The sequence below is a fragment of the Tistrella mobilis genome, assembly GCF_041468085.1.
Classification (GTDB): Bacteria; Pseudomonadota; Alphaproteobacteria; order Tistrellales; family Tistrellaceae; genus Tistrella; species Tistrella mobilis_A.
Map to the genome: position 1 here is coordinate 4,862,155 of NZ_CP121017.1, position 54,532 is coordinate 4,916,686.

55 protein-coding genes and 1 riboswitch (1 of these 56 cut by a window edge) are annotated in these 54,532 nt (G+C 67.4%); of the genes, 40 read left to right on the forward strand and 15 right to left on the reverse strand.

Going from position 1 to position 54,532, the window contains the following annotated elements; all coding sequences use genetic code 11:
* The 4 genes from trpS to P7L68_RS27550 all read left to right on the forward strand — a co-directional run.
* Window positions 1-620, forward strand: partial view of a tryptophan--tRNA ligase gene (trpS, locus tag P7L68_RS27535; RefSeq protein WP_372003168.1) — the 3' portion only. It extends 373 nt beyond the left edge of the window; 620 of the gene's 993 nt are visible here — the last part of the coding sequence; its start codon lies off the left edge, out of view; its stop codon occupies window positions 618-620.
* A gap of 159 nt (window positions 621-779) precedes the next feature.
* Complete coding sequence (locus P7L68_RS27540) at window positions 780-1,691, forward strand: sulfite exporter TauE/SafE family protein (RefSeq protein WP_372003171.1); 912 nt, start codon at window positions 780-782, stop codon at window positions 1,689-1,691.
* Window positions 1,691-2,473, forward strand: coding sequence for a TIGR02186 family protein (locus tag P7L68_RS27545; RefSeq protein WP_372003174.1), 783 nt, complete (start codon window positions 1,691-1,693; stop codon window positions 2,471-2,473). Before P7L68_RS27540 ends, P7L68_RS27545 begins: the two co-directional genes overlap by 1 nt.
* Window positions 2,474-2,488: 15 nt before the next feature.
* The gene (locus P7L68_RS27550; RefSeq protein WP_372003177.1) at window positions 2,489-3,001 is read left to right on the forward strand and encodes a universal stress protein; all 513 of its coding nucleotides are present in this window, start codon (window positions 2,489-2,491) and stop codon (window positions 2,999-3,001) included.
* Between the two features lie 2 nt (window positions 3,002-3,003).
* On the opposite strand, the gene P7L68_RS27555 is transcribed toward P7L68_RS27550, so the two are convergent.
* Entirely contained in the window at window positions 3,004-4,305 is a 1,302-nt protein-coding gene (locus P7L68_RS27555) for an adenylate/guanylate cyclase domain-containing protein (protein WP_372003180.1), read from the reverse strand.
* Between the two features lie 132 nt (window positions 4,306-4,437).
* Window positions 4,438-4,920 (reverse strand): redox-sensitive transcriptional activator SoxR, encoded by a 483-nt coding sequence (soxR, locus tag P7L68_RS27560; protein ID WP_372003182.1) that lies wholly within the window; start codon window positions 4,918-4,920, stop codon window positions 4,438-4,440.
* A 102-nt stretch (window positions 4,921-5,022) separates the two neighbouring features.
* Between soxR and P7L68_RS27565 the strand changes: the two genes are divergently transcribed.
* The 5 genes from P7L68_RS27565 (at window position 5,023) to P7L68_RS27585 (ending at window position 11,147) form a co-directional block, all read left to right on the forward strand.
* On the forward strand, window positions 5,023-5,442 hold the full coding sequence (locus tag P7L68_RS27565) for a DoxX family protein (RefSeq protein WP_372003185.1): 420 nt from the start codon (window positions 5,023-5,025) through the stop codon (window positions 5,440-5,442).
* A 3-nt stretch (window positions 5,443-5,445) separates the two neighbouring features.
* Window positions 5,446-6,528 (forward strand): efflux RND transporter periplasmic adaptor subunit, encoded by a 1,083-nt coding sequence (locus P7L68_RS27570; protein ID WP_372003187.1) that lies wholly within the window; start codon window positions 5,446-5,448, stop codon window positions 6,526-6,528.
* Window positions 6,525-9,614 (forward strand): MexW/MexI family multidrug efflux RND transporter permease subunit, encoded by a 3,090-nt coding sequence (locus P7L68_RS27575; protein WP_372003190.1) that lies wholly within the window; start codon window positions 6,525-6,527, stop codon window positions 9,612-9,614. Before P7L68_RS27570 ends, P7L68_RS27575 begins: the two co-directional genes overlap by 4 nt.
* Before the next feature lie 84 nt (window positions 9,615-9,698).
* Complete coding sequence (locus tag P7L68_RS27580; protein WP_372003193.1) at window positions 9,699-10,244, forward strand: NifU family protein; 546 nt, start codon at window positions 9,699-9,701, stop codon at window positions 10,242-10,244.
* A 21-nt stretch (window positions 10,245-10,265) separates the two neighbouring features.
* Window positions 10,266-11,147, forward strand: coding sequence for a glucosaminidase domain-containing protein (locus P7L68_RS27585; protein ID WP_372003198.1), 882 nt, complete (start codon window positions 10,266-10,268; stop codon window positions 11,145-11,147).
* On the opposite strand, the gene P7L68_RS27590 is transcribed toward P7L68_RS27585, so the two are convergent.
* Genes P7L68_RS27590 through ddpX form a run of 3 tightly spaced genes read right to left on the reverse strand, consistent with a single transcriptional unit; the run spans window position 11,078 to window position 13,861 of the window.
* A complete protein-coding gene (locus P7L68_RS27590) occupies window positions 11,078-12,574 on the reverse strand; it encodes a lipid kinase (protein ID WP_372003201.1) in 1,497 nt (498 codons plus the stop codon). The two genes, P7L68_RS27585 and P7L68_RS27590, sit on opposite strands and share 70 nt — an antisense overlap.
* Complete coding sequence (locus P7L68_RS27595; protein ID WP_372003204.1) at window positions 12,561-13,262, reverse strand: SDR family NAD(P)-dependent oxidoreductase; 702 nt, start codon at window positions 13,260-13,262, stop codon at window positions 12,561-12,563. Before P7L68_RS27595 ends, P7L68_RS27590 begins: the two co-directional genes overlap by 14 nt.
* Before the next feature lie 41 nt (window positions 13,263-13,303).
* On the reverse strand, window positions 13,304-13,861 hold the full coding sequence (gene ddpX / locus P7L68_RS27600) for a D-alanyl-D-alanine dipeptidase (RefSeq protein ID WP_372003207.1): 558 nt from the start codon (window positions 13,859-13,861) through the stop codon (window positions 13,304-13,306).
* Between the two features lie 73 nt (window positions 13,862-13,934).
* Between ddpX and tsaB the strand changes: the two genes are divergently transcribed.
* Together tsaB and P7L68_RS27610 are read left to right on the forward strand one after the other, a co-directional pair.
* Window positions 13,935-14,651, forward strand: a complete 717-nt coding sequence (gene tsaB / locus P7L68_RS27605) for a tRNA (adenosine(37)-N6)-threonylcarbamoyltransferase complex dimerization subunit type 1 TsaB (RefSeq protein ID WP_372003210.1) — start codon at window positions 13,935-13,937, stop codon at window positions 14,649-14,651.
* A complete protein-coding gene (locus P7L68_RS27610; RefSeq protein WP_372003213.1) occupies window positions 14,648-15,124 on the forward strand; it encodes a GNAT family N-acetyltransferase in 477 nt (158 codons plus the stop codon). Before tsaB ends, P7L68_RS27610 begins: the two co-directional genes overlap by 4 nt.
* 18 nt (window positions 15,125-15,142) lie before the next feature.
* On the opposite strand, the gene P7L68_RS27615 is transcribed toward P7L68_RS27610, so the two are convergent.
* Window positions 15,143-15,490, reverse strand: coding sequence for a sulfurtransferase TusA family protein (locus P7L68_RS27615; protein WP_372003216.1), 348 nt, complete (start codon window positions 15,488-15,490; stop codon window positions 15,143-15,145).
* A 183-nt stretch (window positions 15,491-15,673) separates the two neighbouring features.
* Between P7L68_RS27615 and P7L68_RS27620 the strand changes: the two genes are divergently transcribed.
* The 23 genes from P7L68_RS27620 to P7L68_RS27730 all read left to right on the forward strand — a co-directional run bounded on the left by P7L68_RS27620 (window position 15,674) and on the right by P7L68_RS27730 (window position 41,581).
* The gene (locus tag P7L68_RS27620) at window positions 15,674-16,096 is read left to right on the forward strand and encodes a MucR family transcriptional regulator (protein ID WP_014747042.1); all 423 of its coding nucleotides are present in this window, start codon (window positions 15,674-15,676) and stop codon (window positions 16,094-16,096) included.
* Between the two features lie 324 nt (window positions 16,097-16,420).
* Window positions 16,421-16,861: a Fur family transcriptional regulator gene (locus P7L68_RS27625; protein WP_041605099.1), complete on the forward strand. Its 441-nt coding sequence runs from the start codon at window positions 16,421-16,423 to the stop codon at window positions 16,859-16,861.
* Window positions 16,862-17,011: 150 nt separating this feature from the next.
* Window positions 17,012-17,842: a GNAT family N-acetyltransferase gene (locus P7L68_RS27630; RefSeq protein WP_372003218.1), complete on the forward strand. Its 831-nt coding sequence runs from the start codon at window positions 17,012-17,014 to the stop codon at window positions 17,840-17,842.
* A complete protein-coding gene (locus P7L68_RS27635) occupies window positions 17,839-18,771 on the forward strand; it encodes a lysophospholipid acyltransferase family protein (protein ID WP_372003221.1) in 933 nt (310 codons plus the stop codon). The genes P7L68_RS27630 and P7L68_RS27635 overlap by 4 nt, the downstream gene beginning before the upstream one ends.
* A gap of 104 nt (window positions 18,772-18,875) precedes the next feature.
* Window positions 18,876-20,276, forward strand: a complete 1,401-nt coding sequence (gene miaB, locus P7L68_RS27640; protein WP_372003224.1) for a tRNA (N6-isopentenyl adenosine(37)-C2)-methylthiotransferase MiaB — start codon at window positions 18,876-18,878, stop codon at window positions 20,274-20,276.
* A gap of 41 nt (window positions 20,277-20,317) precedes the next feature.
* The gene (locus tag P7L68_RS27645; protein ID WP_372006985.1) at window positions 20,318-21,460 is read left to right on the forward strand and encodes a PhoH family protein; all 1,143 of its coding nucleotides are present in this window, start codon (window positions 20,318-20,320) and stop codon (window positions 21,458-21,460) included.
* A complete protein-coding gene (gene ybeY / locus P7L68_RS27650; protein ID WP_372003227.1) occupies window positions 21,457-22,116 on the forward strand; it encodes an rRNA maturation RNase YbeY in 660 nt (219 codons plus the stop codon). Before P7L68_RS27645 ends, ybeY begins: the two co-directional genes overlap by 4 nt.
* Before the next feature lie 316 nt (window positions 22,117-22,432).
* Window positions 22,433-23,269: a hemolysin family protein gene (locus tag P7L68_RS27655; protein WP_372003230.1), complete on the forward strand. Its 837-nt coding sequence runs from the start codon at window positions 22,433-22,435 to the stop codon at window positions 23,267-23,269.
* Window positions 23,270-23,343: 74 nt separating this feature from the next.
* Window positions 23,344-24,897 (forward strand): apolipoprotein N-acyltransferase, encoded by a 1,554-nt coding sequence (gene lnt / locus P7L68_RS27660; protein ID WP_372003233.1) that lies wholly within the window; start codon window positions 23,344-23,346, stop codon window positions 24,895-24,897.
* Window positions 24,898-25,203: 306 nt separating this feature from the next.
* Complete coding sequence (locus P7L68_RS27665; protein WP_372003236.1) at window positions 25,204-25,641, forward strand: helix-turn-helix domain-containing protein; 438 nt, start codon at window positions 25,204-25,206, stop codon at window positions 25,639-25,641.
* Window positions 25,642-25,725: 84 nt separating this feature from the next.
* A riboswitch (SAM riboswitch) is annotated at window positions 25,726-25,802 on the forward strand.
* A 136-nt stretch (window positions 25,803-25,938) separates the two neighbouring features.
* A complete protein-coding gene (metK, locus tag P7L68_RS27670) occupies window positions 25,939-27,108 on the forward strand; it encodes a methionine adenosyltransferase (protein ID WP_372003239.1) in 1,170 nt (389 codons plus the stop codon).
* Window positions 27,109-27,207: 99 nt separating this feature from the next.
* Window positions 27,208-27,951 (forward strand): tRNA (guanosine(46)-N(7))-methyltransferase TrmB, encoded by a 744-nt coding sequence (locus P7L68_RS27675; protein WP_372003242.1) that lies wholly within the window; start codon window positions 27,208-27,210, stop codon window positions 27,949-27,951.
* Between the two features lie 323 nt (window positions 27,952-28,274).
* Entirely contained in the window at window positions 28,275-28,769 is a 495-nt protein-coding gene (gene rimP / locus P7L68_RS27680) for a ribosome maturation factor RimP (RefSeq protein WP_372003245.1), read from the forward strand.
* Window positions 28,770-28,777: 8 nt separating this feature from the next.
* Complete coding sequence (nusA, locus tag P7L68_RS27685; RefSeq protein WP_372003248.1) at window positions 28,778-30,337, forward strand: transcription termination factor NusA; 1,560 nt, start codon at window positions 28,778-28,780, stop codon at window positions 30,335-30,337.
* A 43-nt stretch (window positions 30,338-30,380) separates the two neighbouring features.
* Window positions 30,381-31,034, forward strand: coding sequence for an RNA-binding protein (locus P7L68_RS27690; protein WP_372006986.1), 654 nt, complete (start codon window positions 30,381-30,383; stop codon window positions 31,032-31,034).
* Window positions 31,035-31,044: 10 nt separating this feature from the next.
* Complete coding sequence (gene infB, locus P7L68_RS27695) at window positions 31,045-34,203, forward strand: translation initiation factor IF-2 (RefSeq protein ID WP_372003251.1); 3,159 nt, start codon at window positions 31,045-31,047, stop codon at window positions 34,201-34,203.
* A gap of 101 nt (window positions 34,204-34,304) precedes the next feature.
* Window positions 34,305-34,754: a 30S ribosome-binding factor RbfA gene (gene rbfA / locus P7L68_RS27700; protein ID WP_372003254.1), complete on the forward strand. Its 450-nt coding sequence runs from the start codon at window positions 34,305-34,307 to the stop codon at window positions 34,752-34,754.
* A gap of 4 nt (window positions 34,755-34,758) precedes the next feature.
* Window positions 34,759-35,676 carry a tRNA pseudouridine(55) synthase TruB gene (gene truB / locus P7L68_RS27705; RefSeq protein WP_372003258.1) on the forward strand — a complete coding sequence of 306 codons (918 nt, stop codon included), beginning with the start codon at window positions 34,759-34,761 and terminating at the stop codon, window positions 35,674-35,676.
* Between the two features lie 17 nt (window positions 35,677-35,693).
* The gene (rpsO, locus tag P7L68_RS27710) at window positions 35,694-35,963 is read left to right on the forward strand and encodes a 30S ribosomal protein S15 (RefSeq protein ID WP_014747060.1); all 270 of its coding nucleotides are present in this window, start codon (window positions 35,694-35,696) and stop codon (window positions 35,961-35,963) included.
* Between the two features lie 518 nt (window positions 35,964-36,481).
* A complete protein-coding gene (gene pnp, locus P7L68_RS27715) occupies window positions 36,482-38,731 on the forward strand; it encodes a polyribonucleotide nucleotidyltransferase (protein ID WP_372003262.1) in 2,250 nt (749 codons plus the stop codon).
* 327 nt (window positions 38,732-39,058) lie between these two features.
* Complete coding sequence (locus tag P7L68_RS27720; RefSeq protein WP_372003265.1) at window positions 39,059-40,456, forward strand: NAD(P)H-dependent flavin oxidoreductase; 1,398 nt, start codon at window positions 39,059-39,061, stop codon at window positions 40,454-40,456.
* 149 nt (window positions 40,457-40,605) lie between these two features.
* Window positions 40,606-41,016 carry an iron response transcriptional regulator IrrA gene (irrA, locus tag P7L68_RS27725; RefSeq protein ID WP_372003268.1) on the forward strand — a complete coding sequence of 137 codons (411 nt, stop codon included), beginning with the start codon at window positions 40,606-40,608 and terminating at the stop codon, window positions 41,014-41,016.
* Between the two features lie 61 nt (window positions 41,017-41,077).
* Window positions 41,078-41,581: a rubrerythrin family protein gene (locus P7L68_RS27730; protein ID WP_372003270.1), complete on the forward strand. Its 504-nt coding sequence runs from the start codon at window positions 41,078-41,080 to the stop codon at window positions 41,579-41,581.
* Between the two features lie 19 nt (window positions 41,582-41,600).
* On the opposite strand, the gene P7L68_RS27735 is transcribed toward P7L68_RS27730, so the two are convergent.
* A complete protein-coding gene (locus P7L68_RS27735; protein WP_372003273.1) occupies window positions 41,601-42,200 on the reverse strand; it encodes an SH3 domain-containing protein in 600 nt (199 codons plus the stop codon).
* A 305-nt stretch (window positions 42,201-42,505) separates the two neighbouring features.
* Between P7L68_RS27735 and P7L68_RS27740 the strand changes: the two genes are divergently transcribed.
* Window positions 42,506-43,486, forward strand: a complete 981-nt coding sequence (locus P7L68_RS27740) for a 2-hydroxyacid dehydrogenase (RefSeq protein WP_372003275.1) — start codon at window positions 42,506-42,508, stop codon at window positions 43,484-43,486.
* Window positions 43,487-43,549: 63 nt separating this feature from the next.
* On the opposite strand, the gene P7L68_RS27745 is transcribed toward P7L68_RS27740, so the two are convergent.
* The 8 genes from P7L68_RS27745 to P7L68_RS27780 all read right to left on the reverse strand — a co-directional run bounded on the left by P7L68_RS27745 (window position 43,550) and on the right by P7L68_RS27780 (window position 50,731).
* Window positions 43,550-43,930: a hypothetical protein gene (locus P7L68_RS27745; protein WP_372003278.1), complete on the reverse strand. Its 381-nt coding sequence runs from the start codon at window positions 43,928-43,930 to the stop codon at window positions 43,550-43,552.
* Window positions 43,931-44,017: 87 nt separating this feature from the next.
* The gene (locus P7L68_RS27750; RefSeq protein WP_372006987.1) at window positions 44,018-44,824 is read right to left on the reverse strand and encodes a ThiF family adenylyltransferase; all 807 of its coding nucleotides are present in this window, start codon (window positions 44,822-44,824) and stop codon (window positions 44,018-44,020) included.
* Between the two features lie 73 nt (window positions 44,825-44,897).
* Window positions 44,898-45,872, reverse strand: a complete 975-nt coding sequence (gene cysK, locus P7L68_RS27755; protein ID WP_372003281.1) for a cysteine synthase A — start codon at window positions 45,870-45,872, stop codon at window positions 44,898-44,900.
* A gap of 52 nt (window positions 45,873-45,924) precedes the next feature.
* Complete coding sequence (locus P7L68_RS27760) at window positions 45,925-46,380, reverse strand: Rrf2 family transcriptional regulator (RefSeq protein ID WP_372006988.1); 456 nt, start codon at window positions 46,378-46,380, stop codon at window positions 45,925-45,927.
* A 92-nt stretch (window positions 46,381-46,472) separates the two neighbouring features.
* The gene (gene dut, locus P7L68_RS27765; RefSeq protein ID WP_372003283.1) at window positions 46,473-46,931 is read right to left on the reverse strand and encodes a dUTP diphosphatase; all 459 of its coding nucleotides are present in this window, start codon (window positions 46,929-46,931) and stop codon (window positions 46,473-46,475) included.
* A complete protein-coding gene (coaBC, locus tag P7L68_RS27770; protein WP_372003286.1) occupies window positions 46,931-48,205 on the reverse strand; it encodes a bifunctional phosphopantothenoylcysteine decarboxylase/phosphopantothenate--cysteine ligase CoaBC in 1,275 nt (424 codons plus the stop codon). The genes dut and coaBC overlap by 1 nt, the downstream gene beginning before the upstream one ends.
* A 171-nt stretch (window positions 48,206-48,376) precedes the next feature.
* Entirely contained in the window at window positions 48,377-49,891 is a 1,515-nt protein-coding gene (gene ubiB, locus P7L68_RS27775) for a 2-polyprenylphenol 6-hydroxylase (protein ID WP_372003289.1), read from the reverse strand.
* 27 nt (window positions 49,892-49,918) lie between these two features.
* Complete coding sequence (locus tag P7L68_RS27780; RefSeq protein ID WP_372003292.1) at window positions 49,919-50,731, reverse strand: class I SAM-dependent methyltransferase; 813 nt, start codon at window positions 50,729-50,731, stop codon at window positions 49,919-49,921.
* Between the two features lie 79 nt (window positions 50,732-50,810).
* Here P7L68_RS27780 and mutM point away from each other — a divergent pair, with 79 nt between their 5' ends.
* The 5 genes from mutM to P7L68_RS27805 all read left to right on the forward strand — a co-directional run bounded on the left by mutM (window position 50,811) and on the right by P7L68_RS27805 (window position 54,508).
* A complete protein-coding gene (gene mutM, locus P7L68_RS27785; RefSeq protein ID WP_372003295.1) occupies window positions 50,811-51,674 on the forward strand; it encodes a bifunctional DNA-formamidopyrimidine glycosylase/DNA-(apurinic or apyrimidinic site) lyase in 864 nt (287 codons plus the stop codon).
* Complete coding sequence (locus P7L68_RS27790) at window positions 51,671-52,093, forward strand: hypothetical protein (RefSeq protein WP_372003298.1); 423 nt, start codon at window positions 51,671-51,673, stop codon at window positions 52,091-52,093. The genes mutM and P7L68_RS27790 overlap by 4 nt, the downstream gene beginning before the upstream one ends.
* Before the next feature lie 148 nt (window positions 52,094-52,241).
* Window positions 52,242-53,015 (forward strand): enoyl-CoA hydratase, encoded by a 774-nt coding sequence (locus P7L68_RS27795; RefSeq protein WP_372003301.1) that lies wholly within the window; start codon window positions 52,242-52,244, stop codon window positions 53,013-53,015.
* A 203-nt stretch (window positions 53,016-53,218) separates the two neighbouring features.
* Window positions 53,219-53,488 carry a 30S ribosomal protein S20 gene (rpsT, locus tag P7L68_RS27800; protein WP_014747079.1) on the forward strand — a complete coding sequence of 90 codons (270 nt, stop codon included), beginning with the start codon at window positions 53,219-53,221 and terminating at the stop codon, window positions 53,486-53,488.
* A gap of 549 nt (window positions 53,489-54,037) precedes the next feature.
* The gene (locus tag P7L68_RS27805) at window positions 54,038-54,508 is read left to right on the forward strand and encodes a rhodanese-like domain-containing protein (protein WP_372003304.1); all 471 of its coding nucleotides are present in this window, start codon (window positions 54,038-54,040) and stop codon (window positions 54,506-54,508) included.
* Window positions 54,509-54,532 lie beyond the last annotated feature (24 nt).

Consider the following 54,532-nt stretch of genomic DNA (forward strand, 5'->3'; position numbering starts at 1 on the left):
CCTATCCGGTGCTGATGGCGGCCGACATCCTGGCCTACAAGGCGACCCATGTGCCGGTGGGGGAGGACCAGAAGCAGCATCTGGAGCTGACCCGAGATATCGCGCAGCGCTTCAACCAGCTTTATGAGAAGGACGTGCTGCCGCTGCCCGAGCCGATGATCCTGGGCGCGGCGACGCGGGTGATGTCGCTGCGCGACGGCACCAAGAAGATGAGCAAGTCCGATCCGTCGGATTATGCGCGCATCAACCTGACCGATGACCGCGACACCATCGCTCAGAAGCTGAAGAAGGCTCGGACGGACAGTGAGCCCGGCGTGACCTACGAGCCGGAGCGTCGGCCCGAAGTCGCCAATCTGATCCGGATCTATGCTGCGCTGGACGGCCGCACCACGGACGAGGTGGTGGCTGACTATGCCGACGCGCCCTTCACAACGGTGAAGACCCGGCTGACCGATCTTGCCGTTGAAAAACTGGGTCCGATCGCCGAAGAGATGAAGCGCCTGATGGCCGATCCGGCGGAGATCGACCGGATCCTGGCCAAGGGTGCCGATCGTGCCCGCGCTATCGCCGACCCGGTGGTGGCCGAGGTGCGCGAGACGATCGGTCTGCTGCGCCCCTGATCCGGACGGATCACACTGTCACACCAGAGTGACGGATCCTCACGACATGGCCCGGATCGCGGAAAACCGCGGTCTTCGGGTTGCAAGCGCTGCCGGGCCGGACCAGAATGGTCCGGCCCGGTCGCCTTCAGGACCGGTCCCCGCGCCAGACGGACCGTCATGCAGATCTATCTCCCCATCGCCGAGCTGTCGATCGATGCGATCGCGATCCTGCTGATGGGGCTGGGTGTGGGCTTCCTCTCAGGCCTGGTCGGCGTCGGCGGTGGCTTTCTGATGACGCCGCTGCTGATGTTCGTGGGCGTGCCGCCACCGGTGGCGGTGGCGACGGGGGCCAATCAGGTGGTCGCGGCCTCGGTATCGGGCCTGCTGGCCCATTGGCGCCGTGGTACGGTCGATGTCCGGATGGGCGGCGTGCTGCTGATCGGCGGTCTGGCAGGATCCGGCGTCGGGATCCTGATCTTCCGCTGGCTGCAGGCGATCGGTCAGATCGACCTGGTGATCGGCGTCTCTTATGTGCTGTTCCTGGGTGTCATCGGTGTCCTGATGGGCATCGAATCGGTGCGCAGCCTGCTGGTCCGCAATCAGCCGGCAAAAAAGCGTCATCAGCACAACTGGATGCACGGGCTGCCCTTCAAGCTGCGTTTCCGCAAGTCGAAGCTCTATATCTCGGCCCTGCTGCCGCTGGTGCTGGGGGCGGGGGTCGGTGTGCTGACTGCGATCCTGGGGGTCGGCGGCGGGTTCATCATGATCCCGGCGATGATCTACATTCTGGGCATGCCGACCCTGGTGGTGGTCGGCACGTCGCTGTTCCAGATCCTGTTCGTGTCGATGAACGTCACCGTCATGCATGCCGTGACGACCGAGGCGGTTGATCTGGTGCTGGCGGCGATCCTGGTGGTTGGCAGCGTGATCGGCGCGCAGGTCGGCTCCAGACTGACCACGAAGCTGCGCGGCGAGCATCTGCGCGGCCTGCTGGCAGCGGTGGTGGTGCTGACCGCGATCAAGATCGGCGCAGATCTGGTGATCCGGCCCGACGAGCTGTTCTCGGCTGTGGTCGTGGGGCCGGGCTGATGGCCGATATGCTGCGCATCGCCAGGCTGCCGGCCCTGCTGGTCTTTCTGCTGACCCTGGCGGCTGCCCTCGTGACGGCGGTCTCCGGTACCCTGCGTGCCCGGGCGCAGCCGCTGGTGGCCGATCTTTCAAGCCATCTGATCTCCATCACCTCCAGCTTTACCGGTACCGAACTGCTGCTGTTCGGCGCGACCGAAGGTCCGGGGGAGGTGATCGTGGTGATCCGCGGGCCGGCCGAGACGGTCGATATCCGCCGCAAGGACCGTATCCTCGGCATGTGGATCAATGCCCGCACGATCCGCTTCAATCAGGTACCGGCCTTCTATTGGGTGGGGGCGAGCGCGCCGCTCGACACCTTCACCAACGACCAGATGCTGGCCCGGCATCGCATCGGCCTGGAGCGTCTGGACTTCCCGGGCGGAGAGGATGCGGCGCCCGAGGAACGCGCCGTGTTCCGTGATGCGCTGATCCGGAACCGTCAGCAGGCCGGCCTGTTCGTGCCTGCGGTGCAGCCGATCTCGCGATTGGGGGACCGGTTGTTCCGGGTGAATGTCGCCTTCCCGTCCAATGTCACCACCGGCGGCTACCGGGCCGAAATTTTCCTGGTGAATGAAGGCCGTGTGGTCGCCGCCCAGACCACGCCGCTGTTCGTGCGCAAGGACGGGCTGGGCGACAATATCGCCCGCCTGGCCCATGAACAGCCGCTTGGCTACGGCATCGCCGCCGTACTGATCGCGCTGACGGCCGGCTGGACCGCAGGCTTCGTCTTCCGCCGCTTCTGAGGAGGTTGTCATCCGATGGCCGACGAGACTTCGACCCCCGAACCTGCGGCCGTGCCCAAGCCCCGGCCTGCCGTCAAATTCCTGGTCTGCGTCGATGGCAGCGCCCATAGCCGGGTGGCTGTGCGCTATGCCTGCCGGCGTGCCCGCGCCCGCGGTGGCCGGGTGACGTTGCTGACCGTGATCGAGCCGGCCGAGAACCAGCACTGGATGTCGGTCGGCAATCTGATTGCCGAGGAACTCCGTGAGCAGGCCGAGCAGGTGTTGCAGGAAATTGCGGCCGAGGTGAACGCCTTTGCCGGGCTGATGCCCGAACTGCTGGTCCGTGTCGGCCCGATCGGCGACGAGATCCTGCGCCAGATGCGTGAGGACAAGGATATCGGCATGATCGTGCTTGCCGCCCGCCCGCCGTCGGAAGGGCCGGGCAAACTCGTGCGCTGGCTGGCGAGCCAACTGGCAGGCGAGTTGCTGGTGCCGATGACGATCGTGCCCGGCAACCTGTCGGAAGACGATCTGCTGCGCCTTACCTGACTCTACCCGACCGGCAGGGCGGCGGCCTGCGGATCTGTCCCGCAATCCTCGCAGTCGTCGGGCAGGGTGAAGACTTCTTCCTCGGTGGCGAGCCCGCGCAGATGGAAGGTGCCGAGTGGTTCGAGCCTGCGGCCCATATGCTCGACGATCCGGGCGATGGTGGAGGAGATCGCAACCGTGCGGCCCAGATCGCGGGCCAGAACCTCCAGCCGGCTTGCCTCGTTTACGGCCTGGCCGATGACGGTGAAATCGAGCCGTTCCGGCGCGCCGATATTGCCGTAGAGCACTTCCCCTGCATGCAGGCCCAGGCCGAAGGCCAATGGTTCCTGGCCCAGTGCCCGGCGGCGGGCGTTCAGTTCCGCCATGCCACGGACGGCATCGCGCGCGGCATCCAGCGCCGCGCAGCCGGCATAGGGGCAGGCCCCTTCGCGCACCGGGGTCGGGAAGACGGCGAGCACGCCATCGCCGATCAGCTTCATCACCTGGCCGCCATGGGCGGTGATCGCCCGGTTCATCACCTCGAAATGGTCGTTCAACGTGGCGATCAGCACCTCGGGCGCCACCCGCTCCGACATGGCGGTGAAGCCGCGCAGGTCCGAAAACCAGATCGCGGCATTCATTCGCTCCACATCGCCCCGCTTGATGGTGCCGGCCAGCACGCGTTCACCGGCATCATCGCCCAGATAGGTCTTCAGCAGGGTACGGACCTGACCGCGCTGGCTGATCACCTCCACCGCCAGCGTCACCATCGGCAGCAGGGATGACACCCGGCGCAGATCGCCCTCGCTGAAGCCACCGGGATTGCGGGTGGCGAGCGAGAGGGCATTGGGCGTGCCGTCATGGAAGGCGAGCGGCATCATCGCGTAATCGGTGAAGCCCTCTTCGTGCAGATCGGCCAGGATCGGAAAATCGCCGGTCTGGGCATTCGGACCGCTCAGCCGCCGACGCACACCGACGCCGTGTTCGGCGACCAGCATGAAAGGGCTGCGCAGATAGGCCTCGGTCAGTTCCACGCCATGGGCGCGGCGGATCTCTTCGACCGGCTGGTCGGGACGCCATTCGATCGACACGCCCCGGAATTGCGGGTCCAGAAGGCGCAGATGCAGGGTGGCGCGATCGATCGGCACACCTGCTGCCAGCAAACGCTCGGACAGGCCGGCGATCAGCTCCCCCACCGGCAGGCCGGGACCTTCCTGGGCAAGCCACTCACCGATCGGATCCGGGCCCAGCACCGACGGGACCGCGGCGGCACGACGCACGGGGGTGCGCGGCACTGAGACATCGTCCAGGCGTTCGGCTTCCATCATCGGATCGTCCTGCAGGCATCGGGTTGGGGCCTGTCGGCACGGACAGCCCACGTTCATATCGTGGCTCGATGTGCCCGCGTCGAGTGGTAAAGCTGACGGTTGTCCCAGATTCATCGGCGCCCGTGTCTTTCAGGCGCGGCCCCCTGGGGGACGTTCGAGGATCCTGGGACCGCTCCCCTCGCGGCCCAGCGCGTCGCCCGGATTGCGCAGCGGACAATCGGCGAGCGACAGACAGCCGCAACCGATGCAGCCATCCAGCTCGTCGCGCAGCCTGGTGAGACGGATGATGCGCGCCTCCAGCATCGCCCGCCAGCGCGAGGACATGTCTTTCCACTCGGCCGCACTCAGCTTCGCATCGGGTGGAAAGGGGGCGAGTGCTGCTCCGATGTCTTCAAGCGGGATCCCTGCACGTTGGGCCACCTTGATGATCGCAATCCGGCGCAGCACCGCCGCCGGGAACCGGCGCTGGTTGCCGGCGCTGCGCATGCTGCGAATCAGGCCGCGGCTTTCGTAGAAATGCAGGGTCGAGACCGCAACTCCGGCGCGTTTCGCCACCTCGCCCACGGTCAGGATCCGGTGCGTATCGGCACGGTCTTCCGGCTTTGTCCGCATCCTCCGTTCCCCCATTGACCTCAACTTTACTTGAGGTTCTATAGTCCGGCCGATCCGGCCCGGCAAGCCCGCCGGCCTTCATTCAGCAACAGGATCGGTTCCGTGACAGGGTTCATCGAACGGGCGCTCGACAGCGCCTGGCTCTGGCTGATCGCCAGGATCTGCCTCGCCGTGGTCTTCGTCGCCTCGGGCCTTGCCAAACTGGTGGATTTCGAGGGCGGGCTTGCCGAGATGCGGGCGGCCGGGCTGGAGCCGGCCATCCCGTTCAACCTGCTGACCGCGGCCACCCTGCTCGGCGGATCGGCGGCGATTCTGGCCGACCGGCTGGTCTGGCTGGGAGCGGGGGCACTGGCCGTGTTCCTGGCCGCGACGATCCTGGTGGTCCATACGTTCTGGTCGAAGACCGGCCCCGAGGCACAGCTCGCCCTGTTCTTCGCCCTTGAACATGTCTCGGTGGCGGGCGGGTTGATCGCGGTGGCGATCGCCAGCGACCAGCGCCGCCGGCTGCGCTGGAGGGGCTGAGACATGTCTCGCAGCATGCTTGCAGGGCTTGTCCTGGTCGTAGCAGCCGGCCTTGCCGGCGGCTGGTTTCTGCTGGCGGAGCCCCGACCCGCGCCGGCGGCCCCGGTCTGGCCGGCGACGAAGGTGGCGCTGGCCACGGCCGAACGGGTGACGGTACCGCGGCGCTTTCAGGGGGTGGGAGAGGTCGAGGCCGTTCGCCAGGTGCTGCTGGCGGCTGAAACCAGCGGTCGGATCACCGGCATCGACTTCATCTCGGGCGAGGCGGTCAAAGCCGGCACGCTGCTGGTGCAACTGAACGATGCGGTGGAACGGGCAGAGCTGCGGCAGAACCTGGCCCGGCTGCGCAATGCCGAAGCCCGTCTCGGCCGCCTACGGGGGCTGGTCGAGCGCAATGCCGCCTCACGCGAGCGGCTGGATGACGCATTGGCCGAGCGCGACGGCGCAGCGGCCGCCGTGGCGCGGACCCGGGCGCTGATCGATCAGAAGGCGATCCGCGCCCCGTTCGACGGGGTTGTCGGCATCCGCAGGGTTCATCCGGGCCAGTATCTGGAAACCGGTGCCCCGGTGGCGAGCCTGGTCGACACCAGATTGTTTCGGATCAATTTTACCCTCGACGAGCAGGCGCTGCCGGAATTGCTGCTCGGGCAGCGGGTGGAAGTTGCAGTCGACCCCTGGCCCGATCAGCTGTTCGTGGCCGAGATCACAGCCATCGACCCGTTGATCGGTGACGCCCGGATGGTCCGGATCCAGGCGACGCTGCCCGACCGCGAGGGGCGGCTCAAGGCCGGGATGTTCGCCGGCGTGCGGGTGGTGAGGCCCTCCGGGCCCCCGGCGCTGGTGGTGCCGGAGACCGCCATCACCTATACCGCCTATGGCGACAGCGTGTTCGTGGCGCGCGCCGATCCGGCACGCGGGCTGGTCGCGACCCGGGTGGCGGTCGAGGTGGGGGCGCGTTGGGACGGGCGTGCCGAGATCGTCTCAGGGCTCGCCGATGGCGACCGGGTGGTGACCTCGGGCCAGGTGCGGCTGGCAGACGGCATGGCGGTCGAGCCGGTCGAGCGGGACACGCTGGAGGTGCGGCCGTGAGCTTCACCGACATTTTTGTCCGCCGGCCGGTGCTGGCGCTGGTGGTCAGCATGCTGATCCTGCTCTGCGGCGCGGTCTCGCTCGGCCAGTTGCCGATCCGGCAGTATCCGGCGCTGGAGAGCGCCACGATCACCGTCACCACCGACTATCCCGGGGCCTCGGCCGAACTGATGCAGGGCTTCGTCACCCAGCCGATCACCCAGGCGGTCTCGTCGGTGGAGGGGATCGACTATCTCTCTTCGTCCTCCGTGCAGGGGCGGAGCACGGTGACGATCCGGATGGAGCTGAACCGCGACTCGACCCGGGCGATGACCGAGGTGATGGCCAAAGTGTCGTCGGTCCGCTACCGCCTGCCCGAAGCGGCCTATGATCCGGTGATCGAGCGCTCGGCAGGCGATTCGACGGCCGTGGCCTATGTCGGCTTCTCCAGCGATACCCTGCCGATGCCGGCCTTGACCGACTATCTGTCACGGGTGGTGGAGCCGATGTTCTCGGGCATCGATGGTGTCGCCAAGGTCCAGGTCTTCGGCGGTCAGAAGCTGGCCATGCGGCTCTGGCTCGATCCGGACCGGCTGGCGGCGCGCGGGCTGACGGGGGCCGACGTGGCGGCCGCGATCCGGGCCAACAATGTCCAGGCCGCTCCCGGGCGTCTGGACGGGCTTTATGTGCTCTCGGACCTTTCGGTCGATACCGACCTCACCGACGTCGCCGGCTTCCGTGACATGGTGATCCGCGATGATGCCCGGGGGCTGGTCCGGCTGGGCGATGTCGGCACGGTCGAGCTGGGCGCCGCCTCCACCCAGACCAGCGCGGTGATGGATGGCGAACCGGCGGTGTTCCTCGGGCTGTTCCCGACGCCTGCCGGCAACCCGCTGGTGATCGTCGACGGCATCCGCGACCTGCTGCCTGCGATCGGCAGGACTCTGCCGCCCGATGTCCGCGTCGACCTTGCCTACGAGACTGCCGGCTTCATCCAGGCCTCGATCGACGAGGTGCTGCACACCCTGGCCGAGGCACTGGTGATCGTGGTGGCGGTGATTTTCCTCTGTCTCGGTTCGTTGCGCAGCGTGCTGATCCCGGTGGTGACCATTCCGCTGTCGATGCTGGGGGCGGCGGCCCTGATGCTGTCCTTCGGCTTCAGCCTGAACCTGCTTACTCTGCTCGCCATGGTGCTGGCGATCGGCCTGGTGGTCGATGATGCGATCGTGGTGGTCGAGAATATCCATCGCCATATCGAGGACGGGCGTACAGCTTTCGAGGCCGCGCTGATCGGCGCCCGCGAGGTGGCGGGGCCGGTGGTGGCAATGACCCTGACGCTCGCTGCGGTCTATGCGCCGATCGGGCTGATGGGCGGGTTGACCGGAGCGCTGTTCCGGGAATTCGCCCTGACGCTGGCCGGAGCGGTGGTCGTCTCGGGCGTGGTGGCGCTCACCCTCTCGCCGGTGATGAGTGCGCTGCTGCTGACGGCGAAAACCCACGAGAGCCGGATCGCGCAGGCGACTGAACGGGTCTTCGGCACGCTCACCCGCGGCTATGGGCGCCTGCTCGGCCTGTCGCTCCGCCATCGCTGGGCGACCGGGCTGGTGGCGCTGGGGGTCTGTCTCAGCCTGCCGCTGCTCTATCAGATGCCGGCGCGGGAGCTTGCGCCGGTCGAGGATCAGGCTTCGGTGCTGGCGGCAGTCAAGTCACCCCAGCATGCCAGTCTCGCCTATGCTGAACGGTTTGCGGCCCGGTTGGACGAGGTGTTTGCGGCGATGCCCGAGACGGTCGGCACCTGGATCATCAACGGCACCGACGGACCGGCGGCCAGCTTCGGCGGCGCCAACCTCTCCCGCTGGGAGGCCCGCAACCGTACAGCCTCGGAGGTTCAGGCCGGGCTGCAGCAGGCGGTGGCTGCGGTGGAGGGCAGTGCGATCTTCGTCTTTCAGCCGGCACCGCTGCCGGGCTCGACGGGCGGGTTGCCGGTGCAGATGGTGCTGCGCACAGCCGAGCCCCATGACGTGCTCTACCGGACCGTGGACGAGATCAAGCAGCGGGCGCGGGAGAGCGGGCTGTTCGTGGTGGTCGATGGCGACCTGAATTACGACCGGCCCGTGGTGCAGGTATCGGTCGACCGGAACAAGGCGGCGAGCCTTGGGATCGCCATGGCCGATATCGGTGAAACGCTGGCGGTGCTGGTGGGCGAGAACTACGTCAACCGCTTCGCCATGGCCGGCCGGTCCTATGACGTGATTCCGCAGAGCCTCAGGGCCGGGCGGCTGACCCCGGACGCCCTCGGCAGCCAGTTCCTGCGCAGCCGCGACGGCACGCTGGTGCCGCTTCGGGCGGTGGCGGAGATATCGATGCGGGTGGAGCCCAATCGGCTGGGCCAGTTCGACCAGCAGAACGCCGCCACCATTCAGACGATCCCGATGCCCGGCGTTTCGATGGGACAGGCGGTCGCATTTCTCGACGGCGAGGCGCGGACATTGCCGGCCGGGTTCAGTCATGACTGGCAGTCGGATTCCCGTCAATACGTCCAGGAAGGCGCGAGCCTGGCCATGGCCTTCCTGGCGGCCCTGGTGGTGATCTACCTGGTGCTGGCGGCCCAGTATGAGAGCCTGATCGATCCGTTGATCATTCTGATCACGGTACCTTTGTCGATCTGCGGTGCGCTGGCGCCGCTGGCGATGGGGGCGGCCACACTCAACATCTATACCCAGATCGGCCTCGTCACCCTGATCGGGTTGATCGCCAAGCACGGCATTCTGATGGTCGAATTCGCCAATGAGCTGCAGCTGCATCATGGGCTGGCGCGGCGCGAGGCGATCCGGCGTGCGGCGGAGATCCGGCTCCGGCCGGTGTTGATGACCACGGCGGCCATGGTCTTCGGTCTGGTGCCGCTGCTCTTTGCCGCGGGCGCCGGGGCCGCAAGCCGGTTCGGTCTTGGAGCGGTGATCGTCTCGGGCATGATGATCGGGACCCTGTTCACCCTGTTCGTGCTGCCCACCGTCTACACGGTGCTTGCCCGGGATCATCGCCCGCGACGTGCAATCGAGCCACATGGCGGGACCGTGCAGGAGAGGGGTGCGTCGAAGACGTCTTGATCCCGCCGGTTCAAGGTGCCAAATCAGGACACGACAGACGGCATGGGTTCCGTCACCCGAAAGCCGCAGAGAGGATCAGGTCCGATGTTCATCCAGACCGAGCGGACGCCCAATCCGCTGACGCTGAAGTTCCTGCCCGGCCGCGAGGTGGCCGAGGGGGGCGCACAGTTCGCACGCGGCGACGACACGGCCCGTTCGCCGCTGGCCGGCACCCTGCTCGCCATCGACGGTGTCGAGGGTATCTATCTGGGGGCCGACTTCGTGTCGGTCACCAAATCCGAACAGGCCGACTGGATGCTGCTGAAGCCGCTGATTCTGTCGGACATCATGGAACATTTCACCTCGGGCCGCCCGGTGCTGACCGGAGATGGTGATGCCGCCGCGGCCCCGGCTGCGGACGAGGACGAGGTGAGCGCGACCATCCGCGAACTGATCGACACCCGGGTCCGCCCGGCCGTAGCCCAGGATGGCGGCGACATCGTGTTCGAGGGCTTCGATCAAGGCATCGTCTATCTGCAGATGCACGGCGCCTGCTCGGGCTGCCCCAGTTCGACCATGACGCTCAAGAACGGCATCGAGACCATGCTCAAGCACTATGTGCCCGAAGTGGTCGAGGTCCGTCAGGTCTGATCTGAACCGGCCTTCCAGGTGATGACACGCCGCTACCGTCTGACCTGCCTGGCCGTCGCCGTCACGGCCGGGCTGGTCGTGCTCGGATCTGCTGCAGGCGTGCTGCCGCGGCCGGCCGGCGGCCTGGGCCTGTCTCCGGCGACGCTGGCGGCTCTCGACCTCCGGCGTGCCGAGGCAGTGGCGCCGGGGGGGCTTCCGGCCGAGCTGGCCGGGGCGCTTGATGCCGATGCCCGCAAGGCCCTGTTCCGCGACACGCTCGACCCCGCCATCCGGGCGGTGAATGCCCGTGTGCGGCTGGAACGGGCGCTGGTGACGCTGGTGGCCGACGCCCGGGCGGAAGGCCGCCGGCCGCCGCGCGGGCTGGACGTGCGGGTGGCGGCCATCGCCGTCCGCTACGGCGTTCCCGCCGACGATCCGGTGCGGCTGCTGGTGCGGGTCGACACCGTGCCGCCGGCCCTGATCACCGCCCAGGCCGCGCTGGAAAGCGGCTGGGGCCGGTCGCGTCTTGCACATGAGGCCCATGCCCTGTTCGGCGAACGGGCCTGGCGGCTGACCGACGGGGTGATGCCGCTGGCCCGCAAGCGTGGCGCCACCCATGTGGCGCGCGCTTTTCCCGACATCACCGCCTCGGTCGCGGCCTATGTCCACAATCTGAACACCCACCGCGCCTATGCCGCCTTCCGTCGGCATCGTGCAGAGGCGCGGCTGGACGGCACGCTGCCCGATCCGCTGCAACTGGCGGGCGGGCTCAGCGCCTATTCGGAACTGGGCCCGCGCTATGTCGCCAAGCTCAGGGCGATGATCCGCGGTGTCACCCAGGACGACGAGATGGCTCAGTCCGAAGCGCCGCCACCGTCAGGATCGGGCAGCGTGGCGACGATGAGCGACCACGCCTCGTCATAGGCGGCCGTAACCACTTCCGCCACCCCGGTCTGGCCGACCTGGCGGACCTCTTCGATGGCGATCTCGATCCGGGTTGCCGCCTGATGCAGGCGCTGGCTGACCCGCTGATCCAGCGGCATGCCGACAAGGCCTTCCAGCCAGTTCACCACATCCTCGATCAGGGCCCGGTCGTCATCGGCGTCGCGGGTGGGCAGGTCCATCGCATCCAGCGCCTCGTCGGCGGTGATGGCGATCCGGCCCCAGGCACCGCCGATCCGGCCGAGCGCCGTTACCACCTCATCGCCCAGATGCGGGCCGGCATGAAGGGCGAGCCGTTCGGTCAGTGCCACGCCTTCGCGGGCGGCACGGGCCAGATCCTGCAGGGCAATCTCGGCCTCGGTGGCAAGGCCTTCCTCTTCGGGATGCATCTGCTCCTCCTGATCTTCAGGCGGCGCCGGGTGCGGAGCGCGTGGGGGTGACGGGGGATCGGAACGGTTCCGGGTGCCGGGCAGGGTGGCGGCCGGCCGGTCGGGGGTCATGACCCGGATCGCCCGGCGCTTCAGGCCGAAGCTTGCCGGCGTTCTGGTCAGGATCTCGCCGTCGACATTGATCCGTTTCGGCTTGGACGGTGTCTCCACCCGAACCTCACGGCCGGACATGCGGTGGACCCCCATCCAGGCACCGGCGGTCCCGAGACGCAGCGCCGGCAAGAGCAAAGCCATGCGCCAGTGGGAAACCGGCTCGATCACATAAACGTCCAGCCGGCCATCGTCGATGGCTGCATCGGGAGCGACGGTCAGCCCGCCGCCGTGATAGCGGCCATTGGCGACCGCCACCATGATCGCCCGCATTTCCACCCGCCGGTTATCGACGGTCAGGATGGTGTGGAAGCGGCGATGCCGGGTGACCACCCGGAACAGTGCGAACAGATAGGCAAGCGGACCGAAGCGGCGTTTTTCTTCGCCGTCCAGAGCTTCGGCGACGTCGACCGACAGGCCGATGCTGGCGACATTGAAGAAGCCGCGGCCATCGACGGTGCCGATGTCGATCTGCTGCGCGCGCCCCTTCAGCGCCACGTCTACGGCCTGGGCGAGGTCGGTCGGGATGGCGAGGGTGCGAGCGAGATCGTTGGCGGTGCCGAGTGGCAGGATGGCGAGTGTCAGCCCGGTTTCCGCCATCGCATCGGCGACCGCGGACAGTGTGCCGTCGCCGCCGCCGACCATCACCAGCGCCGGCGGTTCCGCCGAGGCGCCGGCCGCGCGGATGGCTTCCGGAAAGGCATCGGGGCCGTCCAGATCCGGAATGTCGGGACGGAAGCCGGCACGAATCAGGCGACGTTCAAGCTCGTCCCGGTCGAATCCCTTGGCCAGCCGGTCGCGCTTACGCGGCGGGATCAGGACCAGGGCGCGGCGGCCGGGTGCCGCAGGCGGTCGGTCAGGCGCGGCCATAGGCGGGCACCAGGGCGCCGCTGATCGGGGCGGCCTCCGACGAGGTCAGGAAAAGGATGATCTTCGCCAGGGCATCGGGCGTGACCCAGGCAGCATGATCGGCATCGGGCATGGCGGAGCGATTGGCGGGGGTATCGATGATTGACGGCAGCACTGCATTGACACGGATATGGTCGGCCAGCAGCTCCTGCGACAGGCTCTGGACCAGCGATATCACCGCGGCCTTGGAGGCGGCATAGGCCGCCATCTGTGCCGCTCCCGCCACCGCCGGTCTGGCGCCGATGGCTGTGACCGATCCGCCGCCGGCCGCCTTCAGATGCGGCACGCCGGCCCGGAGCGTGTGATAGAAGCTGCGGGCGTTCATCGACATCATCGCATCGAAGCGGCTGCCATCCACTTCCGCAAGCGGCCCCATGTCGAAGCCGCCGGCGATGGCGACGATGCCGTCAAGGCCGCCCAGGGCTGCCGCCGCGGCATCCACGGCGGTTGCGGTCTGGTCTTCGCTGCCCAGATCGGCCTGGACCAGCACTGCCCGGCCGCCGAATGCCTGTTCGGCGGCGGCGCATTCCTCTGCGACCAGGCAGGTCGCGGCGACCTCGGCCCCCCGGTCCAGCGCGGCCAGCACCACCGCGCGGCCCAGCGCGCCGGTCCCCCCGGTGATCAGCAGCTTGCGTCCCTCGATCGACATCTCGGCGGATCTCCCCTCGTGATCGCGTCAGGTTCCGGCAGTCAGCCGGCGGGCATCAGCCGCGTGCCAGCGGCCGTGTCGCTCAACACCGGCAGGCGCCGGGCATCGAAGAGCTGATAATGCCACCATTCATTCCGGTAGAAATCCCATCCCGCGGTGGTCATGATTCCCATCAGCAACAGCCGGTTACGCTCGGCCTCGGGTGCGATGCCGGTGGCGCCGTGATGTGACAGCGGGGTGAAGTCGTCGAATCCGGTCCCCATGTCGAGCACCCGGCCGGCGCCGTCGATCAGGGTCAGGTCGACCGCGGCCCCACGGGAATGAGGCGAGCCCCGGCGCGGATCTGCGACGAAATTCGGATCCGGCGTGTGCTCCCACAGCTTCCACTGGGCTTCCGAGGGCCGGAATGCGTCGTAGATCCGGAAGCGCAGCCCCTGGCGTGCGGCGATGGCGATGGCGCGGCGCATCGCCGCTGCGGCCTCGGGATGCAGGAAGCAGGCGGCACGGGCATAGATCGGCCGGCCGGTGAAGTTGCGGGTTGTGGCGTAGGCGATGTCGAGATCGACCCCGTCCCGCTCGCTCAGGATTTCTTCTAACATCAGCTGTCCCGTCCGTGCTATGCGGCGAGGGAACCCTAGCACAAGGCACGGCTCCGGGGGCACGGACATACATATGACCTTCGGTGGACGAACGGCAGTTCTGGCACTCGACACATGCGCGGGGGCGACGTCGGCGGCAATCGGCCGCAACGGAGAGGTCGTGGCCCGGGTCTTTTTGCCCGATGCCCGGGCTGCGGCAGAGCGGCTGGCCCCTCTGGTCAAGGGGCTGATGGACGAGGCGGGCGTCAAACCGGCGGCGCTGGCCGCCGTGGCGGTGACCCGCGGGCCCGGCACCTTCACCGGCGTGCGCATCGGGCTTGGCTTCGCTCGTGGTCTGGCGCTGGCAGCCGGCTGCCCGGTGCTGGGCGTGACGACGCTTGAACTGCTGGCCGCCGGTGCTGCCGCAGAGGTGGCCGGTCGCGAGATGCTGGCGGTGATCGATGCACGGCGCGGCGAGGTCTATGTTCAGCGCGTCGCTGCCGATGGCAGCACGGGTGAGCCTTCGGCGGTAACGCCCGAGGCGGCGGCAGCCGATCTGGTCGCCCGTCCGGCGCTGGCGGTCGGGGCAGGTGCGCGGCTGCTGCGCCCGCTGCTGGACGTCCACGGGTTGGTCGATCTGGTCCGTGACGATCTGCCGCACGGGCATGGGCAACCCGATGCAGCCGATCTGATCGGTCTTGCAGAGCGCCACCTGATGGCGGGTGAGGCAGGCAGGACGCCACCCGTGCCGCTCTATCTGAGGGCACCGGACGCCCTGCCGCCGGCCCCCAGCGGGATAGAGACGCCGTGACCGGCGCTCATGATCTGGCGCCGGCAACGGCCGCTGCGGCACCGGCCATGGCCGCACTCTATGCCCGGGCCTTCGATGCTCCGTGGGAGACGCATTGGAGTGCCGATGCCATCCGCGATCTGCTGGCCCTGCCGACGGTGGCCGCGATGATCCTGGGCTCTGAGCCTGCGCTTTCCGGCATGGTTATGGTGCAGGCGGCAGCCGGCGAGGCCGAAATCCTGACGATCGCCGTCGATCCGGCCTGCCGCGGTCGCGGATTGGGAAGGCGTCTGCTCGACGGGGCGGTGATCTGGGCAGCTGCCCGCGGGGTAGACCGGCTGCTGCTGGAAGTGGCGATCGACAACATGCCGGCGCGGGCTCTTTATCTGTCGGCAGGCTTCCGGATCGCAGGTCGTCGGCGCGGTTACTACGCCCGCGGCAAGGCCCCGGCGGTGGATGCCGAAGTCATGGAACTGCCTTTGGTTCCCGCCTGAAATTCGTCCGAGATTTCGTTATCCGCCGGCGATCCGGAAGGTCAGCCGCCACACGTCCGGCGTGTCCGTTTCGGCCGAAAGGTCCACGATCTGGTGCCCCAGTTCCACAACCGACCGCGGCACGTTCTCCAGAGGCTCACCCGCCTTCAGTCGGACTTCACCGATCTGGCCCCCGGACATCTTCCCGATCATTAATTTTGTTTTGACAAACGTCATCGGGCAGACATCATGCGTGACGTCGAGAAAGCGATCTGCACTTGGTTTCATTGCGAACCATCCGGTCGTCGTCTCGGAGTATGAGGGACGGGCGCGTCCCGGTGTCGGCCATCCAGGGCGGAGGCCGGTCCCGGTATCGAGCCCGGACATCAGCGCCGATGTCCATCCTCGTCATTGTCATCCCGGTCGGACAGACGAGCCGCCAGGCCCTCAGGCCCCGACGTCGTCCCCAGGATCGTCGAAATCAAGGGCCTCCCGCGGGAGACCCGGCCTGTCCTGACATCTGCTCCCGACCCTGATTTCCGCCCGAGACACCGAGGTCCAGACCACATCATGGCCGAAAATCCGAGCCCGCTCGATCTTCTTTCGCTGACCGCACAGATCGTGTCGTCCCATGTCGCGAACAACACCGTGTCGGCCGGCGAACTGCCGCAGCTGATCGGCGAGGTCTATCAGAGCCTTGCCGGCCTTGGTCGCGAGCCCGAGCCGCGTGAGGAAGAGCAGCGTCCGACGCCGGCGGTGCCGATCCGCAAGTCGGTGCACGACGACTACATCATCTGCCTTGAAGACGGCAAGAAGCTGAAGATGCTGAAGCGCCATCTCAAGACGGCCTACGACATGACCCCGGAAGAATATCGCCGCCGCTGGGGCCTGGCCGACGACTATCCGATGGTCGCGCCGGGTTATGCCCGTCAGCGCAGCGATCTTGCCAAGCGCATCGGCCTTGGCCGTCGGGGCCGCGGCGACGCGGATTGATCCGGCCCGCAGCTGCTTCGGCCGACGATTTTGCGGGCGCCGGTCGGAAGACTGTGGCGCCCGCCGCTTGTCGTTGCGCGGCTGCTGTCAGATAATGGCCTGACCGGCGGGTTGGTCTTCCAGACCATCCCGTCACGACCGATTTGCGGGGACCGTGCCTCCGATGCGGCGGTCCTTCTCCGTTCATGACGGTCGTCCGAAAGCGCGACAATGGCATGGCTTCCGTTCCGGACGGAACAGGGGCCGCGCCATGCAGAAGCGCGCAGACCGGTCATCCGCGTGTTCCGCCCCCCTTTCTGCCCAAGGAGCCAGGCCATCTTGGAGATGTCGCGACTGGAGCGTCTGTGTCTCGAAAAGGGTCTGAAGATGACCGACCAGCGCCGGGTGATCGCCCGCGTGCTGTCGGAAGCCGACGACCACCCGGATGCCGAAGAGCTGCACCGCCGGGCCAGTGCCGTTGATCCGCGGATCAGCATTGCCACCGTCTATCGGACGGTGCGGCTGTTCGAGGAAGCGAGCATTCTGGAACGGCATGATTTCGGCGACGGCCGTGCCCGCTACGAGACCATTCCCGAAGAGCATCACGATCATCTGATCGACATGCGCAACGGAACCGTGATCGAATTCCAGAACACCGAGATCGAGCGCCTTCAGCAGGAGATCGCCCGCAAGCTCGGTTATCGACTGGTTGATCATCGTCTGGAACTGTACGGCATTCCGCTGGATCAGCCCCAGGACGACGACACGGACGCCGGCAAGGCCTGACAGGCCGCCCCGCCGCCGGCCGGCGCGGGCCCTCTCCGGGATCGTCCGGGATCCCGGGACGGAGGGTCATGCTCCGGTCCGTCTCTTCACCCACGACCGGCTACCCCGGTGGCCGGTCCTCATCGCCGCGAGACTTCAGGGCATGTTCGGATGACCGAAACACTCCAACCCGACCTCGGCCTGCGTTCCGGAAATCTGCGGGTGTGCCTCGCGGACGGAGCCGACGATATCGAGGCGGCCCAGCGCCTGCGCTATCACGTGTTCTACGAGGAACGTCACGCTCAGCCGAGCCCCGAGATGGCGGCTGTGAAGCGCGATCTGGACGGTTTCGATGCGATCTGCGATCACCTTCTGGTGATTGACGAGGCTCATCCGAGCGGGGCGCCGACGGTGGTCGGCACCTATCGGCTGCTGCGCCGGTCCGTGGCTCTTGCTCATGGCCGGTTCTATACCGCCGACGAGTTCAACATCAGTCCGCTGATGACTGTGGAGGGCGAGTTGCTGGAGCTTGGCCGGTCCTGCGTTGCGGCCGAATACCGCAACCGATCGACCATGCAGCTGCTCTGGCGCGGGATCGCCATCTATCTTGAGCACTATGATATTCAACTGATGTTCGGCTGCGCGAGCCTGGACGGCACCGACATTGATGCGCTGAAGACCCAGCTCGCCTATCTGTACCATTATCATCTGGCGCCGGAGGCCCTGCGGCCCGTGGCGGTGCCCGAGCGCTACGTCTCGATGGATCTGGTGGCAAAAGGCGATCTGCATGCCACCCGCGCGCTTGCCGAATTGCCGCCGCTGGTGAAGGGCTATCTGCGGCTCGGCGGCTTCGTCGGTGACGGTGCCGTCGTGGACAAGCAGTTCAACACCACCGACGTCTGCATGATCGTGAAGAGCGACCTGATCACGGGGCGCTACCGGGACCGTTACGAGGGCGGGTCGGGGCGCGGCCGGGGCAAGGCCGGCGACGAGGGCGCATGACCGGCTGGCTGCGGGCCGTGGTGCTGCTGCCGATCTATCTGGCGGTGACGGCGGCACTGATTCCGGTACAGGCGGCACTGGTGGCGCTGAAGCTGCCTGGTGCCGTACGGTTTCCGCGCTTCTACCACCGGCTGACGTGCCGGCTCATCGGTTTCGACGTCGATGTGGTCGGCACGCCGGTTCGCGACCGGCCGGCACTGTTCGTTTCCAACCACAGCTCCTATCTCGACATCTCAGTGCTGGGGTCGGTGATCGACGGCTCGTTCATCGCCAAGAGCGAGGTGGCGGACTGGCCGCTCTACGGCCTCCTTGCCAAGTTGCAGCGTACCGTGTTCGTGAAGCGCCAGCGCAGCCGTACGGCCGAACAGGCCGACGAAGTGGCGAAGCGGCTGGAGGCGGGCGATCGGCTTATTCTGTTTCCCGAAGGCACCAGCAATGACGGTCAGCGGGTGCTGCCCTTCCGCACGGCCTTCTTTTCGGTGGCGGATCGCCGGCCCGGTGGCCGACCGCTGGTGGTGCAGCCGGTCTCTCTGGCCTATACTCATGTCCGCGGTATGCCGATGGGGCGCAAGTTGCGCCCGGCCTATGCCTGGTATGGCGATATGGATCTGGCCGGCCATCTCTGGAACGCGCTGACCCTGGGACCAGCCCGGGTGGAACTGGTTTTCCATCCGCCGGTTACGATCGATGACTTCAAGGACCGCAAAGCGCTTGCCCGCTATTGCGAGCAGGCGGTGGCGGGTGGGGTTGCCCTTGCGCTGCAGGGCCGGTCGACGGCGGCGCTCGCCCTTATCGGCCAGGCCCTGGCACAACGCGGTCCGGCGGTGGAGGGTGGTGCTCTTCAGGTGGCTGAAGAGGATGAGCCGCTCGACCCCCAGGAAATCGATGCCGTCGAGGGCGATGCGACCCACGAGGACGCCCGGGCCTGAAGAGGGCCGGGTGTGTGTCTTGAAGCGGCCGCAGCGCGGCTGATATCTTGCGGGTGAGGCGGTCAACCGACCGCGGCCCGATCAGAACGAGGCCCGAGGCGAGGGTGACGAAGAAGCTCTATATCAAGACCTATGGCTGCCAGATGAACGTCTACGACAGCGAACGCATGTCGGACGTACTGGCCGCCCAGGGCTTTGCGCCGACCGAGGTCGCGGAAGACGCGGATCTGGTGATCCTCAACACATGCCACATCCGGGAGAAGGCAGCCGAAAAGGTCTATTCCGATCTGGGGCGGTTGCGCGCAGCGGGTGGTCCCGAGGGGCGGCTGATCGCTGTTGGCGGCTGCGTTGCGCAAGCCGAGGGCGCCGAGATCCGCACCCGCGCCCCCTTCGTCGACATCGTCTTCGGCCCGCAGACCTACCATCGTCTGGCCGACATGGTGGAACGCGCCAGTCGGGGTCAGGCGGTGGTCGAAACCGATTTTCCAACCGAAGCCAAGTTCGACCACCTGCCGGCCGCGACCGGCCGGCGCGGCCATACCGCTTTCGTGGCGGTACAGGAAGGCTGCGACAAGTTCTGCACCTTCTGCGTCGTACCCTATACCCGCGGTGCGGAATACAGCCGCCCGGCGGGTGCCATTCTGGACGAGATTCGTGCGCTCGCGGTCGACGGCGTGCGCGAGGTGATGCTGCTTGGTCAGAACGTCAACGCCTATCACGGCGCGGCCCCTGACGGGGCCCGCGGCCCGGCGGGCGACTGGACCTTGGCCCGGCTGGCGCGCGCGATTGCCGAAATCGACGGCATCGCCCGGATCCGCTACACCACCTCGCACCCCCGTGACATGGGCGGCGACCTGATCCTGGCCCATCGCGACCTGCCGCAGCTGATGCCTTATCTGCACTTGCCGGTGCAGTCGGGATCCGACCGGATCCTGAAGGCGATGAACCGCAAGCACACCGCCGAAGACTACCTGCGCATCGTCGACCGGCTGCGTGAGGTGCGCCCCGACATGGCGATGTCCGGGGACTTCATCGTCGGCTTCCCAGGTGAGACCGATGCCGATTTCGAGGCAACCATGCGGCTGGTGGAGCGGGTCGGTTATGCGCTCGCCTATTCTTTCAAATACAGCCCGCGCCCCGGCACACCCGCGGCGGACCTTGAAGACCAGGTCCCGGAAGATGTGAAGTCGGAGCGCCTGCAACGGCTGCAGGACCTGCTTTCGGCCCAGCAGCGTGCCTTCAATGCCAGCATGACGGGGCGGCGCCTGCCGGTGCTGCTGGAGAGGCCCGGCCGGCATGCCGGGCAGATGGTCGGCCGCTCGCCCTACATGCAGGCGGTGGTGGTCGACGCACCCGCGGAAGCCGCGGGCCGGATGGTGGAGGTCGACATCGACACCGTCAATTCCTTCAGTCTGAACGGGCGGATCACGGGCGGGGAATGGCCGCCGGCAGAGATCGTTACCGGGAACGGCCGGATCGCCGTATCCGCCGGGGTGGTTTCTTGACGACCCGGCGCACCGATCGCGCGGCACGCGGCCGCACCCCTATGGCCGCCGAGCGGGTTGCCGCAGCCGATACCGATGCGGTGATCCTGGATTTCGACGACAACCATCTGCTCGCGCTGCTGGTCGGCGAACATGACGAGCATCTGGTGCGGATCGAGAGCCAGCTTGGCGTGCACATCGTCAGCCGTGGCAACCGGCTGGCGATCCAGGGCCGCGAGAGCGCCCAGGATGCCGCCGCCGACGTGCTGGACGGCCTTTACCAGCGGCTGAAGCGCAACCTGATCGTGACCATGGCCGAGGTCGACGCCGCGATCCGTATGGTCACCCAGGCGGCCACTGCGGCACTCGGCACCGAGGCGTTGGAAATCCCGCCGGCAGAGGCCACCACCACCATTGCGCATCCGGCGACAGGGCGGAACGGCGATCACGGCGCGCAGGCAGGCGCCTACATCACCGGCGAAGTGGTCATCAAGACCAAGAAGAAGCGGATCACGCCCCGCTCCATGCGTCAGGGCGCCTATCTGTCGGCGATCCGCGATCATGATCTGGTCTTCGGCATCGGCCCGGCGGGCACCGGTAAGACCTATCTGGCGGTCGCTATGGCCGTGGCGCTGTTCCTGGAGAAGAAGGTCGATCGCATCATCCTGTCGCGGCCGGCGGTCGAGGCGGGCGAGCGGCTGGGTTTTCTGCCCGGCACGCTGGAGGAGAAGGTGAACCCCTATCTCCGGCCGCTCTATGATGCGCTTCAGGATACCCTGCCCGACGATATCGTCGCCAAGCTGATCGAAAGCGGCAAGATCGAGGTGGCACCGCTCGCCTTCATGCGCGGCCGTACCCTGTCCAACGCCTTCGTGATCCTGGACGAGGCCCAGAACACCACCGCGGTGCAGATGAAGATGTTCCTCACCCGCCTGGGTGAGAACAGCCGCATGGTGATCACCGGCGACCTGTCGCAGATCGACCTGCCTGCCGGCACCGTATCGGGCCTGTCGGATGCGCTGTCGGTGCTGGGACGGCTGAAGGAGGTGCCGGTCGTTACCTTCGACGACACGGACGTTGTCCGTCACCCGCTTGTGGCCCGGATCGTGCGTGCCTATGACGCCCGCGACGAGGCCCGGCGCCGCCCGCGGCGGCAGTTGGAGCGTGGTGCCACCGTTGAGGCGACCGGGGAGGGCGGGGCATGAACGGGCTGCCGGTGCAAGAGGGTGGCGACGGGGACGAAACCGGAGATGTCGAGACCCTGGCTCTGCTCGGCGGTCGGGTGGAGGTCACCCTGCAACGTGTCGGGGAGATCTGGTCCGATCCGGTCTGGGATGCGCCGGCCGGCCGGCTCGACGGGGCGCTCTCCGAGGCACTGGGGCGCCTGGCCGGTGCCCTCCTGACCATGGCGGCGTCAGACCTGCTTGAGCGGGTGGAAGACCGGTTGATCGAAATCTCGGTAACTCTGACGGATGATGCGGCCGTGCGCGAACTCAATCGCGAGTGGCGGGACAAGGACAGACCGACTAATGTCCTGTCCTTTCCGGCTGAGGCCATCGATCCGGATGATCCGGAGACGATCGACGATGTCCTCGACCTGCTGCCCGCCGAGGCGCCGCTTATGCTGGGCGATGTCGTCGTTGCCGCCGAAACGGTCAGGGCCGAGGCAGCCCGGCAGGGCAAGGTGTCGAGGGCTCATCTGATGCATCTGGTCGCCCATGGCCTGTTGCACCTGCTTGGCCATGACCATGTCGAAGACGATCAGGCCGAGCGGATGGAAGCCATTGAGATCCGCTGCCTGGCGGGCTTCGATATCGCCGACCCCTATGCCGAAATCGAGGGTGCGCCTGACTCGGATTGAACGGGCCCTGCGGCTTGCCGGACAACATGCGGGTACCGCGCTGCTGCCGCGTTCAGATCGATGATTGACGACACCCCCGGCTTCGTTGGAGAGTCTGAGATGTCGGAGGATCAAGGGGGCCGTTCCGGGCAGGGCGGCAACAGGATCGACCGGACCGCAGGGCTGGCCTGGGTCCGAGGGCAGGGGGCCCCGGGCCCGGATCATGAGGATCCGTCGGCGCCGGCGGCCCATCGGGCAGGAAGCGATGAGCGACCAATCTTCGTCTAGACGGCCCCGCTCGGGCGGGGCCGGCAACACTTCCCTGGGGCATCTGTTGATGTCCTGGCTCGGCGGCGGGCGTTCCCGCGACCGGGACGAACTGCGCGAGAGCCTGGTTGAACTGGCCGAGCGCATCGAAGGCGAGGAGGAGGAGCGCGAGGCGCTCGATCCCGCCGAACGCCAGCTGGTGACCAACGTCCTGAAACTGGGCGACCTGACCGTCGAGGACGTGATGGTACCGCGCGCGGACATCATTGCCATCGAGATCTCCACACCCATCGACGCAGCTCTTCACGCCATGGCCGAGGCGGGACATTCCCGGCTGCCGGTCTATCGTGGCACGCTCGACGAGCTGGTCGGTATGGTCCACATCAAGGATGTGGTGGGCCGCCTGGGGGAGACAGGCACGCTGGAGAGCCCGGGACTGGTGCGGGAGGTGCTGTTCGAAGCCCCGTCGAGGCGGGTGCTCGATCTGCTCAACCGCATGCGCACCACCCGCATCCATCTTGCCATCGTGGTGGATGAATACGGTGGCACTGACGGTCTTGTGACGATCGAGGATCTGGTCGAGCAGATCGTCGGCGAGATTGAGGACGAGCACGACGATCTGCAACAGCCGCGGCTGGAGGAAGTTGAAGACGGTGTCTTCGAAGCGGACGCCCGGCTGGACGTCGAGGAACTGGAAGCGCGGCTCGATCGGGTTCTGGTCGATGACGACGAGGATGTCGACACGCTCGGTGGCCTGGTGTTCGCCCTGACCGGCCGTGTACCGGCAGCGGGTGAGACGGTGGAGCATCCGGCGGGGCTGGTCTTCGAGGTTCTGGATGCCGATCCCCGGCGGATCAAGCGGTTGCGTATCCGTGTGACCGCTCCTGAAGCCACGACTGCCGCGTGACTCTGGCTGATCGGGACCGTCCGGCTGCGGGAGGCCGGCTTCATCGCCTTGCCGACCGGGTCGGTAGGCTTGGCGTGCGTGCGCGGCTGGGGCTCGCGGCACTCGCCGGCGGCTTTTCTACGGCGGCACTGCCGCCGGCTGACGCCTGGCCTCTGGGCTTCGTTGCCTTCACCCTGTTCCTCCTTTTGCTCGACGGCGTGCGCGGCCGGCTCTGGCCGGGCTTCTGGACCGGCTGGGCCTTCGGGCTCGGCCAGTTCGCTGCCGGGTTGTACTGGATCGGCGTCGCCTTCTTCGTGGACGCGGCAGCCTTCGGGGCGCTGGCGGTGCCATCGGTTCTGGGGCTTTCCGCCGGGCTTGCGATCTTCACGGGCCTCGTCGGCGTGGTACAGGCCCGCGCGGCCCCTCAGGGCCCGGGACGGGTGCTGTTCCTGGCCGTCGCCTGGATCGTGGCCGAATGGCTGCGCGGCCATATCCTGACGGGATTTCCCTGGAATCTGATCGGCGCCTCTGCCCTTGCCGTCCCGGCCCTGGCGCAGGGGGCTGCAATCGTCGGCACCTATGGCATGGGTCTGCTCGCCGTTGCCGTCTTTGCGGCCCCGGCGCTGCTACTGATCCGGGGGCAGGAGGACCGGCGGCCGGCACTGATGACCGGCGGCCTGATTCTGGCGGTGCTGCTGGGGACGGGCGTGTGGGGTACCCTGCGCCTCGAAACCCATCAGACAGCAACGGTGCCGGGGGTAAAGCTCCGCCTCGTCCAGGCAGCGATCGACCAGAAGGAAAAGTGGCGGGGCGGAATGAAGGCGCAGCATCTGCGCACCCATCTCGATCTGACCCGGGGGCCGGGCTTCGCCACCGTCACTGACGTGATCTGGCCTGAAACCGCGATCGGCTACTATCCCCAGCAGGAAGCCGAGATCCGCGAGGTGCTGGCCCGTGCCGTGCCGCCAGGCGGGTTACTGATAACGGGTGCGCCCCGCGTGGAGTGGACGCCGCCTCCGGCCGGATCGCCCCCGGGAACTGAACCGCAGCCGCGGGTGTTCAATTCGGTCATGGCGATCGATGATCAGGCACGGATCCTGGGCGTCTACGACAAGGCGCATCTGGTCCCCTTCGGCGAATACGTACCGTTGCGCGAGCTAAACCCCTTCCCGAAGCTCACGGCTGGTAGCATCGACTTCACCCCCGGACCGGGGCCGGCGACGTTGGCGCTGCCTGGCCTGCCGCCGGTGAGCCCGCTGATCTGCTATGAGGCGATCTTTCCAGGGGAGGTGACGGCGGGCGCCGCCACCATCCTTCGGCCTGGCTTTTTGCTGAATGTCACCAATGACGGCTGGTTCGGCCTGACGGCCGGGCCACATCAGCATTTTGCCTCGGCGCGGCTGCGGAGTATTGAGGAAGGCTTGCCGCTCGTGCGTGCGGCGAATAACGGCATTTCCGCGATTGTCGATCCGCTGGGGCGGGTCATCGCCTTGCTGGAGCTGGATCGCCGGGGCGTCCTGGACGGGCCGCTGCCGACCGCCCTGCCTCCGACCCTTTATGCCCGTGTCGGTGACGGATCGGTTGCGGTAGTGGGGCTGATCGTTCTGGTGCTCGCTTTTCTCCTTCGCGTTCCACGGAGGAGAAATTGAGGGTGGCTGCATATCTTCCGGATTGAGGAGCGACGTCTTTCGCGTGTGGCGGGTCTGACCGGACGGCGCCGGATCGCATGCCGGTTGTTCGGCTACCTGTCGACGCCGTGGCGCCGGAGCCGGCAATCGGAGCGTGGGCCACATGTCATCAAAGGCGAGTAGGCCTTGCAATGCAACCCGGAATGCGCGTTTCGGGAATTGCGATGCGCGCGCCGGGGTTGACCCATGCCATGGCGTGATGTCATCTATCCGCCTGACAAACGGGCCGGAATTGAAGGCAGCCGTGAGCGAGGAGGGATGAAACGGATGGCGACGCGACTGAACCCAATTGATGCCCATGTCGGTGGCCGGGTGCGGCTCCGCCGCCAGCTCATGGGGCTTAGCCAGGAAAAGCTGGGGCAGCGGGTCGGCCTGACGTTCCAGCAGATTCAGAAATACGAGCGTGGGGCAAACCGTATTGGTGCCGGCCGCTTGTTCCTGATCGCGCATGCACTCAATGTTCCGGTGTCGTTCTTTTACGAAGACGTTGGAACGGTGACGGCCGAAGAAGGCTCTGACGGCATCGACGACGGGTTCGACTGGCTGGTCATGGATGGACCCGAAGCGCAGACCCTGGCCTTCAATTTCTCTCGCATCCGCGACCCGCGTGCGCGTGCGCGGGTCGTCGAACTGGCCCGAACCATCAGTGACGGCCTTGCGACCGCCTCCCAAAAAAGCGCTCTTGATTCCGACGTCGCACCGTGAAAGTTTCATCTGACGACGAAGTTGAAACTTCCGCGTGAATATGTAGGGTGTCGATAGCGCACCCGGCGTAGGCGTGGATGTCGCTACATCGTCCGTGGTCGGATTTGTGCCGCTTGCCGCCACGTTAAACAGTGCGCTAAGTGGGCTTGGTGGTGCGCGGTCGCGTCATCTGCCGAGAACCCAGACGCACGGAGTCCTTAAACTGGCACCGGCGCGGTTGCCGCCCGCACTGGTGCCCGGACCGCGGATTCCGAGTTCGTGGTCCGTCGTCGGTTCTTGAGGGGTTGAACACGCGCCATGGCCCGCAGCAACTATCTTTTTACGAGCGAATCCGTCTCCGAAGGACATCCGGACAAGATCTGTGATCGGATTTCGGATGCGGTGCTTGATCATCTGCTTGCCGCAGACCCGTATTCCCGCGTCGCATGCGAGACGCTCGCCACCACCAACCGCGTGGTGATCGCAGGCGAGATCCGCTCGCACGGCGACACGTCTCCGGCAACGATCGAGCGTGTCGCCAGAGAGGTGATCCGCGACATCGGCTACGAACAGGACGGCTTTCACTGGAACACGGCGAAGGTCGAGGTCCTGCTGCATGAACAGTCGGCTGACATCGCCATGGGCGTGGATGCCACGGGCAACAAGGACGAGGGTGCCGGCGACCAGGGTATCATGTTCGGCTATGCCTGCCGCGAGACCGATGCGCTGATGCCGGCGCCGATCCATTATGCCCACACCATCCTGCGCAACCTGCGCACGGCCCGCCGTTCGGGCGATATCTCGGTGCTCGGCCCCGATGCCAAGAGCCAGGTAACGCTGGAATATGTGGACGGCAAGCCGGTCCGCGCGACCTCGATCGTGCTGTCGACCCAGCATCTGGCATCGGCGTCGCAGGAGGATGTCCGCGCGGCCGTCCTGCCGGTGATCGAGGCCTCGCTGCCGTCCGGCTGGATGTGCGACGATGCCGGGCTCTACATCAACCCGACCGGCAACTTCGTGATCGGCGGTCCCGACGGTGATGCCGGCCTCACCGGCCGCAAGATCATCGTCGACACCTATGGTGGTGCCGCTCCTCATGGCGGCGGCGCATTCTCGGGCAAGGATCCCACCAAAGTCGACCGCTCGGCTGCCTATGCCGCACGCTATCTGGCGAAGAATGTGGTGGCAGCCGGCCTTGCCGATCGCTGCACCATTCAGCTTGCCTATGCGATCGGCGTCTCGCACCCGCTGTCGGTCTATGTCGATACCTACGGCACCGGCCAGGTCGACGAGGCTAAGCTTGAGAAGGCGCTCCGCGAAGCGATGAACCTGACGCCCCGTGGCATTCGCGAACATCTGAAGCTGAACCGGCCGATTTTCGGCCGGACGGCGGCCTATGGTCATTTCGGCCGTGACCCCGAGGCCGATGGCGGCTTCTCGTGGGAGAAGACCGACCTCGCCGACACGATCAAGCAGCTTGTGCTCTGATCCCCATTCGTGCGATCAGCGGGGCGGCGGCCGGCAACGGCCGCCGCCCCGTTGCGTTTTCGACCCGATCTTCAGCCGCAAGCCGGACCCGTGCCGACGATGACCAGCGCCGACGATACCCGGACCACCGGGACCGAGACCGCAGCGGATGCTGCCGGTGAGAGCATGGGCCGCCGCCATTTTGGCCGGCGGGTGGGGCGTCCGCTCAAGGCCGGGCGCAGCCGGGCAATGGAAGAAACCCTGCCCGAGCTGGCGATCGATCTGCCGGAGCCGGGCACGCAACTGGACCCCGCCCGGCTGTTCGATCGGCCGATGCGCGAAATCGCAGTCGAGATCGGCTTTGGCGGCGGCGAGCATCTGATTGCCCGGGCCGAGGCCGAGCCGGATACCGGCTTCATCGGCTGCGAGCCCTATATCGGGGGTATGTCGGCCTTCCTGGTGGAGCTGGAGCGTCGCGGCCTGCGCAATGTCCGGGTGCTGGGCGATGATGCGGCAAAGCTGCTCGATGCCCTGCCCGATGCCTCGCTTGCCCGCGTTTATCTGCTGTTTTCCGACCCCTGGCCCAAGCGTCGCCACAATAAGCGCCGCTTCATCCAGACGGAGACGGTCGCAGGTCTCGCCCGGGTGATCCGGCCGGGCGGCCGGCTGATCGCAGCCACCGACCACACCGATCTTTGTGCCTGGACGCTTGCTCATGTTCGCGCCCATCCCGATTTCGTCTGGGAGGCCCGCCGGCCGGGCGACTGGCAGCGGCGGCCGGAAGGCCAGATCGAGACCCGCTATGAGGCGAAGGCCCGCGCTGCCGGGCGCGTGCCGGTGTTCATGAGTTTCCAGCGCTCTTGACCGTATCGCAGGGCGGATCTGCAACCGCTGCGCATCCCCGGGGCGGTATGCTGTGGATAAACCCCTTGCGGTTCCGCGACATATGCGTATATTGACCAGCGTCCGCGATTGCGGACCGCCGGCGATCCCGCCAGCGCCCAAGCCGACGAGCCATCCGCCCCGGTGAGGGAGTGGCAGGGTCCGTCAGGACGAGGGCCCGCCGGTGGTCGCGGTCACATGCAGCTTCCGCCGGGTGGGCCTTGCAAGCCCGCCTTTTTTTATTGTGCCGCGTCGGACCGCCGCCCCGAGAGGGTTCGCGAGTCGCCCCGCCACCGGAGGAGCGCATGGACGTCGTTCGTCGTATCACGGAGTTGATCGAGCCGGCCGTCGGCGATCTCGGTTACGAGATCGTGCGGGTGACCTTTCGTTCCGGCGTTAATGCCACGCTCCAGATCATGGCGGAGCGGGTGGACGGTCAGCCGATGACGGTGGACGACTGCGCTGAAATCAGCCACGTGGTATCGGCCCTGCTCGACGTCGAGGACCCCATCACCGAGGCCTATTCGCTGGAGGTCAGTTCGCCTGGCATCGACCGGCCGTTGACCCGGCTGAAGGATTTCGAGCGCTTCGCCGGCTTCGAGGCCAAGATGGAACTGCGGCGACCGCATGACGGACGCAAACGATTCCGCGGCCGGCTGGCCGGCGTGCGTGAGGGCGGTCTGGTGGCCATCCGCCTTGATGACGGGTCGGAACCGGCCCTGCCATTCGACGAGATTTCGTCGGCGAAGCTCATCCTGACCGATGAACTCATCGCCGCCGTTCAGGACAACCGGAGCTGAGTGCGCCCATGGACATCAACTTCAACACCGGCCCGGTCCGGCACGAGCTGCTTCAGGTCGCCGATGCGGTTGCCCGCGAGAAGTCGATCGACCGCGATGCCGTGCTCGAGGCGATGGAGCAGGCCATCCAGACCGCCGGGCGCCGCAAATACGGCCAGGACCACGACATCCGCGCGACGATCGACCGCAAGACTGGCGAAATCCGGCTCTATCGCTACACCCAGGTGGTGGACGAGGTCGAGGACGAGGCGACCCAGATGTCGGTAGCCGACGCCCGCCACCGCAAGCCTGATGCCGCCCCCGGCGATTTCCTGGTCGATCCGCTGCCGCCGATCGATTTCGGCCGCATCGCTGCACAGACCGCCAAGCAGGTGATCGTGCAAAAGGTGCGCGAGGCCGAGCGTCAGCGCCAGTTCGACGAGTTCAAGGACCGCGTCGGCGAGATCATCAACGGTATCGTCAAGCGCGCCGAGTATGGCAGCGTCGTGGTCGATCTGGGCCGCGCCGAGGCCGTGATGCGCCGCGACGAGCTGCTCCCGCGCGAGAGCTTCCGTGTCGGCGACCGCGTGCGCGCCTATATCTACGCCGTGCGTGAAGAGCCCCGGGGCCCGCAGATCTTCCTGTCGCGTACCCATCCGCAGTTCATGGCGAAGCTCTTCGCTCAGGAAGTGCCGGAAATCTACGACGGCATCATCGAGATCAAGGGCTGCGCCCGCGACCCCGGATCGCGCGCCAAGATCGCAGTGACCAGCCACGACAGCAGCATCGACCCGGTCGGCGCCTGCGTGGGTATGCGCGGCTCGCGCGTGCAGGCGGTTGTGGCCGAGCTGCAGGGCGAGAAGATCGATATCATTCCCTGGTCTCCCGATCCGGCCACCTTCCTGGTGAATGCCCTGGCCCCGGCCGAGGTCGCCAAGGTGGTGATGGACGAAGACACCCAGCGCATCGAGGTCGTGGTTCCCGACGAGCAGCTGTCGCTCGCGATCGGTCGCCGCGGGCAGAATGTGCGTCTGGCGTCTCAGCTGACCGGCTGGGATATCGACATCGTGACCGAGACCGAGGAGTCGGAGCGGCGTCAGGAAGAGTTCCGCGAGCGCTCGCGGCTGTTCATCGAGGCGCTGAACGTCGACGAGGTGATCGCCCAGCTGCTGGTGACCGAAGGCTTCGAGTCGATCGAGGAGATCGCCTTCGTCGCGGAAGACGAGCTGTCGGGCATAGAGGGCTTCGACCCGGATGTCGCAGCCGAACTTCAGAACCGCGCTCAGATCTTCCTTGAAGCCCGTGATCGTCAGATGGACGACAAGCGCCGCGAGTTGGGCGTTGAGGATGCCGTGGCCGAGATCGAGGGCATGACGCCTGTCATGCTGGCGAGCCTGGGTGAGAAGGGGATCAAGACGCTCGACGATCTGGCCGATCTGGCCGGCGATGAGCTGATCGAGATTCTGCCTGCCGGCACGATCGACGAAGCGGAAGCGAACCGGATCATCATGGCCGCGCGTGCCCATTGGTTCGAGGGCGAAGACGCCCCCGAAGCCGATGCCGCCCCCGCGGGTGACAGCGAGGCCTGAGCAGACCGTGATGGTGCAAGGCGTAATGGCGGATGAGAGCGCGATGACGGATACGGCGGCGGATCTGCCGACCGATGGCGGTCCGCGTGATCGTGCGCCCGAGCGCCGCTGCATTGCGACCGGACAGAGCGGATCGCCGGACGGCATGATCCGTTTCGTCGTCGCCCCGGGCGGCGACGTGGTCGCCGACATGGACGGCCGCCTGCCCGGACGGGGCGCCTGGGTGACTGCCCGGGCCGATCTGCTGGAGCAGGCGATCCGCCGGAAGGCCTTTCCCCGGGCCTTCAAGGCACCGGTGAAGGCCGGTGAAGATCTGATCGGGACGGTCGAGCGATTGCTAACCGCCCGGTGTTTGGAATATCTTGGGCTCGGCCGCCGGGCGGGAGCGGTTGTTGCCGGATACGAAAAAGTGCGGGCCTGGCTCGATGCCGGGACCGTCGGTGCCGTGTCTCTGGCATCTGATGCCGGAGACGTGGCCGTATCCCGCATGGGGGCGCTGAAGGGCGTTCCCGTCGTAGCATTGTTGACGCGTGACGAGATGGGCCGCGCTCTCGGACGCGAGAACGCGGTCAACGTCGCAATTGCCGAAGGACGGCTCGCGGAGCGTTTCCTGGCGGAAGCCGGGCGCCTCGCGGGTTTCAGGGATGCCCCCTACCCTGTCGACCGGGTGTCGGCCGGCTTGAGAGAGAACGGATAACCGGAGCGATATGAGCGAGACCAACGAGGACGGCCAGAAGAAGGCGCTCAGCCTGTCGGGAGCCGGGCGTCTTGAGCTGAGGAGGAAGCCTGCGGGCGAAGGCGCGCAGGTTCGCCAGAACTTCTCGCACGGCCGTTCCAAGACCGTGACGGTCGAGGTCAAGCGCAAGCGGACCGTGTCGGTGCCCGAGCAGGGCGGCCGGGGCGGTTCCGGCGGCGGTCGCGGACGTGCGCGCGGCGCCGCCGCTGACGGCGGCCTGACGCAGGACGAGCGGGATGTGCGCCTGAGGGCGCTGGAACAGGCGATCCAGGACCAGAAGCGCCGGGCCGAGGAAGAGGTCCGTCGTGCCGAAGAAGAGGCGCGGCGCAAGGTCGAAGAGGAAGCCCGTCGCAAGATCGAGGAAGAGGCCAGGAAGAAGGCCGAGGAAGAGGCGCGCAAGGCGGCCGAGGAAGCCGCCCGCAAGGCGGCCGAAGAGGCTGCCCGTCGCGCGGCCGAGGAAGCTGCTGCGGCCGCTGCCGCCGCCGCCCGTCCCCAGCCGGTAGTTGAGGCCCAGCCCGAGCGTGAGGTCCGCGCGGAGCGGCCGCGCAGCGAACGCCCCGATTTCCGCAGTGGCGACCGCCCGGGTGGTGATCGTCCGCGTGGTGATCGTCCGGACTTCCGCAGTGGCGACCGCCCGGGCGGCGATCGCCCGCGTGGTGACCGTCCCGATTTCCGCAGTGGTGACCGCCCGGGTGGCGATCGTCCGCGCGGCGATCGTCCGGACTTCCGCAGCGGTGATCGTCCGCGTGGTGATCGCCCCGTCGGTGACCGCCCGGGTGGCGATCGTCCGCGTGGCGACCGTCCCGATTTCCGCAGTGGCGACCGTCCGGGTGGCGATCGTCCGCGTGGCGACCGCCCCGATTTCCGCAGTGGTGACCGTCCGGGCGGCGATCGTCCGCGTGGCGACCGTCCCGATTTCCGCAGTGGCGACCGCCCGGGTGGCGATCGTCCGCGCGGCGACCGTCCCGACTTCCGTAGCGGCGATCGCCCGGGTGGCGATCGCGGTCCGCGCCCTGAACGGCCGGCCGGTGCCGGGCGTCCGCCGGCGGGTGCCGCTCCGGCGGTGCCTGCGACCCCGCTGGACGAGGATGCCGAGCGCGCCCGGGCCCGGGCCGCGGAGCGTGCCCGTGAGCGTAAGGTGGAGCGCGACGAGGAAGAGAGCCGCGCCAAAGCCGCAAGCAAGCGCGCTGCCCCGACCCCGCGTACCACCGACGATCGTCGTCGTGGCGGCAAGGGCGACATCAAGCGTCTGGTCGACGGTGACGAGAGTGAGCGTCAGCGCAGCCAGGCCGCGATGCGTCGCCAGCGTGAGCGCATGCGTCGGGCCGGTCGTCAGGCCGAGCCGCAGGCCCGTGTGGTCCGCGACGTCATCGTGCCCGAGGTGATCTCGGTGCAGGAACTGGCGAACCGCATGGCCGTTCGCGGTGCCGACGTCATCAAGAAGCTGATGACGCTGGGCGTGATGGCCACCATCAATCAGGCGATCGATGCGGACACGGCCGAACTGGTCGCGACCGAATTCGGTCACCGGGTGAAGCGGGTTGCCGAGGACGACGTCGAGCTGGGCATCCTGGGTGTCGAGGATACCGATGACGATCTGACCCCCCGGGCGCCGGTCGTCACCGTCATGGGCCATGTCGACCACGGCAAGACCTCGCTGCTCGACGCGCTGCGCAAGACCGATGTCGTGGCCCGCGAGGCCGGCGGCATCACCCAGCATATCGGCGCCTATCAGGTCGAGCTCGAGACCGGTGACCACGTCACCTTCCTCGACACGCCGGGCCATGCGGCCTTCACCGCCATGCGTGCCCGCGGCGCCCAGGTCACCGACATCGTGGTCCTGGTGGTCGCGGCCGATGACGGCGTGATGCCGCAGACCGTCGAGGCGATCAATCACGCCAAGGCGGCCGGTGTGCCGATCGTGGTTGCGATCAACAAGATCGACAAGCCGGGCGTGAATCCGGAACGGGTGCGCAACGAGCTGCTCCAGCACGAACTGGTCCTGGAAGAGCTGGGCGGCGACGTGATCGCCGTCGAGGTCTCGGCCAAGACCGGCAAGAACCTGGACAAGCTGCTGGAAGCGATCCTGCTGCAGGCCGAGGTTCTGGAACTGCGTGCCAACACCGATCGCGCCGCCCAGGGCGCCGTGGTCGAGGCGAAGCTCGACAAGGGCCGCGGCCCGGTCGCGACCGTGCTGGTCCAGAAGGGCACGCTCAAGACCGGCGACGCCTTCGTGGTCGGCAGCCAGTGGGGCCGTGTGCGCGCGCTGATCGACGACAAGGGCCGCAAGGTCGAGGAAGCCGGGCCGTCGGTGCCGGTGGAAATCCTGGGTCTCCAGGGCGTTCCGCAGGCCGGCGACGAGCTGGTGGTGGTCGAGGACGAGCGCAAGGCGCGCGAGATTTCGGCCTTCCGTTCGGAGCGCGAGCAGCGCGCCCGTGCCGCAACTGCCCTGGGGGCCCGCGGCACGGTCGAGCAGATGCTCTCCGAGATCTCGGCCGGTTCCAAGAAGGAGCTGGCGGTGCTGGTCAAGGCCGACGTGCAGGGGTCGCTGGAAGCAATCACCGCCACGCTGGCCAAGCTCGGCAACGAAGAGGTCGCGGTGCGCATGCTGCACGGCGCGGTGGGCGGCATCAACGAGTCGGACATCACGCTGGCGCAGGCAAGCAACGCCCTGATCATCGGCTTCAACGTCCGTGCCAACGCCCAGGCCCGCGATCTGGCCCGCCAGGCTGGTCTGGAACTGCGCTACTACTCGGTCATCTACGATCTGACCAACGACGTGAAGAGCATGCTGGAAGGCATGCTGTCGCCGATCCGTCGCGAGACGATCACCGGTCAGGCCGAGATCCGCGAGGTCTTCGCCATCACCAAGGTCGGCAAGATCGCGGGTTGTTCCGTCACCGAGGGCTATGTCCGCCGCGACAGCAAGGTGCGCCTGCTCCGCGACGACGTGGTCATCCACGAGGGCTCGCTCAGCTCGCTCAAGCGCTTCAAGGACGATGTCCGTGAGGTCCGGGCTGGCCAGGAATGCGGTATGGCCTTCGAGAACTATCAGGATCTGCGTGCCGGCGACGTCATCGAGGCCTATGAGGTCGAGGAGATCGCCGCCGAGCTCAAGACCCCGGTCTGAGCCGCAGAGCCGGAAATGACCGCGATGCGGGCCGGCCGGGATCCTTCCCGGCCGGCCCGCACGCATTCCGACCCATTCTTTCGATGAACGGCAGGGAAGCCATGTCCAAACGCGCCCAGGGCGCTGCCGGTCCCAGCCAGCGCCAGCTTCGCGTCGGTGAACAGATCCGCCAGGTCCTGGCGGAACTGCTGATGCGCGGCGAAACCCACGATCCCGATCTCGACGGCCGGCCGATTACGGTCAGCGAGGTGCGCATGACTCCGGACCTGCGTACCGCCACCGCCTATGTCTCGCCGCTGGGCCTGGACAGCGACGGTGCCGACATCGTGATCAAAGCGCTCGCCCGTTCTGCCTCGACGCTCCAGCGGGGCATCGGCCGGCAGGTTTCGCTCAAATTCACGCCCCGGCTGCTGTTCCGGCTCGATACCGGCTTCGACTATGCCGCTCATATCGACCGCCTGCTGGCCAAGCCGGTGATCCGCCGCGACCTCGACGACGAGGATGACGTGGCGGAGGATCATGTGGCAGAGGACGGCGACCGGGAGGATTGAGCGCGTGGCACGCCGACGCCGCGGCCTGCCGATCGACGGCTGGCTCGCCATCGACAAGCCCGAGGGCATGAGTTCAGCACAGGCAGTCGCGGCCGTGAAGCGGCTGACCGGGGCCGCCAAGGTCGGCCATGCCGGCACGCTGGATCCGCTGGCCTCGGGCGTGCTGCCGATAGCGCTGGGCGAGGCGACCAAGACGGTCGCCCATGCCATGGACGGCGCGAAGGAATATATCTTCGACCTACACTGGGGCGAGGCCCGGGCCACCGACGACCGCGAGGGCGAGGTGCTGGAGACCAGCGATCATCGTCCCGACGCCGCGGCGATCCGTGCGGCCCTGCCGGACTTCCTGGGCGAGATCGACCAGGTGCCGCCGGCCTATTCGGCGATCAAGCTGGCCGGCCGGCGCGCCTATGCGCTGGCCCGGGCCGGTGAGACGCCCGAGATGCCGGTGCGCCGGGTGCGGATCGATGCGTTGGAACTGCTGGAGATCCTGGACGCGGACCATGCCCGCTTCCGGCTGGCCTGCGGCAAGGGCACTTATGCCCGGGCGGTGGGCCGTGATCTGGCGCTGGCACTCGACACGGTCGGACACCTGTCGATGCTGCGGCGGACCCGGTCGGGCGCATTCGGCGAAGCCCATGCAATCACTCTGGAAAAGCTCGAAGCGCTCGTGCATAGTGCCGCGCTCGACACCCATCTGTTTCCGGTCGAGACCGCGCTGGACGACATCCCGGCGCTGGCCCTGACCGGTCCCGAAGCCGATGCGCTCAGAAACGGGCGCCCGCTGCGGGATATGGCCGTTCCCGAAGGACGACTGGTTCGTGCGACGCTCGACGGGCGCCTGGTGGCGCTCGCCCGGGCCGAGGACGGATTGCTTCGTTCGGTGCGCGGCTTCAACCTCGGCGCCACCAGCGCCGCCTGATCAAGGAAGGACACCCGATGTCGATCACCAAGTCGCGCAAGACCGAGCTGGTCACCGAATATGCCCGCGGCACCAATGACACCGGTTCGCCGGAAGTCCAGGTCGCGATCCTGACCGAGCGGATCCGCAACCTGACCGAACACTTCAAGACCCATGCCAAGGATATCCACTCCCGGCGCGGCCTGCTGAAGATGGTCAGCCAGCGCCGCAAGCTGCTGGACTATCTGCGTCGCAACGACGAGGCCCGGTACAAGGAAGTCATCCAGCGCCTGGGTCTGCGTAAGTGATCTGATGGCCGGAGGGGGGGCGATCGCGTCCCCCCTTTTGTCATCCGGGGCCACCTGACGCACGGGGGTGTGTCCTATCGCAGCGGATGGATCTGCCATCCGCCGCCGTGCGGGAGATTAAAGGGGGAGAGGACCCGCTCCCCGGCCGACGGATCCACCGGGATCCGCCTCTGGTCGAACCGGGTCCCGGCTCGCGGCTGTCATGGGATGGCGCGCGGCATGTCGTCGCCGTCGGGGCAGGTGGAGTGATCAGGAACCCCCGACGGAGCATGCGGCCGGTCCGGATTTCGTTCCGGATGCGGCCGCGACGCGGATCGCCGCCCGGCCGGATGAGGCCGGGAACGCGCCCCGGAACGAGAACGGGCGCAAGGTCAGGCGGTCCGCCCGCGGGACCCCCCGTCCCGGCAGATGGCCGGGCGATGGGCAGAAACGTTCGGGATGTTGGAGGCCAGGGTCCGGCGGAGCCCGGCCCGCAACACCCGGAGCGCCCCGCCGATGGAATGGAAGAGAGAGACGAGATGTTTACGATCTATCGCAAGGAAGTCATGTGGGCGGGGCGCAAGCTCACCTTCGAGACCGGGCGGATTGCGCGCCAGGCCGATGGTGCCGTGCTCGCCACCTACGGTGAGACTGCCGTGCTGGCGACGGTGGTCGCCGCCCGCGAGCCGAAGCCCGGCGTCGACTTCTTTCCGCTGACGGTCAATTACCAGGAGAAGGCTTTCGCCGCGGGCAAGATCCCCGGCGGCTTCTTCAAGCGTGAGGGCCGCCCGAACGAGAAGGAGACGCTGACCTCGCGTCTCATCGATCGCCCGATCCGCCCGATGTTCGCCGATGGCTATCGCAACGAGACGCAGATCATCTGCACCGTGCTGAGCCACGACACCGAGAATGACCCCGACATCGTGTCGATGGTGGCAGCCTCTGCCGCTCTGACCATTTCGGGCGTGCCTTTCCTGGGGCCGATCGCCGGCGCACGTGTCGGTTACATCAATGGCGAGTACGTGCTGAACCCGCTGCGCTCGCAGATGGGCGACACCGCGCTCGACCTGGTTGTCGCCGGTACCGACGAAGCCGTGCTGATGGTTGAATCCGAGGCCAAGGAGCTGACCGAAGAGGTTATGCTGGGCGCGGTGATGTTCGGTCATGAAGGCTTCCAGCCGGTGATCGATGCGATCATCGACCTCGCCGAGGAGTGCGCCAAGGACCCCTGGCCGCTGCCCGAGAACCCGGCCGCCAAGGCCGTGGCAGCCCGTGTCGAGGCCGTGGCCCGTCCGGGTCTGGAAGAGGCCTATCGCCAGGTTGTGAAGCAGCAGCGCCAGCTGGCGGTCAAGGCGGTCAAGGAGAAGACCGTCGAGACCCTGGTCGCCGGCGAGGGCCTTGAAGCCCAGCTGGTCTCCGGTGCGTTCAAGGCGCTCGAAGCCAAGATCGTCCGTGGCCGGATCCTGAAGGAAGGCGTGCGCATCGACGGCCGCGACCTGAAGACCGTCCGTCCGATCGTCTCGGAAGTGGGTGTGCTGTCGCGGGCCCACGGCTCGACGCTGTTCACCCGCGGCGAGACCCAGGCGCTGGTGGTCACCACGCTGGGTACGGGCCAGGACGAGCAGATCATGGACATGCTTGAGGGCGAATACCGCGAGCACTTCCTGCTGCACTACAACTTCCCGCCCTATTCGGTGGGTGAAGCCAGCCCGATGCGCAGCCCCGGCCGCCGTGAGATCGGCCATGGCAAGCTGGCCTGGCGGGCGCTGCGCGCCGTGCTCCCCGAGAAGTCGGCCTTCCCCTACACGATTCGCATCGTGTCGGAGATCACCGAGTCGAACGGCTCGTCGTCGATGGCCACCGTCTGCGGCAGCTCGCTGTCGATGATGGATGCGGGCGTGCCGCTGGCGCGACCCGTCGCCGGCATCGCCATGGGTCTGATCAAGGAAGATGACGGCTTCGCGGTGCTGAGCGACATCCTCGGCGACGAGGATCATCTTGGCGACATGGACTTCAAGGTGGCCGGCACCGATCAGGGCATCACGGCCCTGCAGATGGACATCAAGATCACCGGCATCACCGAAGAGATCATGAAGGTCGCGCTGGGCCAGGCGCGCGACGGCCGTCTGCACATTCTGGGCCGTATGGCCGAGGCGTTGGGCGGTGCGCGTGAGGAGGTCAGCTCCAATGCGCCGCGGATCACGACCATCTCGATCCCCAAGGACAAGATCCGCGAAGTGATCGGCACCGGCGGTAAGGTGATCCGCGAGATCACCGAGCAGACCGGCGCCAAGGTCGATATCGAGGATGACGGCACCATCCGCGTCGCCGCGGTGGACGGCAAGGCGATGGATGCCGCGATCAACTGGATCAAGGGCATCGTGGCGGAGCCCGAGGTCGGCACCATCTACACCGGCAAGGTGGTGAAGGTGGTCGAGTTCGGCGCCTTCGTGAACTTCATCGGCACCCGCGACGGCCTGGTCCACATCTCGGAGCTGTCGGCCCAGCGGGTCAACCAGGTCACCGACGTGATCAACGAGGGTGACGAGGTGAAGGTCAAGGTGCTCGGCATCGACGACCGCGGCAAGGTGAAGCTCTCGATGCGCGTCGTCGATCAGGCGACCGGCGAGGAGCTGCCCGATACCCGTGAGCCTCGCGAACCCCGCGGCGATCGCGAGCCGCGTGGCGATCGTGAGCCCCGCGGTGACCGCGAGCCGCGTGGCGACCGCGAGCCCCGTGGTGACCGGGATCGCGGCGACCGTCCGCGCAAGCCCCGCGGCCCGCGCTGATCGCGCGGCCCCGCATTCCGTGATATGACGACGCGCCGGCCGGTGGCCTTCCCTTCAGGAAATCGCCGGCCGGCGTCGCCATGTCTGCCGACTGCCTCGCTTCCAGGGCGCGTGCCTGCGGGTGCGGTGCAAAAAACCACGGCGGGCAGGGCTGGACTTCATGGAAAACCATGGCCAGTTAACCGGCGAACCTGCCCAAGGCCTGGTCCCGAGGCCCGGCCATGGGCGGATCGGTTCGAACGCATCGGCGCGGATCGGACGGCGGAACCGCCGGCCCGGGCCGTCGCTTTGAACAAAAAGAACGCAAGGACGAGTAGCGGAGGCATCGTGAAGCCCTTGAACCCCATCCTCCTGTCCGGACGGGAAGTCCTGCCCTTGGTCGAAGGCGGGAAAGGTGTCGCCGTGTCGAACGGCGAAAGCTCCGGCGCGTGGGCTGCAGCCGGCGGCGTGGGGACGTTTTCGGGTGTGAATGCCGACAGTTTCGACGCCGACGGCCGCCCGATCCCGCAGACCTATTACGGCAAGACCCGCCGCGAGCGGCATGGCGAGCTGGTGGCCTACGGCATCCGCGGCGGCATCACCCAGGCGCGCATCGCCCACGAGCTGGCGGGCGGCGAAGGCCGGATCCACGTCAATGTGCTGTGGGAGATGGGTGGCGCCGAGACGGTGCTTCAGGGCGTGCTGGAAGGGGCCAAAGGCCTGATCCACGGCGTGACCTGTGGCGCCGGCATGCCCTATCGCGTGGCCCAGATTGCCGCCGAGCACGGGGTCTACTACTACCCGATCGTCTCGTCGGCCCGCGCCTTCCGGGCGCTGTGGAAGCGTGCCTATCATCGCTTTGCCGAGTACCTTGGCGGCGTGGTGTACGAGGATCCGTGGCTTGCCGGCGGCCATAACGGCCTGTCGAATGCCGAGGACCCGCGCGAGCCGCAGTCGCCCTATCCGCGTGTGCGGGAACTGCGGGAGCTGATGAAAGAGATCGGCATCCCCAACGTGCCGATCATCATGGCCGGCGGCGTCTGGTATCTGCGCGAGTGGGAGCACTGGCTGGATGACCCCGAGGTGGCGCCGGTGGCGTTCCAGTTCGGTACCCGGCCGCTGCTCACCAAGGAGAGCCCGATTTCCGACGCCTGGAAAGAGCGGCTGCGGACGCTGAAGCCGGGGGATGTCTATCTGCACCGCTTCAGCCCGACCGGCTTCTATTCCTCGGCGGTCAACAACGACTTCCTGCAGGAGCTCCGCGGCCGCAGCGATCGCCAGATCGCGTACACCACCGAGCCCGTGGGCGATCATGAGGTGGCGCTGCCGATCGGTGCGCGCGGCCGTCCGGTCTATGTCACGGCGCATGATTTCGAACGCGCCCAGGGCTGGATCGCCGACGGTCATACCGAAGCGATGAAGACCCCGGACAGCACGCTGATCTTCGTCGACCCTGCCGCGGCGAAGCAGATCCATATCGATCAGATCGACTGCATGGGGTGCCTGTCGGCCTGCCAGTTCAGCAACTGGGCGGCCAACGAGAAGGGCACCACCGGCCGTCGGGCCGATCCGCGCAGTTTCTGCATCCAGAAAACGCTTCAGAACATCGCCCATGGCTCGGATGTCGAGCACGAGCTGATGTTCGCCGGCCACAACGCCTATCGTTTCGCCGAAGATCCGTTCTACTCGAACGGCTTCGTCCCGACCGTGCGTCAGCTCGTCGAACGCATCCGCACCGGTGACTGATGTGCATCTTCCGGCCGGAGATCGGGGGGCTTCCCCGGTCTCCGGCCTTGCACTCAGAATGGAACGCACCTAAATTCCTGGCTAACTGACCGTCCCTACGCGACTTTCCCATGGCGCGTCGCGGACCTTCAACAAGACGAGAGCCGGGAATGTCCACCAACCGCACCTATACCGCCGTGCTCGAGAAGCTCAAGGCCGCCGGTCTCCGGCCGACCAAGCAGCGTCTCGCTCTGGCGCGCCTGCTGCTCGACGGCACCGACCGTCATGTGACGGCCGAAGAGCTGCACCGCGAGGCGCAGGCGGCGGCGCTCCCGGTGTCGCTGGCCACCGTGTACAATACGCTGCACCAGTTCACCCAGGCTGGGCTGCTGCGCGAGCTGGTCGTCGACAGCGGCCGGTCCTATTTCGACACCAATGTCAGCCACCATCATCATTTCTTCTATGAAGACGGCGGCCATCTCCAGGACATCCCCGGGGATGCGGTCCAGATCGCCCGTCTGCCCGAACCGCCGGGCGATGCCTCCATCGCCCGTGTCGACGTGATCATCCGCGTCCGCTGATGCCCGGCATGGGGGCGGGGCGGCGGGATCACGAACCGGAGAGCCACGGAGCCAGTACCCCATGACCGACCGTTCCGACGACCGCATCCCGGCCGCCGAACCGCCGCTTGGCGGCACGCGCACCGAGGCCAATCTGATCCGGGCCTTTATGTCTGAAGCGGCCGCCAATCGCCGCTTCCTCTATTTCGCCCGTCAGGCCGATATCGAGGGCTTCAACGACGTGGCCGCGGTGTTCCGGTCGATTGCCGAGGGCGAGACCGGTCATGCCCTGGGCCATCTGGAATTCCTGGAAGAGGCGGGGGGCGACCCGGCGACCGGGCTTCCCATCGGCACGACCCCGGAAAATCTCCGCGCCGCGATTGCGAGCGAGGAAGAGGACGCGACCGGCGTCTATCCCGAAATGGCGCGTGTGGCCCGCGAAGAGGGCCAGATCGAAGCAGCGGAGTGGTTCGAGACCCTTGCCCGTGCAGAGCGTGCCCATGCGGCGCGGTTCCGGCGCTCGCTCATCAGCCTGGAAGAGAGTCTGGACGAGACGGTGCCCGAGGGTGATGACCACGGCGCCTGACGGCGCCGTGTCTCCGGCATCAATGGAAATCTTCGTCCGGGTAGACGCCCCAGATCTCGTCGCGGCGGATCCATGCGCGGGTGTTGGCGATATCCATCTCGCACCAGTTCCGCTCGCAGGCCATCAGCCGGCCAACGACGCCCGGCTCTGCGCGCAGCAGCGGCACGGCATCGGCGGCGGGGCGGTTGTAGAGCGTGCGGACCTCCCCCTGAATGATGGCGGTGCGCCGGCCCGACAGCAGGCTCATATGTGCCCAGCCCTCGGCCCCCTCGACATCGCGGATCTTGCGCCAGTTTTCGTATTCGGCGGTCACTTCGACCGGCAGGTCCTTGCGATTGTAGATCGCAGCCACCGGATAGCGGGTGCCGGGGCCGGTGCGGACATTGACCTCGGCAGAGCGCAGTGACACGAAACGCGGGAGCGGCGGCCGTTCGGCACTGCGGCCGACCCATTTGGCGCCGCCTTCGTCTTCGGCCGGGGCATCCTTCGCCTCTTCGGCGGTGGGCGCATCGGCGGCGCCGGCCGTGAAGAACAGCGCGGCGCCTCCGATCATGGCCAGGCAGACGAACAGCGTCAGCAGGAAGGCGAAACGGGGGCGGGCGGTGATGCGGTCGGGCATGAGAGGGATCGGTCCTGAAGGGCGGGCCTGAAAGCATAAGTGCGGCGCCGGCCGGCGGCCACCCTGGTCAAGGAGCGCCCTGCCGGGGCTTTCCAGACCTTACGCTGCAGGGGATCGTCACGCAATCGGTCGGCCGGTTTGTATCGCACCGGCCGATTTGCTAAGAAAGGGGGACCGGGCGGGTGCCGTCGGGCAGGGCGCCAGATGCGGGGTCGTTCCTGCGCCCGGCACAGGACGCCTGGATAATACGCCCCGGGGCCGGACGCTGGGCGGCCGCAAGGTGGGCGGTCTATGGGAGAGTGTCGATGGTGAAGCCGAAGCCGGTGGTTGTGGTCACCCGCAAGCTGCCCGAGCAGATCGAGACGCGCATGATGGAGCTGTTCGACACGCGGCTCAATCATGACGACGTCGCGTTCGGGCAGGACAAGCTGATCGAGGCGGTCAAGACCGCCCATGTGCTTGTACCCACGGTGACCGACCGGATCGATGCCGGCGTGCTCGCCCATGCCGGGCCGCAGCTGCGGCTGATCGCCAATTTCGGCAACGGCACCGACCATATCGATCTCGCCACGGCGCGTCAGCGCGGCATCACCGTCACCAACACGCCCGACGTGCTGACGGAAGATACCGCCGACATGACGATGGCGCTGATCCTGGCGGTGGCACGGCGCGTGCCGGAAGGCGAGCGCATGGTCCGCAAGGGTGAGTGGAACGGCTGGAGCCCCACCCACATGCTCGGCCGCCGGATCTGGGGCAAGCGCCTGGGCATCATCGGCATGGGCCGTATCGGCCGTGCGCTGGCCCGCCGTGCCCGCGGTTTCGGCCTGTCGATCCACTATCACAATCGCAACCGTCTGCACGCCGATATCGAAGGACCGCTTGAGGCGACCTATTGGGAAAGCCTCGACCAGATGCTGGCCCGGATGGACATCGTATCGGTCAACTGCCCGCACACGCCGGCTACCTATCATCTGCTGTCGGCACGGCGGCTGAGACTGCTGAAGAAGGACGCCTATGTCGTCAACACCGCCCGTGGCGAGGTGATCGACGAGGCGGCGCTGACCCGCATGCTGCGCGATGGCCAGCTGGCCGGTGCGGCGCTGGACGTGTTCGAGCACGAGCCGGCGGTGAACCCCAAGCTGGTCGAGCTCGACAACACCGTCCTGCTGCCGCATATGGGCTCGGCCACGCTCGAGTCGCGCATCGACATGGGCGAGAAGGTGCTGATCAACATCAAGACCTTCATCGACGGCCATACGCCGCCGGATCGGGTGCTGCCGTTCTGATCTTACCGGCTGTCAGTCCAAAGACGAAGGGCGCCCCTTGGGGCGCCCTTCGTCTTTGGAGGGTCAGATGACCACCAGCCGTCCGGCGTCGCCCAGGATCCGGTAGAGGCTGACCAGCCCGCCCTCTTCGAAGGGAAGGTCGTCCCTGAGCGCGCCGCGCTCCAGCCCGATGGCGCGCAGGCCCATGTCGCAGATCATGAAGCGGGCGCCGAGGTCGCGGCAGGCCTCGATCAGGTCTTCGAAGCCGGCGGCTCCACGGGCGGTGAGACCGGCATCCCAGCTTGCGGCATCACCGGCGATGCCTGCAGCGGCGAGCTCGGGGGCGAGCGGGGAGGTCGCCCAGCCCGGTTTGCCGTCGGGGGCCGGGGCGCGCAGGGTCAGCAGGGCGGCGTTGGTGAAGAACAACACCACCGGTTGAGAGAGCGCAAGCGCCGCCGCGGCCATGGCCAGGCCATAATGGACACGAGTAAGGCTGCCCGACTCGAGGATGAGTCCAGTATATGATCTGTCACTAATCATAAACGTGCCTCATCATGCACTATTATCGCCGAAGGTCGTGATGACCGGATGGTCACCACAAAGCGGGCAGGCCGGATCGGCGGGCAGGCGGACGGTGCGGAAGCGGTTGGACAGCGCATCCACGATCAGCATCCGGCCGGCAAGACCCTCGCCGATGCCGGTCAGCTCCTTCACCACCTCCAGCGCCTGGAGCGAGCCGACCATGCCCGCCAGCGCACCGATGATGCCCCCCGAAGAGCAGCTGGGGATCAGCCCCGGCGGCGGGGGGGCGGGGTAGAGGCAGCGATAGCAGGGCAGGCGTGGGCCGCCTGATCGGTGGGCATGGGAGCGGAAGGTGTAGATCTGGCCGTCGAAACGCAGGATCGCCGCCGAGACCAGGGTGCGGCCCAGCAGATGACAGGCATCGTTGACCAGGAAGCGGGTGTCGAAATTGTCCGAGCCGTCGGCGACGAGATCATAGGCGCCGATCAACGCGGCCGCGTTGCCGGCATCGATCCGGCTGTCGTGGACTTCGACCCGGATCTCCGGGTTGAGCGCCCGGATCGCGCGGGCGGCACTTTCGACCTTGGGCCGGCCGATATCCTCGGTGCGGTGGATGATCTGGCGCTGCAGATTGCTGAGATCGACCCGATCGGCATCGACGATACCGATCGTGCCCACACCGGCTGCGGCCAGATAGAGGCCGAGCGGTGCCCCCAGCCCGCCTGCGCCGATCAGCAGTACCCGGGCGCGTTTCAGGGCCAGCTGCGCTGCCTCGCTGAATTCCGGGAGCACCAGCTGGCGGCTGTAGCGTTCGATTTCGGCGTCTGTGAGTTCGATGTCGTCCACGACGGGCGGGATTCCGCGGCAGAAGGATGCGGCCGCGACGAGAGCGTCGCGGCCGCGGGCAGGATCACTCTAGACCGTTGAAGAGATCGGTCGAGAGATAGCGTTCGGCGAAAGAGGGGACGATCGCAACCACGGTCTTGCCGGCCATGTCGGGCCGCTGGGCGATTTCGACCGCGGCCGCCACGGCGGCACCCGACGAGATGCCGCAGGGGATACCTTCGGTCCGCGCCAGGGTGCGGGCATAGTCGAAGGCGGTCTCGTTGGCGATCGTCAGCACCTCGTCGATCACCGACCGGTCCAGAATCTCGGGCACGAAACCGGCACCGATGCCCTGGATCTTATGCGGGCCGGGCAGGCCGCCCGACAGCACTGCGCTGTCTTCGGGCTCCACCGCAACGATGCGCACCGCCGGGTTCTTCTGCTTCAGCACCTGGCCGATGCCGGTGACCGTGCCGCCGGTGCCGACGCCGGCGACGACGACATCCACCTTGCCGGCGGTATCGGCCCAGATCTCCTCGGCGGTCGTCACCCGGTGCACGGCCGGGTTGGCCTTGTTGCGGAACTGCTGGAGCATGATCGCATTCGGATTGCCGTCCACCAGCTCCTGGGCGCGGGCGATGGCGCCCTTCATGCCCAGCTTCGCCGGGGTGAGCTCAAGCTCGGCGCCCAGCAGCTTCAGCATCTTGCGGCGTTCGATCGACATGCTCTCGGGCATGGCCAGGATCAGCCGGTAGCCCTTTGCGGCGCAGACGAAGGCAAGTGCAATGCCCGTGTTGCCCGATGTCGGCTCGACCAGCACGGTGTCGGGGCCGATGGCGCCCTCGGCCTCGGCGGCGGCGACCATCGCGCCGGCGATACGGTCCTTGACCGAGGCGAGCGGGTTGAAGAATTCAAGCTTGGCCAGAACCTCACCCTTCACGCCCTTGGCGGCGCCAAGGCGCGAGAGGCGGACCAGCGGCGTGTCGCCGATGGTGTCGATAACGTTGTCGTAGATCCGGCCACGGCCGTGAGTGGGGGTCGGCTGCCAGGTATCGGTCATGTCGACTGCGCTCCTTCTTGGGGGCGGCCGCGGGGCAGGGGCGGCCGTCGCCTCAGATCGAGAAATCCATGCGGGTCATGGCTTCGCTGCGGATGCCCTGTTCCACTGCGCGCTGACAGAGATCGGCGATGGTGATGCCGTCCAGGCGTTCCATCAGCTCGTCCTGGATATCCTGCCAGACCGGGCGGACGACCTTGTGGCCCAGATCGGATCCTGCCGGATCGGCCATGGGGTCGTCGGCCTTCTCCATGGCGCGTACCACGCGGGCGATGTCGCCGATCGTGATCTTGCGTCGTTCGCGTGCCAGCCTGTAGCCGCCACGGGGGCCGCGCACGCCTTCCAGGATCTCGGCATGCACCAGCTGCTGCATGACCTGTTCGAGATACCGCTGCGGGATGCCCTGACGGCGGGTGATCTCCTTGCTCTGGACCGGCTCGGCACCGCCGTTGTGGGCGATGTCGACCACGGCTTCCAGCGCGAACAGCAGTTTCTTCGACAGCCTGAGCATGGGCGTTTCCGTTTCGATCCTGTTCATGAACCCGGGTCTGTCCGGGACCTCCGGCCCCTTGTGGCCGTTCCGCGGTGGCCCGGGTTTCTGTCTCAGTGCCCGGTGGAGCCGAAGCCGCCGGCGCCGCGGATGGTATCGTCCAGCGCTTCGACTTCGACCAGACGGGTGGCGGTGACCGGGGCGATCACCAGCTGCGCGATCCGCATGCCGCGGGTGATCTCGACCGGCGCATCGCCCAGATTGACCAGCAGGACCTTCAGCTCACCGCGGTAATCGGCATCGATGGTGCCGGGGGCGTTGAGCACGGTGACGCCCTGGGAGAAGGCCAGGCCCGAGCGCGGCCGTACCTGCCCTTCGTAGCCTTCCGGGATCGCCATGGTGAGGCCGGTCGGGACCAGGGCCCGCCCCCCGGGGGCCAGCATGATCGGCGCGTCTGCCGGCACGGCGGCAGGCAGATCGAGCCCGGCGGCACCGGCGGTCTTCATCTCGGGGAGCGGCAGGTCGCGGCCGTGATCGAGGCGGACGACCCCGATCCGGAGGTGGCGGTCCATCAGACGGGATCCTTGGTGGTGCGCGTGGTGAAATGATCGGCGATGCGGCGGGCCAGCCGGTCCGCCACCGCCTGTTTGGTCATGGCGGGCCAACTTTCGGTGCCGTCGGCATCGATCAGGTGGACGGCGTTGTCGTCACCACCGAAGGTGCCGGTACCGGTGGAGACGTCATTGGCGACGATCCAGTCGCAGCCCTTGCGCGCCCGTTTGGCCCGGGCATGGTCCAGTACCTGTTCGGTCTCGGCGGCGAAGCCCACCACCAGGGTCGGGCGCGAGGGGCCGGAACCGGAGATGATGCGCAGGATGTCGGGGTTTTCGATCAGCCGGATGTCGGGCGGCAGCGCACCGCCCGGCTGCTTCTTCAGCTTCTGCCCGGCTTCGATCGCCGGCCGCCAGTCGGCGACGGCGGCGGCACAGACGGCGATATCGGCGGGAAGGGCTGTCTCGACCGCCGCCAGCATCTCGCGGGCGCTTTCGATATGGATGGTGTCGACACCCGCAGGATCGGCCAGACGGGTGGGGCCGGTGACAAGGGTTACCCGACAGCCGAGGGCGGCAAGCGCCGTGGCGATGGCATGGCCCTGCTTGCCGGAAGAGCGGTTGGCGATGTAGCGCACCGGGTCGATCGGTTCATGCGTCGGGCCGCTGGTGACGACCGCATGCCGGCCGGAGAGGGGGCCGGGGGCGTCGATCAGCACCGTCTCCGGCCCGGTCAGGGCAGGGCGGCCGTCCTCGGCAAGGGCCGCGCGGATGGCCTCTACGATCGCCGCCGGTTCGGCCATCCGACCGGGACCGAACTCGCCACAGGCCATCTCGCCCTCGTCGGGGCCGACCATCAGCACGCCGTCACGTCCGAGTTGGTTCAGATTGCGCTGGGTTGCCGGGTGGAACCACATCCGGACATTCATCGCCGGCGCCACCAGCACCCGCTTGTCGGTGGCAAGCAGCAGGGTGGTTGCCAGATCGTCGGAGATGCCGGCTGCCATCTTCGCCAGGATGTCGGCGGTGGCGGGGGCCACGACCACCAGATCGGCGGCACGCGACAGCTGGATATGGCCGATTTCGGTCTCGTCCTTCAGCGAGAAAAGGTCGGTATGAACCTCCTCACCCGACAGCACGGCGAGCGACATGGGCGTCACGAATTCGCCGGCCGCACGGGTCATCACGACCTTCACCCCGGCGCCCGCCTTGCGCAGCAGCCGGATGAGTTCGAGCGCCTTATAGGCGGCGATGCCGCCGGTGACGATCAGCAGGATGCGCTTGCCGGTGAGCACCGGACCCTCCGCTTGGGATCCGACGGCTGGCGGGGGCCGTCATGTGGAACCTGCGCAATTGCGCAAGGCGTGGTGTGGTTAAACTAGGCGCCCTGGCGTCGCCGTGCAAGAGACAAGGCGAACGGGCGTTTTTCCCCGGTGATTTTGCGGATGGGGCGCGCCCTTGCCCGCTCAGCCCAGGATGAGCCAGAGCAGGGCCACCACCAAGCCGCCGCCGATCGCCGCGGAGAGCCGGCTGCCGCTCATGATCACCGGGCGGGGCCGCTCGGGATCGCTCAGGGTTTCCAGCCGATCCAGGATCCGGGGCAGACGCTGCGCCAGATGCATCATCTCGCGTGCAGCCGTCTCGGCGCGGGCGCGCGGCCCCAGATTGGCGGTCATCCACTCGCGGATCAGCGGCTCCGCCAGCACCCACATATTGGCGCCGGGATCGAGCAGCCGGGCCATGCCTTCCGCCTGGACCATGGTCTTCTGGAGCAGCAGCAGCTGGGGCTGGGTCTCCATCTGGAAGGTGGTCGTGACCTGGAAGAGCTGGGCGAGCAGCCGGCCGATCGAGATCTCGTTCTGAGGCTTGCCCAGGATCGGCTCGGCGATCGAGCGGGCGGCCTGGGCGAAGAGCGGCCGCGACTGATCGGGGGGCACGAAGCCGGCGGCGAAATGCACGTCGGCCACCGCGTCGTAATCGCGGGTGAGGAAGGCGCGCAGCATCTCGGCCAGATAGAGGCGGGACTGGCGGTCCAGCCGGCCCATGATGCCGAAATCGACCACGGCGATGCGGCCGTCGGGCAGGATGAACAGATTGCCCGGATGCATGTCACCGTGGAAGAAGCCGTCGCGGAACACCTGCAGGAAGAAGACCCGCGCGGCATTGGCCATGATCTCGCGACCGTCGAGCCCGGCGGCTTCCAGGGCTGCGGTGTCGTCGGCGCGCACGCCGCCGGTGATCCGCTCCAGCGTCATCACCCGGGCGGCGGTGCGCATCCAGTCGATCTCGGGCACCATGAAGCCGGCGTCGCCCTCGAAATTCTCGCGCAGCTCCTGTCCGGCCGCGGCCTCCATCCGCAGGTCGGTTTCGATCGCCACCACTTCCGAGAGGGTACGGACCACCTCGACCGGCTTCAGCCGCCGGCTGCCGGGCAGCATGCGTTCCAGCCAGCGGGCGATCCAGGCGAACAAAGCAAGGTCGGTGGCAAGCGCCCTCTCGACGCCCGGGCGCAGCACCTTGACTGCAACCTCGCGGCCGTCGGTGGTCTCGGCGAAATGGACCTGGGCGACAGAAGCGGCCGCCACCGGCACATCGTCGAATCGCGAGAAAAGATCGCTGATCGGCCGCTCGAAAGACTGTTCGATGATCCGCCGGGCATCCGCTCCCGGGAAGGGGGGCAGCCGGTCCTGCAGCCGGGCCAGATCACGCGCCACCGTCTCGCCGATCAGATCGGCGCGGATCGACAGTACCTGGCCGAGCTTCACGAAACTGGGGCCGAGGGCGGTGAGCGCCCGGGCCAGCCTTTCGCCTTCCGCCAGCTCGCGCAGGTCACGCCGGGTCAGCCGCCGGGCGGTCCGGCCCGCGAAGCCTGCCGCCGGATGCTGGGTTGCCAGCTGTTCCAGCGGAAAGAGCGCGCCGTGACGGGCGAGGACATAGCCGATGCGCGAAAGCCGCAGCAGGTGGCGCAGGGTCGAGAACATGGGGGTCCGATCGGGAGGGGCGGGCGCTCAGACGTTCCAGGCCGAGTGCAGGGCAGCGATGCCGCCCGACAGCAGCCGCACCTTGACCTGGCGGAAGCCGGCGTCCGCGATCATCCCGGCGAAGCGGTCGGCGCTCGGGAATTTGCGGATGCTTTCGGCGAGGTAACGATAGCTCGCGGCATCGCGCGCGACCACCCGGCCCACCTGCGGCAGCACCTTGAAGGAATAGAGATCGTAGAGCCGGTCGAGCACCGGGGCCTGCACCTGAGAGAATTCCAGGCACATGAACCGGCCGCCGGGTTTCAGCACCCGCCTCGCCTCGGCGAGTGCTGCAGGAATGTCGGCGACGTTCCGGATTCCGAAGGCAATGGTGTAGACATCGACCGAGGCCGATCTGACCGGCAGCAGTTCGGCATTTCCGGCGACCCAGTCGATGCCGTCCAGGATGCCGCGATCGACCGCGCGGTCGCGGCCGACATCGAGCATCGCAGGGGTGAGGTCGCAGACCGTCACCCGGGCCGGCGGCAGATTGGCGGCGGCCGAACCGGCATTGCGGCGGGCACGGTCGACGAAGCGGAAGGCGATATCGCCGGTGCCGCCGGCGACGTCCAGCAGGTGCTGACCGGGCCGCGGCGCCAGCCAGTCCATCATTGCGTCCTTCCACAGCCGGTGGACACCGCCGCTCAACAGATCGTTCATCAGGTCGTAGCGCCGGGCGACGCTGTCGAACACCCCGCGCACCATGCGGCGCTTTTCGCCGACCGTCGTGGTGGTGAACCCGAAATCGGCAGGGCGCTCGTCGCCGGCATGCCGGCCGGCGGGCTCGTCGATCACTGACATCGCTCGTCCTCGGAACCTTCGGGTACGGGTGCGCGAGGGAACATAGCGCGGGCCGGGGCATTGCGCTACCCTCGCCCCCATGCCAGAGCTGCCCGAAGTCGAAACCGTGCTCAGGGGCATCGCCCCCAGGATGATCGGACGCCGCCTCGTCGAAGTCGAGGCGCGGCGCCCGGATCTGCGTCGCCCGCTGCCCGCCGGTTTCGTGCAGCGGCTGACAGGCCGTGCCGTGATCGCGGCGGATCGTCGCGCCAAGTATCTGCGCCTGCATCTGGAGGGGGGCGAGACGCTGATCGTCCATCTGGGGATGTCCGGCCGGCTGGTGATCGAGGATGCGCCGCCGCCGGTCGCGTTCCATCACGGCCCGTCGACGGCCGTGGCGGATGCGCCCCATACCCATGTCGTCTTCCGCCTGGACGACGGCACCCGGATTCTGTTTGCCGATCCGCGCCGGTTCGGGCTGATGGACATCGCCGCCACCGACGATCTGGACGCCCATGACCTCTTCGCTCATCTGGGGCCGGAGCCGCTCGGTAACGGTTTTTCGGGCCCCTATCTCGCCCGAGTCTTCGAGGGGCGGCGGGCGCCCGTGAAGGCATTGCTGCTGGATCAGCGCGTGGTCGTGGGGGTGGGCAACATCTATGCGAGCGAGAGCCTGTTCGAAGCCGGCATCCACCCGGCCCGCAGTGCCGGAACCCTGTCGGCCGATGATTGCGACCGGCTGGCGGCGGCGGTCCGCGCGACGCTCGACCGGGCGATCACGGCCGGAGGGTCCACACTCAGGGATTTCGTCGGCGCCTCGGGCGAACTCGGCTACTTCCAGCACAGTTTCCGGGTCTACGACCGGGCCGGCGCCCCCTGTTCGCGGGAGGGCTGCGGCGGTACCATAGAGCGTGCCGTTCAGTCGAACCGCGCCACCTATTTCTGTTCCCGGTGTCAGGCATGACCGTTTTCCGGACCATGATCGTCCTTGCGGCGCTCGCGATCGCCGGCCCCATGACCGCCGGTCTCAGCCCCGTTGAGGCCGCCGACACAGAATTTCTGGGGCAGGTGGAAGATCTGCCACTGGCTCCGGGCCTCGCCGAGGACGCGGGGGGCTTTACGTTTGACAAGCCCGACGGGCGTATCGTAGAGGCTTACGCAGTTGGTCGTGTGACCGGTGCGCAGGTGATGCGCTTCTACCGCGACGCCCTGCCCCAACTGGGCTGGCGCGAGGTCGGGGGTGCTGCCGCTGCATCCGGTGCCGGTATCGCCGCCTTCACCCGCGGCACCGAGCGCCTGACGATCGACACGGCCGAGCAGTCCTCCGGCCGTCTGGTCGTGCATTTCGTGCTGGCACCTGCAGAGGGTGCTGCGCGCCCCTGACAGCCAGGCTCCCGCCCCTGCCGGGAGGCCGCCGGGCGTCGGAACGTCAGTCTTCATCGACCGGCTTCGGGACCAGGCAGGCGGCGAAGGATCCCGCATCCGCCGCCCCGGTGAAGCCGGCGCGGGATCGCGGAGGGAGCAGACCCACATGTCCTACAAGAACATCCTGGTCGACACGCGCGGCGCCGTCGGGCTTATCCAGCTCAACCGGCCCAAGGCGCTGAACGCGCTCTGCGCCGAACTGATCGAGGAGCTGAATGCGGCGCTCGACGCCTATGAGGCGGATCCCGCGATCGGCGCAATCGTGCTGACCGGCAGCGAAAAGGCTTTTGCAGCCGGTGCCGACATCAAGGAGATGCTGCCCAAGTCCTTCCAGGACGTCTACATGGAGGACTTCATCTCGCGCTGGGAGCGGGTGACCCGCTGTAAGAAGCCGGTGATCGCGGCGGTCTCCGGTTATGCGCTCGGCGGCGGCTGCGAGCTCGCGATGATGTGCGATTTCATCCTGGCGGCCGAGAATGCGAAGTTCGGCCAGCCCGAGATCAATCTCGGCACCATTCCGGGATCGGGCGGCACCCAGCGCCTCACCCGTTTCGTCGGCAAGTCCAAGGCCATGGAAATGTGCCTGACCGGCCGGATGATGGATGCCGAGGAAGCCGAGCGTGCGGGGCTGGTCAGCCGGATCGTGCCGGTGGCCGAGCTGCTCGACGAGGCGCTGAAGGTCGCCCAGGCCATTGCCGCAAAGTCGTTGCCTTCGGTGATGATGGCCAAGGAGGCGGTCAATGCCGCCTATGAGACCACGCTGACCCAGGGCGTGCGCTTCGAGCGCCGCCTGTTCCATTCGAGCTTTGCGCTTGAGGATCGCCGCGAAGGCATGACCGCCTTCTCGGAGAAGCGCGAGCCCCAGTTCAAAAACCGCTGACCCGCTGACCAGATCTCGCCGGCCAGCTACGACACGGCACCGTGTCGGCGGGAATCGCAGTGGTTGCACGGCAACGGCCGTCGGCGTTCCGGACGGAGCGCTTTCGGCTTTGCCGATAACGTCTTGACTCAATCGTGGACCGCACCTATCGTCCGCGGCCTGAGTTTCCCTTTGTCCCGAACGTATCCGAAGGGCCGACCCTGATGGCCAATCATGTCTCCGCCGAGAAGCGTATCCGTCGCAACGCGCGCCGGGCCGAAATCAACGGCGCTCGTATCAGCCGCATCCGCACCTTCGTGAAGAAGGTGGAAAAGGCCCTTGCTCTGGGCGACAAGGATGCCGCCGTCGCCGCTTTCGCCGTCGCCGAGCCGGAACTGCGTCGCGGCGTGAACAAGGGCGTGCTGCACGGCAACACCGCCTCGCGCAAGATCTCGCGCCTCAGCGCGCGCGTGAAGGCGCTGTCGCAGGCCTGAGCCCGCGGCGGTCCGATGCCGGATGATGGCTGGAATCCGGGGCTCCGGAACCTTCGGCCGTGATTCTTCGCATATGATCGCAGGCAGCCCGACAAGCTTCGACGCACGGTATGCGATACCCGCATACCGTGCGTCGTTGTGTCGGGGTAATGCGTTGCGTCAAAAGATCGCGTTCGCATTTCGGACCCGTTGCCAGCCGCACGGCCCGGGGCTAGTCTAGGCCCCATCGAATGCAGGTCCGTCCCCACAGCGGCCGAGCGTACCGGAGGTTCCGGACCGGATGCCTGATCAGGCAGCTGATCCACTGGACCCGAGGTGTGCCCGCCGGCGGTTCCGACCGACCTGTTTCCCAAGCCTTTCGAAGAGCGGATGTGGACGTCGCGTCGTTCGATGCATGAACATCGAATGATGACGCAGAGGCTTTGTCCGCAGGGGGCCCCAGGGCCTGACCGTGCGGATCCCGTGGCCCCGGGCCATGCGCGTGTCCTTTGTCTGTCGCGTCCCCCATCCCTTCGTCCTGATCTGCCAGAGGAGCCACGAGGCGACGCCATGGCCAGCACCGACGACATCCGCCGCAACGCATCGGCCCGTACGGGCGCCCAGGCCGGCTATGCCGGCGACGTCACGCCCGAAGAGGCGTGGGCTTTTCTGGAGCAGCAGCCCGACGCGGTTCTGGTCGACGTGCGCACCCGCGAGGAATGGATGTTCGTGGGCCTGCCGCTGCTCCAGCCCCTGGGCAAAGAGCCGCAGCTGATTTCGTGGCAGGTCTGGCCGCAGATGGCGCCCAATCGCGACTTCACCAATGCGCTGGCCGAGGCCGGTGTCGGCCGCGAGCAGCCGGTGCTGTTCTTGTGCCGCAGTGGCGCTCGCTCGCGGGCTGCGGCCATCGCGGCCACGGCTGCCGGGTATGAAACGGCGTTCAACGTTGCAGGCGGGTTCGAGGGGGATGTCGGCCCCGACGGGCACCGCGGTACGGTCAACGGCTGGAAGGCGGCGGGGCTGCCCTGGTTCCAGAACTGACCCGACCGCCCGTCACCGCCGTGT

Bases quoted from the DNA above. Each gene is read 5' to 3' on its own strand.
- P7L68_RS27540 (WP_372003171.1), top strand. From the start codon at position 780: ATGCAGATCTATCTCCCCATCGCCGAGCTGTCGATCGATGCGATCGCG.
- P7L68_RS27545 (WP_372003174.1), top strand. From the start codon at position 1,691: ATGGCCGATATGCTGCGCATCGCCAGGCTGCCGGCCCTGCTGGTCTTT.
- P7L68_RS27550 (WP_372003177.1), top strand. From the start codon at position 2,489: ATGGCCGACGAGACTTCGACCCCCGAACCTGCGGCCGTGCCCAAGCCC.
- P7L68_RS27555 (WP_372003180.1), bottom strand. From the start codon at position 4,305: ATGGAAGCCGAACGCCTGGACGATGTCTCAGTGCCGCGCACCCCCGTG.
- soxR (WP_372003182.1), bottom strand. From the start codon at position 4,920: ATGCGGACAAAGCCGGAAGACCGTGCCGATACGCACCGGATCCTGACC.
- P7L68_RS27570 (WP_372003187.1), top strand. From the start codon at position 5,446: ATGTCTCGCAGCATGCTTGCAGGGCTTGTCCTGGTCGTAGCAGCCGGC.
- P7L68_RS27580 (WP_372003193.1), top strand. From the start codon at position 9,699: ATGTTCATCCAGACCGAGCGGACGCCCAATCCGCTGACGCTGAAGTTC.
- P7L68_RS27585 (WP_372003198.1), top strand. From the start codon at position 10,266: ATGACACGCCGCTACCGTCTGACCTGCCTGGCCGTCGCCGTCACGGCC.
- P7L68_RS27590 (WP_372003201.1), bottom strand. From the start codon at position 12,574: ATGGCCGCGCCTGACCGACCGCCTGCGGCACCCGGCCGCCGCGCCCTG.
- P7L68_RS27595 (WP_372003204.1), bottom strand. From the start codon at position 13,262: ATGTCGATCGAGGGACGCAAGCTGCTGATCACCGGGGGGACCGGCGCG.
- ddpX (WP_372003207.1), bottom strand. From the start codon at position 13,861: ATGTTAGAAGAAATCCTGAGCGAGCGGGACGGGGTCGATCTCGACATC.
- tsaB (WP_372003210.1), top strand. From the start codon at position 13,935: ATGACCTTCGGTGGACGAACGGCAGTTCTGGCACTCGACACATGCGCG.
- P7L68_RS27615 (WP_372003216.1), bottom strand. From the start codon at position 15,490: ATGTCCGGGCTCGATACCGGGACCGGCCTCCGCCCTGGATGGCCGACA.
- P7L68_RS27620 (WP_014747042.1), top strand. From the start codon at position 15,674: ATGGCCGAAAATCCGAGCCCGCTCGATCTTCTTTCGCTGACCGCACAG.
- P7L68_RS27625 (WP_041605099.1), top strand. From the start codon at position 16,421: ATGTCGCGACTGGAGCGTCTGTGTCTCGAAAAGGGTCTGAAGATGACC.
- P7L68_RS27630 (WP_372003218.1), top strand. From the start codon at position 17,012: ATGACCGAAACACTCCAACCCGACCTCGGCCTGCGTTCCGGAAATCTG.
- P7L68_RS27635 (WP_372003221.1), top strand. From the start codon at position 17,839: ATGACCGGCTGGCTGCGGGCCGTGGTGCTGCTGCCGATCTATCTGGCG.
- P7L68_RS27645 (WP_372006985.1), top strand. From the start codon at position 20,318: ATGGCCGCCGAGCGGGTTGCCGCAGCCGATACCGATGCGGTGATCCTG.
- ybeY (WP_372003227.1), top strand. From the start codon at position 21,457: ATGAACGGGCTGCCGGTGCAAGAGGGTGGCGACGGGGACGAAACCGGA.
- P7L68_RS27655 (WP_372003230.1), top strand. From the start codon at position 22,433: ATGTCCTGGCTCGGCGGCGGGCGTTCCCGCGACCGGGACGAACTGCGC.
- P7L68_RS27665 (WP_372003236.1), top strand. From the start codon at position 25,204: ATGGCGACGCGACTGAACCCAATTGATGCCCATGTCGGTGGCCGGGTG.
- metK (WP_372003239.1), top strand. From the start codon at position 25,939: ATGGCCCGCAGCAACTATCTTTTTACGAGCGAATCCGTCTCCGAAGGA.
- P7L68_RS27675 (WP_372003242.1), top strand. From the start codon at position 27,208: ATGACCAGCGCCGACGATACCCGGACCACCGGGACCGAGACCGCAGCG.
- rimP (WP_372003245.1), top strand. From the start codon at position 28,275: ATGGACGTCGTTCGTCGTATCACGGAGTTGATCGAGCCGGCCGTCGGC.
- nusA (WP_372003248.1), top strand. From the start codon at position 28,778: ATGGACATCAACTTCAACACCGGCCCGGTCCGGCACGAGCTGCTTCAG.
- P7L68_RS27690 (WP_372006986.1), top strand. From the start codon at position 30,381: ATGACGGATACGGCGGCGGATCTGCCGACCGATGGCGGTCCGCGTGAT.
- infB (WP_372003251.1), top strand. From the start codon at position 31,045: ATGAGCGAGACCAACGAGGACGGCCAGAAGAAGGCGCTCAGCCTGTCG.
- rbfA (WP_372003254.1), top strand. From the start codon at position 34,305: ATGTCCAAACGCGCCCAGGGCGCTGCCGGTCCCAGCCAGCGCCAGCTT.
- rpsO (WP_014747060.1), top strand. From the start codon at position 35,694: ATGTCGATCACCAAGTCGCGCAAGACCGAGCTGGTCACCGAATATGCC.
- pnp (WP_372003262.1), top strand. From the start codon at position 36,482: ATGTTTACGATCTATCGCAAGGAAGTCATGTGGGCGGGGCGCAAGCTC.
- irrA (WP_372003268.1), top strand. From the start codon at position 40,606: ATGTCCACCAACCGCACCTATACCGCCGTGCTCGAGAAGCTCAAGGCC.
- P7L68_RS27730 (WP_372003270.1), top strand. From the start codon at position 41,078: ATGACCGACCGTTCCGACGACCGCATCCCGGCCGCCGAACCGCCGCTT.
- P7L68_RS27735 (WP_372003273.1), bottom strand. From the start codon at position 42,200: ATGCCCGACCGCATCACCGCCCGCCCCCGTTTCGCCTTCCTGCTGACG.
- P7L68_RS27740 (WP_372003275.1), top strand. From the start codon at position 42,506: ATGGTGAAGCCGAAGCCGGTGGTTGTGGTCACCCGCAAGCTGCCCGAG.
- P7L68_RS27745 (WP_372003278.1), bottom strand. From the start codon at position 43,930: ATGGCCGCGGCGGCGCTTGCGCTCTCTCAACCGGTGGTGTTGTTCTTC.
- cysK (WP_372003281.1), bottom strand. From the start codon at position 45,872: ATGACCGATACCTGGCAGCCGACCCCCACTCACGGCCGTGGCCGGATC.
- P7L68_RS27760 (WP_372006988.1), bottom strand. From the start codon at position 46,380: ATGCTCAGGCTGTCGAAGAAACTGCTGTTCGCGCTGGAAGCCGTGGTC.
- dut (WP_372003283.1), bottom strand. From the start codon at position 46,931: ATGGACCGCCACCTCCGGATCGGGGTCGTCCGCCTCGATCACGGCCGC.
- ubiB (WP_372003289.1), bottom strand. From the start codon at position 49,891: ATGTTCTCGACCCTGCGCCACCTGCTGCGGCTTTCGCGCATCGGCTAT.
- P7L68_RS27780 (WP_372003292.1), bottom strand. From the start codon at position 50,731: ATGTCAGTGATCGACGAGCCCGCCGGCCGGCATGCCGGCGACGAGCGC.
- mutM (WP_372003295.1), top strand. From the start codon at position 50,811: ATGCCAGAGCTGCCCGAAGTCGAAACCGTGCTCAGGGGCATCGCCCCC.
- P7L68_RS27790 (WP_372003298.1), top strand. From the start codon at position 51,671: ATGACCGTTTTCCGGACCATGATCGTCCTTGCGGCGCTCGCGATCGCC.
- P7L68_RS27795 (WP_372003301.1), top strand. From the start codon at position 52,242: ATGTCCTACAAGAACATCCTGGTCGACACGCGCGGCGCCGTCGGGCTT.
- rpsT (WP_014747079.1), top strand. From the start codon at position 53,219: ATGGCCAATCATGTCTCCGCCGAGAAGCGTATCCGTCGCAACGCGCGC.
- P7L68_RS27805 (WP_372003304.1), top strand. From the start codon at position 54,038: ATGGCCAGCACCGACGACATCCGCCGCAACGCATCGGCCCGTACGGGC.